This window comes from Hydrogenophaga sp. NFH-34, from assembly GCF_021401345.1.
Classification (GTDB): Bacteria; Pseudomonadota; Gammaproteobacteria; order Burkholderiales; family Burkholderiaceae_C; genus Hydrogenophaga; species Hydrogenophaga electricum.
Genome location: NZ_JACBGE010000031.1, coordinates 1 through 47537, shown reverse-complemented (window position 1 = coordinate 47537; position 47537 = coordinate 1). Strand labels below are relative to the sequence as shown.

Annotated in this window: 50 protein-coding genes and 3 tRNA genes; 21 read left to right on the top strand and 32 right to left on the bottom strand. The window is 68.0% G+C overall.

All coding sequences use genetic code 11. The annotated features are described in order from the left end of the window. The 12 genes from L0977_RS22685 to trpE all read right to left on the bottom strand — a co-directional run. A partial coding sequence (locus tag L0977_RS22685; protein WP_234264713.1) for a GTP-binding protein occupies window positions 1-120 on the bottom strand: 120 nt, incomplete at its 3' end. A gap of 53 nt (window positions 121-173) precedes the next feature. Then, a tRNA-Thr gene (locus L0977_RS22680) sits at window positions 174-248 on the bottom strand. An 82-nt stretch (window positions 249-330) separates the two neighbouring features. Continuing rightward, a tRNA-Gly gene (locus L0977_RS22675) sits at window positions 331-404 on the bottom strand. Window positions 405-475: 71 nt separating this feature from the next. Beyond that, window positions 476-561, bottom strand: a tRNA-Tyr gene (locus tag L0977_RS22670). Between the two features lie 66 nt (window positions 562-627). After that, window positions 628-1359: a uracil-DNA glycosylase gene (locus L0977_RS22665; RefSeq protein ID WP_234267187.1), complete on the bottom strand. Its 732-nt coding sequence runs from the start codon at window positions 1357-1359 to the stop codon at window positions 628-630. 13 nt (window positions 1360-1372) lie between these two features. Next, window positions 1373-2173, bottom strand: a complete 801-nt coding sequence (gene trpC, locus L0977_RS22660) for an indole-3-glycerol phosphate synthase TrpC (RefSeq protein WP_234267185.1) — start codon at window positions 2171-2173, stop codon at window positions 1373-1375. Next, window positions 2166-2309: a hypothetical protein gene (locus L0977_RS22655; RefSeq protein ID WP_234267184.1), complete on the bottom strand. Its 144-nt coding sequence runs from the start codon at window positions 2307-2309 to the stop codon at window positions 2166-2168. The genes trpC and L0977_RS22655 overlap by 8 nt, the downstream gene beginning before the upstream one ends. A gap of 9 nt (window positions 2310-2318) precedes the next feature. Then, on the bottom strand, window positions 2319-3377 hold the full coding sequence (gene trpD / locus L0977_RS22650; protein ID WP_234267182.1) for an anthranilate phosphoribosyltransferase: 1059 nt from the start codon (window positions 3375-3377) through the stop codon (window positions 2319-2321). Between the two features lie 16 nt (window positions 3378-3393). Then, window positions 3394-4044: a LysE family translocator gene (locus tag L0977_RS22645; RefSeq protein ID WP_234267180.1), complete on the bottom strand. Its 651-nt coding sequence runs from the start codon at window positions 4042-4044 to the stop codon at window positions 3394-3396. Between the two features lie 20 nt (window positions 4045-4064). After that, window positions 4065-5138 (bottom strand): low-specificity L-threonine aldolase, encoded by a 1074-nt coding sequence (ltaE, locus tag L0977_RS22640; protein ID WP_234267179.1) that lies wholly within the window; start codon window positions 5136-5138, stop codon window positions 4065-4067. Next, a complete protein-coding gene (locus L0977_RS22635) occupies window positions 5135-5731 on the bottom strand; it encodes an anthranilate synthase component II (protein ID WP_234267178.1) in 597 nt (198 codons plus the stop codon). Before L0977_RS22635 ends, ltaE begins: the two co-directional genes overlap by 4 nt. Before the next feature lie 5 nt (window positions 5732-5736). Then, the gene (gene trpE, locus L0977_RS22630) at window positions 5737-7236 is read right to left on the bottom strand and encodes an anthranilate synthase component I (protein ID WP_234267177.1); all 1500 of its coding nucleotides are present in this window, start codon (window positions 7234-7236) and stop codon (window positions 5737-5739) included. Window positions 7237-7614: 378 nt separating this feature from the next. Between trpE and L0977_RS22625 the strand changes: the two genes are divergently transcribed. Together L0977_RS22625 and L0977_RS22620 are read left to right on the top strand one after the other, a co-directional pair. Continuing rightward, the gene (locus L0977_RS22625) at window positions 7615-8214 is read left to right on the top strand and encodes a chalcone isomerase family protein (protein ID WP_234267176.1); all 600 of its coding nucleotides are present in this window, start codon (window positions 7615-7617) and stop codon (window positions 8212-8214) included. 100 nt (window positions 8215-8314) lie between these two features. Beyond that, window positions 8315-9451: an ABC transporter substrate-binding protein gene (locus L0977_RS22620; protein WP_234267175.1), complete on the top strand. Its 1137-nt coding sequence runs from the start codon at window positions 8315-8317 to the stop codon at window positions 9449-9451. 17 nt (window positions 9452-9468) lie between these two features. Here the strand turns inward: L0977_RS22620 and gph are convergent, their stop codons facing one another. Together gph and rpe are read right to left on the bottom strand one after the other, a co-directional pair. After that, the gene (gene gph, locus L0977_RS22615; protein WP_234267190.1) at window positions 9469-10149 is read right to left on the bottom strand and encodes a phosphoglycolate phosphatase; all 681 of its coding nucleotides are present in this window, start codon (window positions 10147-10149) and stop codon (window positions 9469-9471) included. Window positions 10150-10241: 92 nt separating this feature from the next. Then, the gene (rpe, locus tag L0977_RS22610; protein ID WP_234267174.1) at window positions 10242-10919 is read right to left on the bottom strand and encodes a ribulose-phosphate 3-epimerase; all 678 of its coding nucleotides are present in this window, start codon (window positions 10917-10919) and stop codon (window positions 10242-10244) included. Between the two features lie 86 nt (window positions 10920-11005). Here rpe and apaG point away from each other — a divergent pair, with 86 nt between their 5' ends. The 7 genes from apaG to L0977_RS22575 all read left to right on the top strand — a co-directional run bounded on the left by apaG (window position 11006) and on the right by L0977_RS22575 (window position 17272). Beyond that, window positions 11006-11407, top strand: coding sequence for a Co2+/Mg2+ efflux protein ApaG (gene apaG, locus L0977_RS22605; protein ID WP_234267188.1), 402 nt, complete (start codon window positions 11006-11008; stop codon window positions 11405-11407). An 11-nt stretch (window positions 11408-11418) separates the two neighbouring features. Then, on the top strand, window positions 11419-13467 hold the full coding sequence (locus tag L0977_RS22600; protein ID WP_234267173.1) for a site-specific recombinase: 2049 nt from the start codon (window positions 11419-11421) through the stop codon (window positions 13465-13467). A 6-nt stretch (window positions 13468-13473) separates the two neighbouring features. Beyond that, window positions 13474-14502, top strand: a complete 1029-nt coding sequence (gene thiL / locus L0977_RS22595; protein WP_234267172.1) for a thiamine-phosphate kinase — start codon at window positions 13474-13476, stop codon at window positions 14500-14502. After that, window positions 14499-15044, top strand: a complete 546-nt coding sequence (locus tag L0977_RS22590) for a phosphatidylglycerophosphatase A family protein (RefSeq protein ID WP_234267171.1) — start codon at window positions 14499-14501, stop codon at window positions 15042-15044. Before thiL ends, L0977_RS22590 begins: the two co-directional genes overlap by 4 nt. A gap of 2 nt (window positions 15045-15046) precedes the next feature. Next, window positions 15047-15535, top strand: a complete 489-nt coding sequence (locus tag L0977_RS22585) for a CinA family protein (RefSeq protein WP_234267170.1) — start codon at window positions 15047-15049, stop codon at window positions 15533-15535. 10 nt (window positions 15536-15545) lie between these two features. After that, window positions 15546-16694 carry a DNA alkylation repair protein gene (locus L0977_RS22580; protein ID WP_234267169.1) on the top strand — a complete coding sequence of 383 codons (1149 nt, stop codon included), beginning with the start codon at window positions 15546-15548 and terminating at the stop codon, window positions 16692-16694. A gap of 122 nt (window positions 16695-16816) precedes the next feature. Then, window positions 16817-17272 carry a hypothetical protein gene (locus tag L0977_RS22575; protein WP_234267168.1) on the top strand — a complete coding sequence of 152 codons (456 nt, stop codon included), beginning with the start codon at window positions 16817-16819 and terminating at the stop codon, window positions 17270-17272. 35 nt (window positions 17273-17307) lie between these two features. Here L0977_RS22575 and L0977_RS22570 read toward each other — a convergent pair whose 3' ends face one another. Then, the gene (locus L0977_RS22570) at window positions 17308-18087 is read right to left on the bottom strand and encodes a YecA/YgfB family protein (RefSeq protein WP_234267167.1); all 780 of its coding nucleotides are present in this window, start codon (window positions 18085-18087) and stop codon (window positions 17308-17310) included. A gap of 66 nt (window positions 18088-18153) precedes the next feature. Between L0977_RS22570 and L0977_RS22565 the strand changes: the two genes are divergently transcribed. Further along, window positions 18154-19773 (top strand): FMN-binding glutamate synthase family protein, encoded by a 1620-nt coding sequence (locus L0977_RS22565; RefSeq protein WP_234267166.1) that lies wholly within the window; start codon window positions 18154-18156, stop codon window positions 19771-19773. A 39-nt stretch (window positions 19774-19812) separates the two neighbouring features. Here L0977_RS22565 and L0977_RS22560 read toward each other — a convergent pair whose 3' ends face one another. Then, window positions 19813-20430, bottom strand: coding sequence for a glutathione S-transferase family protein (locus L0977_RS22560; RefSeq protein WP_234267165.1), 618 nt, complete (start codon window positions 20428-20430; stop codon window positions 19813-19815). A 46-nt stretch (window positions 20431-20476) separates the two neighbouring features. After that, window positions 20477-21949, bottom strand: coding sequence for a gamma-glutamyltransferase family protein (locus tag L0977_RS22555; RefSeq protein WP_234267164.1), 1473 nt, complete (start codon window positions 21947-21949; stop codon window positions 20477-20479). Window positions 21950-22474: 525 nt separating this feature from the next. On the opposite strand from L0977_RS22555, the gene L0977_RS22550 reads away from it, so the two are divergent. The 3 genes from L0977_RS22550 to L0977_RS22540 all read left to right on the top strand — a co-directional run bounded on the left by L0977_RS22550 (window position 22475) and on the right by L0977_RS22540 (window position 25947). Next, on the top strand, window positions 22475-24007 hold the full coding sequence (locus L0977_RS22550; protein WP_234267163.1) for a hypothetical protein: 1533 nt from the start codon (window positions 22475-22477) through the stop codon (window positions 24005-24007). 62 nt (window positions 24008-24069) lie between these two features. Continuing rightward, on the top strand, window positions 24070-25086 hold the full coding sequence (locus tag L0977_RS22545; RefSeq protein ID WP_234267162.1) for a porin: 1017 nt from the start codon (window positions 24070-24072) through the stop codon (window positions 25084-25086). Between the two features lie 207 nt (window positions 25087-25293). After that, window positions 25294-25947 (top strand): GntR family transcriptional regulator, encoded by a 654-nt coding sequence (locus L0977_RS22540; protein ID WP_234267161.1) that lies wholly within the window; start codon window positions 25294-25296, stop codon window positions 25945-25947. A 72-nt stretch (window positions 25948-26019) separates the two neighbouring features. Here L0977_RS22540 and L0977_RS22535 read toward each other — a convergent pair whose 3' ends face one another. From L0977_RS22535 to L0977_RS22515, 5 genes are all read right to left on the bottom strand, one after another. Further along, the gene (locus L0977_RS22535; protein WP_234267160.1) at window positions 26020-26943 is read right to left on the bottom strand and encodes an ornithine cyclodeaminase family protein; all 924 of its coding nucleotides are present in this window, start codon (window positions 26941-26943) and stop codon (window positions 26020-26022) included. Window positions 26944-26954: 11 nt separating this feature from the next. Next, the gene (locus L0977_RS22530) at window positions 26955-27710 is read right to left on the bottom strand and encodes a sulfite exporter TauE/SafE family protein (RefSeq protein WP_234267159.1); all 756 of its coding nucleotides are present in this window, start codon (window positions 27708-27710) and stop codon (window positions 26955-26957) included. A gap of 5 nt (window positions 27711-27715) precedes the next feature. Then, complete coding sequence (locus L0977_RS22525; protein WP_234267158.1) at window positions 27716-28000, bottom strand: 2Fe-2S iron-sulfur cluster-binding protein; 285 nt, start codon at window positions 27998-28000, stop codon at window positions 27716-27718. Next, window positions 27997-28323, bottom strand: a complete 327-nt coding sequence (locus L0977_RS22520; RefSeq protein ID WP_234267156.1) for a ferredoxin — start codon at window positions 28321-28323, stop codon at window positions 27997-27999. The genes L0977_RS22525 and L0977_RS22520 overlap by 4 nt, the downstream gene beginning before the upstream one ends. Window positions 28324-28425: 102 nt before the next feature. Next, the gene (locus tag L0977_RS22515) at window positions 28426-28716 is read right to left on the bottom strand and encodes a 2Fe-2S iron-sulfur cluster-binding protein (protein WP_234267155.1); all 291 of its coding nucleotides are present in this window, start codon (window positions 28714-28716) and stop codon (window positions 28426-28428) included. A 221-nt stretch (window positions 28717-28937) separates the two neighbouring features. Here L0977_RS22515 and L0977_RS22510 point away from each other — a divergent pair, with 221 nt between their 5' ends. From L0977_RS22510 to L0977_RS22490, 5 genes are all read left to right on the top strand, one after another. Continuing rightward, the gene (locus L0977_RS22510) at window positions 28938-29657 is read left to right on the top strand and encodes a TenA family transcriptional regulator (RefSeq protein WP_234267154.1); all 720 of its coding nucleotides are present in this window, start codon (window positions 28938-28940) and stop codon (window positions 29655-29657) included. Between the two features lie 92 nt (window positions 29658-29749). After that, window positions 29750-31201 (top strand): aldehyde dehydrogenase family protein, encoded by a 1452-nt coding sequence (locus L0977_RS22505; RefSeq protein WP_234267153.1) that lies wholly within the window; start codon window positions 29750-29752, stop codon window positions 31199-31201. Between the two features lie 48 nt (window positions 31202-31249). Beyond that, the gene (locus L0977_RS22500) at window positions 31250-31729 is read left to right on the top strand and encodes a GlcG/HbpS family heme-binding protein (protein WP_234267152.1); all 480 of its coding nucleotides are present in this window, start codon (window positions 31250-31252) and stop codon (window positions 31727-31729) included. 25 nt (window positions 31730-31754) lie between these two features. Further along, window positions 31755-32750, top strand: coding sequence for a 2Fe-2S iron-sulfur cluster-binding protein (locus L0977_RS22495; protein ID WP_234267151.1), 996 nt, complete (start codon window positions 31755-31757; stop codon window positions 32748-32750). Between the two features lie 43 nt (window positions 32751-32793). After that, window positions 32794-33564: an SDR family oxidoreductase gene (locus L0977_RS22490; protein ID WP_234267149.1), complete on the top strand. Its 771-nt coding sequence runs from the start codon at window positions 32794-32796 to the stop codon at window positions 33562-33564. A gap of 293 nt (window positions 33565-33857) precedes the next feature. On the opposite strand, the gene L0977_RS22485 is transcribed toward L0977_RS22490, so the two are convergent. From L0977_RS22485 to norR, 3 genes are read right to left on the bottom strand one after another with little or no spacing between them, the layout of a single operon-like run. Further along, the gene (locus tag L0977_RS22485; RefSeq protein WP_234267148.1) at window positions 33858-34277 is read right to left on the bottom strand and encodes a putative toxin-antitoxin system toxin component, PIN family; all 420 of its coding nucleotides are present in this window, start codon (window positions 34275-34277) and stop codon (window positions 33858-33860) included. Between the two features lie 24 nt (window positions 34278-34301). After that, window positions 34302-35627 (bottom strand): THUMP domain-containing class I SAM-dependent RNA methyltransferase, encoded by a 1326-nt coding sequence (locus L0977_RS22480; RefSeq protein WP_234267147.1) that lies wholly within the window; start codon window positions 35625-35627, stop codon window positions 34302-34304. 55 nt (window positions 35628-35682) lie between these two features. Continuing rightward, entirely contained in the window at window positions 35683-37218 is a 1536-nt protein-coding gene (norR, locus tag L0977_RS22475) for a nitric oxide reductase transcriptional regulator NorR (protein ID WP_234267146.1), read from the bottom strand. Window positions 37219-37365: 147 nt separating this feature from the next. On the opposite strand from norR, the gene ytfE reads away from it, so the two are divergent. After that, the gene (gene ytfE / locus L0977_RS22470) at window positions 37366-38046 is read left to right on the top strand and encodes an iron-sulfur cluster repair protein YtfE (protein ID WP_234267144.1); all 681 of its coding nucleotides are present in this window, start codon (window positions 37366-37368) and stop codon (window positions 38044-38046) included. Window positions 38047-38061: 15 nt separating this feature from the next. Further along, entirely contained in the window at window positions 38062-40416 is a 2355-nt protein-coding gene (locus tag L0977_RS22465) for a nitric-oxide reductase large subunit (protein ID WP_234267142.1), read from the top strand. A 62-nt stretch (window positions 40417-40478) separates the two neighbouring features. Here L0977_RS22465 and L0977_RS22460 read toward each other — a convergent pair whose 3' ends face one another. The 6 genes from L0977_RS22460 to argS all read right to left on the bottom strand — a co-directional run bounded on the left by L0977_RS22460 (window position 40479) and on the right by argS (window position 46789). Then, on the bottom strand, window positions 40479-42086 hold the full coding sequence (locus L0977_RS22460; protein ID WP_234267140.1) for an RNA polymerase factor sigma-54: 1608 nt from the start codon (window positions 42084-42086) through the stop codon (window positions 40479-40481). 84 nt (window positions 42087-42170) lie between these two features. After that, window positions 42171-42920 carry an LPS export ABC transporter ATP-binding protein gene (lptB, locus tag L0977_RS22455; protein ID WP_234267139.1) on the bottom strand — a complete coding sequence of 250 codons (750 nt, stop codon included), beginning with the start codon at window positions 42918-42920 and terminating at the stop codon, window positions 42171-42173. 23 nt (window positions 42921-42943) lie between these two features. Next, complete coding sequence (gene lptA / locus L0977_RS22450) at window positions 42944-43582, bottom strand: lipopolysaccharide transport periplasmic protein LptA (protein ID WP_234267137.1); 639 nt, start codon at window positions 43580-43582, stop codon at window positions 42944-42946. 120 nt (window positions 43583-43702) lie between these two features. After that, complete coding sequence (locus L0977_RS22445) at window positions 43703-44347, bottom strand: thiol:disulfide interchange protein DsbA/DsbL (protein ID WP_234267136.1); 645 nt, start codon at window positions 44345-44347, stop codon at window positions 43703-43705. A gap of 67 nt (window positions 44348-44414) precedes the next feature. Beyond that, window positions 44415-45101 carry an SPOR domain-containing protein gene (locus L0977_RS22440; protein WP_234267135.1) on the bottom strand — a complete coding sequence of 229 codons (687 nt, stop codon included), beginning with the start codon at window positions 45099-45101 and terminating at the stop codon, window positions 44415-44417. Window positions 45102-45115: 14 nt separating this feature from the next. Continuing rightward, on the bottom strand, window positions 45116-46789 hold the full coding sequence (gene argS / locus L0977_RS22435; protein WP_234267134.1) for an arginine--tRNA ligase: 1674 nt from the start codon (window positions 46787-46789) through the stop codon (window positions 45116-45118). A 117-nt stretch (window positions 46790-46906) separates the two neighbouring features. Here argS and L0977_RS22430 point away from each other — a divergent pair, with 117 nt between their 5' ends. Next, a complete protein-coding gene (locus L0977_RS22430) occupies window positions 46907-47323 on the top strand; it encodes a PsiF family protein (protein ID WP_326491102.1) in 417 nt (138 codons plus the stop codon). An 11-nt stretch (window positions 47324-47334) separates the two neighbouring features. Here L0977_RS22430 and L0977_RS22425 read toward each other — a convergent pair. Continuing rightward, on the bottom strand, window positions 47335-47537 hold a 203-nt coding region (locus tag L0977_RS22425; RefSeq protein ID WP_234267133.1), incomplete at its 5' end, for a hypothetical protein.

Sequence of the window (47537 nt, the reverse complement as noted above, 5' to 3'; positions counted from 1 at the left end):
GAACTTGCGCGACAGCACCGTGGTGATCGCCGCCGTCAGCGTCGTCTTGCCATGGTCCACGTGACCAATCGTGCCCACGTTCACGTGCGGCTTGGTCCGCTCGAACTTTTCCTTTGCCATTTTTCAGCTCCGCTTGAAAAAATTTGCCGAAACCACAAAAAACACCAGGGTATTGGTGCCCATGGCGGGAATCGGACCCGCGACCTCTCCCTTACCAAGGGAGTGCTCTACCACTGAGCCACATGGGCCTGAGCAACCAGCCTGAGCCAGCCACCCGGAAACTTCTACACACCACCGCCTCATGCGAGACAAACCAACCATCAGCACCCATGGAGCGGGAGACGGGAATCGAACCCGCGTCATCAGCTTGGAAGGCTGGGGTTCTACCATTGAACTACTCCCGCCAGAGCTCACCGGCAAAGCCGGCCAGCCAAAGCAAATTCACCCAATCGCTCACATTTGCTGTACTGATCGCTGGTGGAGGAGGCTGGATTCGAACCAGCGTAGGCGTAAGCCAACAGATTTACAGTCTGCCCCCTTTAGCCACTCGGGCACCCCTCCGTAGCGAAGCCATGCATTATGCCATGGTTTTGTGTCGTTTCCAAAACCCGACGCATTTTTGGGCTTTCACCAGTTGATCGGTACCTGCCCATGGGCACTCAGCCAAGCATTGACCGCCCCGAAGTGCCCGCAGCCGAGAAAGGGCTCGGGGCCCCGCCGTGCCGACAATGGCGAAGGATGATTCGCGGTGAGCACCTGGTGGCGCTGCGCATCGATCCGCGCGGCTTTCTTCTGCGCGTGAGCGCCCCACAGCAGAAACAGCTTGGCACGCCCCTGGGCATTGCAGGCATCGATCAGGCTGTCGGTCAACACCTCCCAGCCGCGCCCGGCATGGCTGGCTGCCTGCCCCGCCTCCACAGTCAGCGTCGTGTTCAACAGCAGCACCCCTTGCTCGGCCCAGCGCACAAGCGAGCCGTCGTCCGGCGAGGACAGGCCAAGGTCGCGCTGCAGCTCCTGCCGAATGTTGCGCAGGCTGGGCGGCACGCGCACACCCGGCGCCACCGAGAAGGCCAGCCCTTCGGCCTGACCCGGGCCGTGGTAAGGGTCCTGCCCAAGGATGACCACCCGCACATCCGCCATCGCCGTCAGGGCGAGCGCGCGCAAAGGCTGCGGCGGATAGATCACCGCGCCAGCGGCCAGGCGCTGGCGCAGGTAAGCCAACAGACCTTGCCCTGCCTGCCCGTCCCAGAAACGGTCCAACCAAGGCTGCCAATCGGGTTGCACCCCCCAGTCGCTCGGCTCCGCCCGCCGCAATCGGGCGCCGTCCGGGGTGTCAGCTTCCCAGAGATCGGTCTGCATGCGCGGCACGCTTTCAGCAGAACAGTTCAGCGAGGGCCAAACCAGGGTCCGGCTGGCGCATGAAGGCTTCGCCCACGAGGAAGGCGTTCACATTCGCCGCACGCATCGTTTGCACGTCGGCACGCGCCAGGATGCCCGACTCGGTGACCAGCAGGCGGTCCGCGGGCACCTCGGGCAACATGTCCAGCGTGGTCTGCAGACTGACCTCGAAGGTGCGCAGGTTGCGGTTGTTGATGCCAAGCAGGGGCGTTTTCAGCTTGAGCGCGCGGCGCAACTCCTCACGATCGTGCACCTCCACCAGCACCGCCATGTTCAGGCCACGCGCCAGCGCTTCAAGATCGGCCATCTGGGCGTCATCGAGACAGGCGGCGATGAGCAGGATGCAGTCAGCCCCCATGGCCCGGGCCTCGTAGACCTGGTACGCATCCACCACGAAGTCCTTGCGCAGCACGGGCAGACCGCAACTGGCCCGCGCCTGCTTGAGGTAGTCCGCGCTGCCCTGAAAAAACTGGCGGTCGGTCAGCACCGACAGGCAGGCCGCGCTGACCCGGCCGTCGCCTTCGGCATAGCTCTGAGCGATGTCGGCCGGGATGAAGTCTTCGCGCAACACGCCTTTGCTCGGACTGGCCTTCTTGATCTCGGCGATCACCGCAGCCTGCCCGGCGGCGATCTTGGCGCGCAAGGCGCCTTCGAAATCGCGCGTCAGCAGGCGGCTCTCGGCGTCTTCACGCACCACCGCCAGCGGCTTCTTTTTGAGGGCTGCAGCGATTTCCTCGCGCTTGACGTCGACAATTTTTTTCAGGATGTCACTCATGGGGGGCTCGATCTTCCGGAGGTGGTGCGTGGAGCACCTTTTTGATGACACGGTGCATGACCACGCCAGCCACGATGAACAGCGCGGACACGCCCAAGGCAATCCAGGCGCCCTCGTTGTTCAGCCAGGCGGGCATGGCAGGCACTCAGGCGGTCACGGCCGACTGGGTGAAGGCCTGCAGTTCACGCAGCTTGGCCAGCGCCGCACCCGATTCCAGCGTGCGGCGCGCCAGCGCAATGCCCTGCGCCATGTCAGGCGCGACATTGGCGGCGTACAGCGCCACGCCGGCATTGAGCGCCACGATGTCCTTGGCGGCCTTGAGCGCCGGTTCGTCGCGGTTTTCCAGCACGCCCAGCAGCATGGCTTTCGAGTCCTCAGGTGTTTCGACGCGCAAAGCCCGGCTGCCGGCCATGGTCAGACCGAAGTCCTCAGGGTGCACCTCGTATTCGGCAATTTCCCCGTTCTTCAGTTCCCCCACCATGGTCGCGGCCCCCAGCGACACTTCGTCCATGCCGTCGCGGCCGTACACGACCACAGCGTGCTCGGCCCCCAGGCGCTGCAGCGCCCGCACCTGGATGCCGACCAGGTCGGGGTGGAACACGCCCATCAGGATGTTGGGGGCTGAGGCCGGGTTGGTCAGCGGGCCCAGGATGTTGAAGATGGTCTTGATGCCCAGTTCGCGGCGCACCGGCGCCACGTTCTTCATGGCCGGGTGGTGGTTGGGGGCGAACATGAAGCCTACGCCCACTTCGGCGATGCAGCGCGCAATCGCGTCCGGCGGCAGATTGAGGTTGATCCCCAGGCTCTCCAGCACGTCGGCGCTGCCGCTCTTGCTGGAGACGCTGCGCCCGCCGTGCTTGCTGACCTTGGCGCCTGCGGCGGCGGCCACGAACATGGAGCAGGTGGAAATGTTGAAGGTGTGCGAGCCGTCGCCCCCCGTGCCGACGATGTCGACCAGATGGGTCTTGTCGGCCACGTGCACCTTGGTCGAAAACTCGCGCATCACTTGCGCGGCGGCCGTGATCTCGCCGATGGTCTCCTTCTTCACGCGCAAGCCGGTGATCAGCGCGGCCATCATCACCGGCGACATCTCGCCGCTCATGATCAAGCGCATCAGGTGCAGCATCTCGTCATGGAAAATTTCGCGGTGCTCGATCGTGCGCTGCAGGGCTTCCTGCGGGGTGATCTTGTGGGCGTGGGGCATGGAAGGTCTCCGGAAATCAGCGGGAAGGATTGTCGGACAGGGCCAACTTCAGGCCAAAGCCGATGAACAGAAGGCCAGCCACGCGGTCCATCCTGTGCATGGCGCGCTGCACGGCGCCGACGCGGCGCGAGGCCCAGCCGGCCAGCCAGGCGTAGCCGAAGTTGATGGGCAGCGAATTGAGGCTGAACAGCAGCCCCAGCAACAGGAACGCGGTCACCTTGTCCTCGGTGCCGGGCGCCATGAATTGCGGCACAAAGGCCAGGAAGAACAGCGCCACCTTGGGGTTGAGCACGTTGGTCAGAAAACCCTGGCGATAGATGCGCCACAGGTTCACCGCCCTGGACGCCTGACCACTGACCGCGGGCATCACCGGCGCCCCGCCCCGGGTCAGCAGCAGTTTCACGCCCATCCATAGCAGATAGGCGGCGCCGGCCCACTTGAGCAGGGTGAATGCCGTGGCCGAGGTGGCCAGCAGCGCGCCGACGCCCAGTGCCGCCGCAAACACATGCACGAAACAGCCGCTGACAATGCCCAGCGCCGCAACCATGCCCGCGCGCGCACCACTCTTGAGGGCACTGCTCACGATATAGAGCACGTCGGGGCCGGGCGTGAGGTTGAGCAGCCAGCCCGCCGCGATGAACATCAGAAGATGGGGGGTGTCTGGCATGGTGCGCTTCCTCTCGACCGTCAGTACGGGCCGTTGCGCCCCGCGCCAGCCGGGACCGCCGGCGCTTCGGCAAAGAAGCGTCGCACCGTGGCGATGGCACGGTCGATACCCGCCGTATCCACGTCCAGATGGGTGACGAAGCGCAAGCCGATCAGGCCGGTGGCCAGCACACCATGGGACTGCAAAAACGCCAGCAGCGCCGGGCCCCGCCCTTCGGCCACGTCGACGAAGACGATGTTGGTTTCGGCCGATTTCACCGTCAGCCCCTCGATACCGGCCAGTCCCTCAGCCAGACGCCGTGCATGGGCGTGGTCATCGGCCAGGCGGTCCACGTGATGGTCCAGGGCATGCAGCGCGCAGGCGGCCAGCAGGCCGGCCTGCCGCAGGCCGCCACCCGCCATCTTGCGCACGCGGCGGGCGCGGGCGATGAAGGCGTTCGAGCCACACAAGGCCGACCCCACCGGCGCCCCCAGGCCCTTGCTGAAACAGACCGACAAGCTGTCAAAGTGATCGGCAATCTCGCGCAGACGGCCCAACGTGCCCTGCCCCGGCGCGGCCGAGGCCACCGCCGCGTTGAACACGCGCGCTCCGTCCAGATGGGTGCACAGGCCCTTCTCACGCGCCAGTGCCGTGGCCTCGCGCAGGTAGTCGTCGGGCATCACATTCCCGTTCCAGGTGTTCTCCAGACACAGCAAGCGGGTGCGGGCAAAGTGCGGGTCGTCCGGCTTGATCGCCGCCGCAATGTCGGCCAGTGCCATCCGGCCCTGCGCATCCTGGAGCAGCGGCTGCGGCTGCACACTGCCGAACACCGCAGCCCCACCACCTTCATAGCGGTAGGTGTGGGCCAGTTGGCCGACGATGTACTCGTCACCGCGCCCGCAGTGCGCCAGGATGCCGCAGAGATTGCTTTGCGTCCCCGAGGGCATGAACAGCGCGGCCTCCTTGCCTGTCATTGCCGCGATGCGCTCCTGCAGCGCATTGACCGTCGGGTCGTCGCCAAACACATCGTCGCCGAGCGGTGCGGCCATCATGGCGGCCCGCATGGCCGGCGTGGGCTGCGTGACGGTGTCGCTGCGCAGATCAACGATCTTCATGCGGCTTGCTCCAGGAAGTTTCTCAGCATCGCATGGCCATGTTCGGTCAGGATGCTTTCCGGATGAAACTGCACGCCTTCGATGGCGAGCGTCTTGTGCTTCACGCCCATGATCTCGCCATCAGGCGTCCAGGCCGTGACTTTGAGGCAGTCCGGGCAGCTCTCGCGTTCGATGGCCAGCGAGTGGTAGCGGTTGACGGTGAATTGCTCGGGCAGGTTCGCGAACACACCTTCCTGCGTGGTGGTGATGACGCTGGTCTTACCGTGCATCAGCTCCTGCGCGCGGATGATCTGGCCGCCGAAGGCCGCGCCAATGCTTTGGTGGCCCAGACACACACCCAGGATGGGCAGCTTCCCCGCGAAATGCTGGATGGCCGGCACCGAGATGCCGGCCTCGGCCGGCGAGCAGGGACCGGGCGAAATGACCAGGCGGTCGATCTGGCCGGCGTCCAGCCGGCGCTGGATCTCGTCCACGGTGATCTCGTCGTTGCGCACCACGGTCACGTCGGCGCCGAGTTCGCCGAAGTACTGCACGATGTTGAAGGTGAACGAGTCGTAGTTGTCCACCATGAGGAGTTTGATTTTTTGGCTCATCGTGTTCACTCCAGGCCTTCTTCCACCAGCTCCGCCGCACGCAGCAAAGCGCGCGCCTTGTGCTCGGTCTCCCTCCATTCCATCTCGGGCACCGAGTCGGCCACCACGCCGGCGGCGGCCTGCACGTGCAGCGTCTGGTCCTTGATGATGGCGGTGCGGATGGCGATGGCCACGTCCATGTCGCCCGCGTAGCTGAGGTAACCGCAGGCGCCGCCGTAGATACCGCGTTTGACCGGTTCGAGCTGGTCGATCAGTTCCATCGCGTGCACCTTGGGCGCGCCGGTCAGCGTGCCGGCCGGGAAGGTGGCCTTGAGCACGTCCATGTTGGTCATGCCGTCGTTCAGGATGCCTTCGACATTGCTCACAATGTGCATCACATGGCTGTAGCGCTCGACCACGAAGGCCTCGGTCACCTTGACCGAACCGATCTTGGCGATGCGGCCGATGTCGTTGCGCGCCAGGTCGATCAGCATCACGTGCTCGGCGCGCTCCTTCGGATCGGCCAGCAGCTCGACCTCGGTCGCCTTGTCCTTCTCCGGCGTGGCACCGCGCGGGCGGGTGCCGGCCAGCGGCCGGATGATGACCTTCTGGCCCTCTTCCGTGTGCTCCTGGCGCACCAGGATCTCGGGCGAAGCCCCCACCACGTGGAAGTCCCCGAAGTGGTAGTAATACATGTAGGGCGACGGGTTCAGCGAGCGCAGTGCGCGGTACAGGCTCAGCGGCGATTCGGTGTAGCGCTTGCTGATGCGCTGACCCACCTGCACCTGCATGAAGTCGCCCGCAGCGATCAGCTCTTTGGCCCGTTCGACCGAGGCGAGGTAATCATCCTTGGCAAAGCTGCGCTGCGCAGGATGGTTCTGGCTGGGTTTGACCGTGGGCGCCGCGACCGAATACTTGAGCGCCTCTTTCAGTTCGCGCAGACGCTTTTTCGCGTTCGCGTAGGCCTCGGATTGCGCCGGGTCGGCATAGACGATGAGGTAGAGCTTGCCCGACAGGTTGTCGATGACCGCCAGCTCCTCGCAATGAAGCAACAGGATGTCGGGTGTGCCCAGGGTGTCGGGCGGGCAGGTGGTTTCGAGCTTCTTCTCGATATAGCGCACCGCGTCGTAGCCGAAGTAACCGGCGAGGCCACCACAAAAGCGCGGCAGCCCCGGCCGCAACGCCACCTTGAAGCGCTGCTGATAGGCCGCGATGAAGTCCAGCGGGTTGCCCTGGTTCGTCTCGACCACCACGCCGTCGTGCACCACCTCGGTCCTGGCGTCGGTACCAAAGCCGCTGGCGCGCAGCAGGGTGCGGGCGGGCAGGCCGATGAAGCTGTAGCGCCCGAAGCGCTCACCCCCCACCACAGATTCGAGCAGGAAGCTGTGGGCGCCATCGCCCCGGCCATGGGCCAGCTTGAGGTACAGCGAAAGCGGGGTTTCGAGATCCGCAAAGGCCTCGACCATCAGCGGAATGCGGTTGTAGCCCTGCTGGGCCAGGCTCTTGAATTCGAGTTCGGTGATCACGGTTCTTTCTCCGATGCACCCGGTCCGGCAGAGGGGACGGGCGATCCTTCTTGGGAATCGGCGGCGCGAAAGGCGCCAGGCCGCTGGCAGCAGGAGGGCACGGGCGCGAGGCCGGCGCCTCCGATCAGGAGGGGAGTTGCACGATTACGCTGGCTTGCGCCAGGGCCAGGCTCCCCGGCCATTGCGGCCAGGCACGAAACCCGGAAGAACTGTGCATGTGACGAACATGATGCGCACAGTGTAGCAAAGCATTCCGGGGCCTGGCGGGCAGAGGGTCGAAGGTGTCATACCCCGGGTTTGTCCGCAGCGGTACCGCCTTGTACCTTCGGAAAGGCTTGGACACAATGCCGTCATCCGTTGGCCACCGATGCCCCGTTCATGCCCATTTCTCTGCGCTTCCGGACCACCGCCCTCCCCGCCCTGGCCTTGCTGCTGGCGCTGTCGGCCGGCAGCGGCCCGGCGACCGCCGTCGAAGTGGCCGGCATCCAACTGCCCGACCAGATCACCGTGGCCGATCAGCCATTGGTGCTCAACGGCGCAGGGGTGCGCTACCGGGCCGTCTTTCAGGTGTACGCCGCCGGTCTCTACCTCAGCGCCCGCGCCACCACCCCGAATGACGTGCTGGCCGCCCCCGGCCCCAAGCGACTGAGCATCACGATGCTGCGCGACATCGACTCGGCCGAGCTGGGCAAGCTGTTCTCGCGGGGCATGGAAGACAACCTGGACCGCAGCAGCTTCTCGCGCCTGGTGCCCGGGGTGCTGCGCATGAGCCAGATCTTTTCGGACCACAAGCGCTTGCGCAGCGGTGAAACCTTTTCTGTCGACTGGATCCCCGGATCGGGCACGGTGATCACCGTGAAGGGGCAGATCGAGGGCACTCCGTTTCCCGAACCGGCGTTCTTTCAGGCACTGATGCGCATCTGGCTGGGCGACAAACCTGCCGACTGGAAGCTCAAAGACGCTTTGCTGGGCCAATAACCCGACCACAAAGTGATCCCCGCCGCACCCGGCCGGGTTATCCCCAGTTGCTGCATTGCAGCAGCACTGATCGAATCGGGCGGTTTTACCTCCGCCTGCCATGTTCCGACGCCACCTGCTGCTGACTGCGCTGACCACCCTGGCCCTCGCGCCCGCCGCCCTGCACGCCCAGGACAACACCGCTGGCGACATCGTGGTCGCCCACATCGGGCCGTTCACGGTGCTGCCCGCCCCCGACGCCCGGGAGCTCAATGCGGGCATGACCGCTGCGCTTGCCGAAATCAATGGCCGCGGCGGCATCCAGGGCCGCAAGGTGTCGCTGATCACGCTGGACGACGCCTACAGCTTTGAAGGGTTCCGTTCCCAGCTCGACAAAGCCATGGACAGCAAGCCGGTGGCCCTGCTGGCACCGCTGGGGTCGGTCACACTCAAGCGCATGCTCGACAGCCAGTTGCTGGACAGCACCGACATCGTCATCCTCAACGCCGTGCCCGGCGCTGGCGTGCTGCGCTCGCCCGGCCATCCCAAGCTGTTCCACATCCGCGCCAGCGACGATCAGCAGATCCGCAAGATTCTGGCCCATGCCCGCACGCTGAACATCCGCTCCATGGGCGTGCTGCATCAGGACATTCCCATCGGCACGTCGGGGCTGGCCGCAGCGCGGACGGCCGCCGCGGCCGAAAACGGCATCGAGGTGGTGGCCGCTGCGGCCAGCACCGATGCCCCGGCCATTACCGCGGCGGCCAAGGCCCTCGCCCAGGCCAACCCGCAATCGGCCCTGGTGATCGGTGCCCCCAAATTCGTTGGCGAGAGCATTGCGGCGCTGCGCGCTGCCGGCATCACCCAGCAAATCTTCACCCTGTCGTACCTGCCGGCGCCCGCGCTGGCCAAGTTTGCCGGCGCCGGCGCCCGGGGTGTGGGCATCGCGCAGACCTTCCCGAACCCGTCCGGCGTCAAGCTGCCGCTGCAACGGGCCTTCCGCGCAGCCATGGAAAAAACCCATCCCGACCTGAAGACCTACACCACCTTCCACATGGAGGGCTACGTGACGGCCCGCGTGTTGGCCGAAGCGGCGCGGCGTGCCCGCAGCATCAACCCGACCGGCATTGCCCAGAGCCTGCGCGCCATGGGCGAATGGGACCTGGGCGGCTACCGCGTCGACTTCAGCCGCGGCAACGCGGGCAGTGACTGGGTCGACATCGGCGTGGTATCGGGCGACGGCCGGCTGCTGTACTGACCCGCGCCACCATCGGCTCAGACCAGCCGGGCCGTCAGTTCGTCCAGCCGGTCGACATGGCCATCGGCATCCACGGCGCGCACCGGTTCGCCGTGGTTGTAGCCGTAGGTCACCAGCACCACCGGGCACCCGGCCGCGCGCGCGGCCTGGGCGTCGTTTTGCGAATCGCCGACCATGAGGGTGTGCGCCGGCGGCATGCCCAGCGCCTCGCAGGTCTTTTGCAGCGGCAGGGGGTCGGGCTTCTTGCGCTCAAAACTGTCCCCGCCAAACACCGGCCCGAAAAAGCCGTCGAGCGCCTTGGCGCGCAACAGCGCCCGGGCAAAGGCCAGCGGCTTGTTGGTCAGGCAGGCCATGGGCAGACCCGCCGCCTGGAGCGCCAGCAGGCCCTCGCGCACGCCCGGATAGACCGCCGAGAACGCGCCGTTGATCGCCTGGTAATGCTGCTGGTAAGCCTGCCAGGCGGGTTCGTACAGCGTGTCCACGCTGCGCGCCGAACACACATTGGCCAGCCCGGTCACCGCGGGCAGGGCCAGTTGGTGCGCGAGCACGCTGCGGATCAGGTGCTCGGAACCCTTGCCGACGGTGCGCTCCAGCAGCGCGCGCGAGACCGGTGGCAGGTCGAAGCCAGCCAGGGTGCGGTTGAGCGCGGCTTCAAAGTCGCCCAGGGTGTCGACCAGCGTGCCGTCGAGGTCGACCATCACCGCCCCCACGCGCCAGCCCCGTGCGGCCTGCCGGCCCGCTCCGTCTGTGGCGGGACCGGCGCCGAGCCCGATGTCCACGAGACGCGGCATCAGGCCAGCGCCGCGCGCATCTGGTCGATGACCGCCTGGTAGTCCGGCTTGCCGAAGATGGCGCTGCCGGCCACGAAGGTGTCGGCTCCGGCGTCGGCCACGCGGCGGATGTTGTCGGCCTTGATGCCGCCGTCCACCTCCAGGCGGATGTCCTTGCCGCTGGCCTCGATGCGCTTCTTCGCCTGCTCGATCTTGCGCAGCGCGGAGTCGATGAAGCTCTGACCGCCGAAGCCGGGGTTGACGCTCATGATCAGGATCAGGTCGATGTCGTCGATCAGCCAGTCCAGCACGTCCAGCGACGCACCGGGATTGAAGGTCAGGCCGGCCTTGGCGCCCTTGGCCTTGATGGCCTGCACGCTGCGGTGCACGTGCGTGCTGGCGTCGGGGTGGAAACTCACCAGGTCGGCGCCGGCGTCGATGAACGCACCGGCCAGCGCGTCCACCGGCTGGATCATCAGGTGCACGTCGATGGGCACCGGCGTGCCATCCGCCGTCTTGGCATGCGGTTTGAGCGCCTGGCAGATCATGGGCCCGAACGTCAGGTTGGGCACGTAGTGGTTGTCCATCACGTCGAAGTGGATCCAGTCAGCGCCCGCGGCGATGACGTTTTTCACTTCCTCGCCCAGGCGGGCGAAGTCGGCGGACAGGATGGACGGGGCGATGCGGTACGGGGTCATGGGGCGTGGGTCGGTCGGGCCAGAGGGCAGGCGCGCATTGTCGCAGGCTGGCGCAGGTCTTGCAGGCGCGCGTTAACATGCCGCCCATGTCGAAATACGCCTTCACCTGCGAGGTGGAACCCCAGTACCTGAGCGAACAGTCCCAGCCCGACGAGGACGTGTACGCCTTCGCCTACACGGTGACCATCACCAACACCGGCGAGGTCGCGGCCCAGCTCATCGCGCGCCACTGGCTGATCGAGGACGCACGGGGCCGGACCGACGAGGTCAAAGGACTGGGCGTCGTCGGCAAGCAGCCCCTGCTGCGACCGGGCGAGTCGTTCCAGTACACCAGCGGCACCCACCTGAGCACGCCCACCGGCAGCATGCGCGGCAGCTATTTCTGTGTGGCCGAAGACGGAGAACGCTTTGAAACCGAGATCCCCGAATTCGCCCTGCTCGCCGAAGGCGACGATCCGGGCCTGACGACCCCGCGCGTGCTGCACTGAACCGGTGCGCCATGGAACTGCACCGGCTGCTCGACACCCTCGACCCGGATGCGCCGCTCGCGCAGCGCCATCTCTGGCTGATCGACCTGCTCGCCTGGGTTCGCGGTGATGCCCGCGATCCGCAGGAAAGCGTCGACCGTGTGCGTCTGCTGCTCGACGCCGCACAGGCCCGTCCCGAATGGTGTGCACGCTGGCACCCGTGGTGGAACACCTTCCTGCAGACGGTGGACCTCACCCCGCTGCTGGCGGACTTCGGTTTCGCGCCCCGCACGGCCTTCCTCAGCGAATTCAACCACCGCATGCGGCGCAAGCTGCTGCCGGGCACGCCCGAGACCACCGACCTGGCCGAGCTGTTCGGGCTGCTGCTGCCATCACCCTTCGACGCGCGCTGGATCCAGGCACTGGACACGGCAACCCTGCAACGCCTGCGCAGCCTGCTGCTGGAAGCCCCGGCCGACGATGGCGCGCCCGCCTCGGTGGCCACCGCCGAGTTCTGGTCGTCCACGCTGCTGGACGCGCTGACCTTCTGCATCGGCCAGATCAGCGCCACCGGCTTCGCCTCGGAAATCCGCGCCCGCCTGTCGGCCGATGCCCAGGCGGGGCGACCGTTCCACGACCTGCCCGTGCACTTCGAAGCGTTGCGCCAGGCCGTCGTCACCCACGGCCCCGACAGCGGTGCCACCCAGCTCGCCGCCGAGCGCCTGACGCACCAGCTCGACCTGTGCCGCCAGGCGGCCCAGTCGGTGTACACCCACCTCGAAGAACACGGCATCTCGGTCGGCATCGTGTTCCTGCTGCGCCAGTTGCGCGCCCGCATCCTGCGCAGCCGGCAACTGCTGGACTGCCTGCTGTCGGAAAAACCCGAACGCGCCACGGCCGCGCTGCTCGCCGATCTGGTCCAGGTCGGCCAGGACGGGCGCAGCATCCGCGCCCTGATCGCCAGCAGTTCCCACCTGACCGCGGCCAAGGTGGCCGAGCGCAGTGCCGAAAGCGGCGAGCACTACATCACCCGCAACGGGGCCGAATACCGGCAGATGCTGGGCAAGGCCGCCGGCGGCGGCGCCCTTCTGGGGGTGACCACCTGGGTGAAGTTCGCCCTCACCGGGCTGGCGCTGTCGGCCTTCTGGGGCGGCTTTGCTGCGGGTTTGAACTACGCCCTTTCGTTCGTGCTGGTGCAACTGCTGCACTGGACGGTGGCCACCAAGCAGCCGGCCGTGACCGCGCCGGCCATGGTGGCCAAGCTGCGCGACATCCGCGCGCCCGGCGCGGTGCGGCGGTTCGTTGACGAAGTGGCCAACCTGCTGCGCTCGCAGATCGCCGCCATTGTTGGCAACGTGGGCGCCGTCATCCCGGTGGTGCTGCTGATCAGCCTGGGGCTGTCGCTGCTGAGCGGGCACCCGATGCTCAGCGAGGAAAAGGCCCGCCACGTGCTGCACGACCAGCACCTGCTCGGTCCGACAGCGCTGTTCGCGGCGCTCACCGGTGTGCTGCTGTTCGCCTCCAGCATCGTGGCCGGCTGGGTGGAAAACTGGTTCGTGTTCCACCGGCTCGATTCGGCCATCGCCCACAACCCGCGCTTCACCCGCACGCTCGGCAGCGAGCGTGCCGCGCGCTGGGCCACGTTCCTGCGCAGCAACATCTCCGGGTTGGCGGCCAACATTTCCCTGGGGTTCATGCTCGGGCTGGTGCCGGCCTTTGCCGCCTTCTTCGGCCTCGGGCTGGAAGTGCGGCACGTCACCCTGTCGGCCGGCCAGGTCACGGCCGCGGCGGCCACGCTCGGCTGGCCGGTGCTGTCGGAGCCGGCGTTCTGGTGGGCCGTGGGCGGGGTGTTGGTCATCGGCCCCCTGAACCTGGCGGTGAGCTTCTACCTGGCCTTCCGACTGGCCCTCAAGGCCCAGGCTATCAGCGACGTGAACCGGCAGCGCATCAACGTGGCCCTGCGCCAGCGCATGCGCCAGGCCCCGCTGAGCTTTCTCTTCCCGCCCCGGCGGCCAGCCGCCGAACCGCCGGACCCCGACGACGCCTCTGGCGACGCCGTGCCCCCCGCCTCCCAGCCCTGAATCCCCATGGCCCCAGACACGCCACCGCCCGGCAACGGTGAGTTCGATCTCATCCGCCGCCATTTCCTCCGGTCTGACAAGGCCCTGTCGGCCCAGGTCGCACTCGGTATCGGCGACGATTGCGCGCTGCTGCAACCGGCGCCCGGCCACCAGTTGGCCATCTCCACCGACATGCTGGTCCAGGGTCGGCATTTCTTCCCTGACGTGGACCCGGTCGCACTCGGCCACAAGGCCCTGGCGGTCAACCTCAGCGACCTCGCGGCCATGGGCGCGCGCCCGCTGGGCTTCACGCTGGCCCTGGCGTTGCCGCAGGTCGACCACGGCTGGCTGGCCGCCTTCTCGCGAGGGCTGTTCGCGCTGGCCGATGCCCACGAATGCCCGCTGATCGGCGGCGACACCACGCGTGGCCCGCTGAACCTGTGCATCACCGTGCTGGGCGAGTTGCGCACCGGCCAGGCGCTGCGTCGCCGCTCGGCGCGCGCCGGCGACGACCTGTACCTGAGTGGGCAGGTCGGTGAAGCCCGGCTGGCGCTGGAACACCGGCGCGGCCGCCCCTGGACCGCCACCCTGCCCGCCGCGGCCTTGCCCGCGCTGCAGCGGCGGCTGGACTGGCCCGAGCCGCGCCTGGCGCTGGGCCGCGCGCTGGCCGGCATCGCCCACGCGGCGCTGGACATCAGCGATGGCCTGGCCGGCGACCTTGGGCACATGCTGCAGGCCAGCCGGGTCGGCGCCACGCTCGAACTGGCCCGACTGCCGGTGCCGCCGGCCCTGGCGGACCTGCCGCCCGAATGGCAGCGCGAATGCCTGTTGCACGGCGGCGACGACTACGAGCTGCTGTTCACCGCACCCGCTGATGCGCGCGCCGCGGTCGCCGCTGCCGCAACCCAGGCAGGCACCCCGGTGCAGCGCATCGGCCACATCGACGCCGCGCCAGGCCTGCGGGGGGTGGAGACCGACGGCACGGTGACCGACATCCCGCTGCGCGGCCACGACCATTTCGACGGGACGGATCGCCCCGGGATAATCGCCGCATGAATCTGACGGCCCCTGCCGACGCGCCCCGCACCGAAACATCCCCGCCTCCCCTGCTGCGCCCGGGCTGGCGATTTGCCCTCTCGCACCCGGCCCATTTCATCGCGCTGGGTGGCGGCTCCGGCCTGTCGCGGCTGGCCCCCGGTACCGTGGGCACGCTCTGGGCCTGGGCGCTGCACGCCGTGCTCGCACCCTGGTTCGGCGACGCCGCCTGGGCCACCCTCATCGGCCTGGGTACCCTGGTGGGCTGGTGGGCCTGCACCGTCACCGCCCGGCACATGGGCGTGGCCGATTCGGGCCACATCGTCTGGGACGAAATCGTCGCGTTCTGGCTCGTGCTGTGGGTGGCGGCGCCGCAGGGACTGATGGCCGAGCTGGCCGCTTTTGGCCTGTTCCGGTTCTTCGACGCGGTGAAGTTCGGCCCCATGGCCTGGGCCGACCAGCGCTTCAAGGGCTTCGGCCCCCGGGGCGGCTTCGGCATCCTGCTGGACGATTTTGCGGCGGCGTTCTGCACGCTGCTGGTGCTCGCCTTCTGGAGGTTCTGACCATGCACAGCCCGACCGTTCCCGAACTCGTCGACGCCCTGGCCGCCCGGCTGCGGCAAAGCGGCGCCCGGATGGCCACGGCCGAGAGCTGCACCGGCGGCCTGATCGCGGGCGCCTGCACGGCCCTGAGCGGGTCCAGCGACTGGTTCGAGCGCGGTTTCGTCACCTACTCCAACGCGGCCAAGACCGACCTGCTGGGCGTGCCGGCCACCCTGATCAACACCCACGGCGCCGTCAGCGAACCCGTCGCCCGCGCCATGGCAGCGGGTGCCCTGGCCCACGCCCCGGTGGACTGCGCCGTCGCCGTGACCGGCATCGCCGGCCCCACGGGCGGCAGCGCCGACAAGCCCGTGGGCACCGTCTGGCTGGGCTGGGCCACGCCCCAAGGTGTGTTCACCGAACACCACCGCTTCGACGGCGACCGCGACGCCGTGCGCCAGGCCACCGTGCAGCGCGCCCTGCAAGGGCTGCTGGACCGCCTGACTGACTGACTTTCCCGAGATGGCCGAACCTTTCAAGAACCTCATCAACGCCGGCACGGTGCAGCAGGCCGGCGCCCACCTGCAGCGCGCCTGGCCGGCATTCGATCGCCACCATTTCGAACGCCTGGCCCTGGACGGCCTGGACGCGCTGGAATTCAAGGCCCGCGCCATGCAACTGGCCGACGCCCTGGGCGCCACGCTGCCCGCACCTTTCGCGGCCGCCGCCGACGTGCTCGAAGCCAGCCTGGCGCCGCCGATCGCGATCGATGCCGAGGGCGAGCCCACGGGTCTGAGCAACGCCCAGAGCGCACTCGGCATCTCCGGCTGGACGGTCTGGGCCATGGGCGAGTACGTGGCCCGCCACGGCCAGCACGATCTGGCCCGCGCCCTGGCATGCCTGCACGCCCTCACGCAGCGTTTCTCGGCCGAGTTCGCGATCCGGCCGTTCCTGCGCGACCAGCCCGCTGCGGTGCTGGCCACGCTGGCGCAGTGGCAGCACGACCCCAGTGCGCACGTGCGGCGCCTGGTCAGCGAAGGCAGCCGGCCGCGCCTGCCCTGGGGCCTGCGCTTGCAGGCCCTGGTGGCCGACCCCTCGCCCACCCTGCCCTTGCTGCTGGCGTTGCAGGACGATCCCAGCAGCTATGTGCGCCGCAGCGTGGCCAACCACCTCAACGACATCGCCAAGGACCACCCCGACCTGATCGCCGACTGGGTGGTGCGGTACCGGCGCGGTGCCAGCGCCCAGCGCGAGGCGCTGCTGCGCCACGCCAGCCGCGGCCTGGTCAAACAGGGTCACGCGCCCACACTCGCCGCCTGGGGCCTGGCCCAGGGCCTGGCTGGCAGCGCCACGCTCAGCCTGGACGCATCGCAGGCCCGCATCGGCGAAGACATCGGCCTGCAGGTCGCGCTGCACAGCCGCGCGCCGAGCGCGCAGGCGTTGGTGATCGACTACGCGGTCCACCACCGCAAAGCCAACGGCCGCAGCGCCCCCAAGGTGTTCAAGGGCTGGAAACTCACGCTGGCGCCAGGCGAACAGCGCGCGCTGGCCAAACGCCACAGCCTGCGGCCCGTGACCACCCGCACCCTGTACCCGGGCGAACACCGGATCGAGCTGCAGATCAACGGCCAGGTCGTGGCCGAAGCCGCGTTCGAGCTCCTGCCCGCCTGAGCGGACCCCGGAATGGGGCGAGGCATGACCGCAACACCAGCGTGATGCAAGTCACCCCTCGAGCCCGATCTCGACAGCCAGGGCATCGGCAGGCCGCTCACGCGTCCTATGCTGCCGGCGCCATGCCCTTGAACCGATTCCTGCCTTGGCGGCGCACCCGCAAAGCACCGACCACCGCGCCGCCCGCCAGCCTACCGCCCACGCCGGACAAACCCCTGACCCGCTCGGAACGCCTGGACCTGCAATCGGCGGTCATCCACCACCTGGAATGGTGCGTGCAGTTCAACAACCTGCTCACGCTCCCCCCTGGCGAGCAGCGAACCCTGCCCGACTGGATGAGCGCAGACCTGAGCGACCTGGGCCTGTGGTTCGTGCGCATGGCACCGCAGCCACTGGGTCGACACCCCCGGTTCGCGGAACTGATCCAGGCCCAGCGCCAACTGCACACCCTGGCGCAACAGGCCCTGCAGCTCAACCGCGCAGGCCAAACCGATCAAGCCTGTACGCTGCTCAACACCGCGTTCGAACGGGAACGCCTGCGCGTGCTGGACCTGTTGCGCACCCTGCAACAGGGCTGAGCGCCGACGGCCCCCGCAGGGATCGCTGCAGCGCCTCAGGCGCCATGGCACTTTTTGTATTTTTTGCCGCTGCCACAAGGGCAGGGATCGTTGCGTCCGGGCTCGGCGCTCTTGCGCAGTGGCTCGGTGCGCGGGCCCAGGCTGCGCCAGACCTGGCGCAGGTCGTACACCGCCCAGATGGCTTCGCCGTATGCGTTGGCGCGGGCCTCGCTCACGCTGGGCGGGCCGTCCTCGGCGTGCATGTTGAACGCCGGTTCGCCGGTGTCGTCGCCCGCCAGTTCGGCGATGCAGTCCAGCGCGTCTTCGATCCAGCCGGCGGCTTCCTTGTCGCGCGGCGGGGCCCAGTCGTCCGCCCAGTCCTCCACCACCGACAGGAAACCCAGCGCCCAGATCTGCCCGAAGGACGGCAGGGGCTCGGCCGACGCGGCCTCGCGTTCGGCCTCGGGCAGCATGGCGATGGCGCCGCGCACGTCCAGCACCTCGGGGTGGTAGGTGCGTTCGTCTTCCAGGGTCTCGACCTGGGTGTCCAGCGCGCTCGCCACCTCGTTCCAGCGCCGCGTCCACAGGGCCATGAAGCGGCCGGCCTGCGCACCGTCGGCAAAGTGGTTGGGCTGGTCGCTGCCCACACCAATCAGCACCGGCAGGTACTCGCTGGGCGGCACCACGCGGCGCGTGCAGACCAGCGCCGCGATGGCGCCTTCGAGAAATTCCCACTGCGGGACGTCCTCGTCGCGGCTGCGCAGTTCGTCGAGGATGTCTTCCAGCGCGTCAAAGTCGGCGCTTTCCATGGGGGCGTTCAGGGTTTCGGTGCTCATGGTCCGGCGGGCGGTTCATTAAGATGCGGGGCAGTGTAGCCGCGTGCCTGCCATCCTTTCCTGCCCATGCTTGAACGACTGAACGCCCTCTACCCCGTCCGCTACACCGTGCTCGCCCTGTGCGTGCTCTGCGCCATCCTGAGCCTGTTCACCCTGGTCGGATTCGGCCTCGGTGGCGGGTGGCTGCTGCTGTTCGGTGGCCTCTCGGCGCTGGGCGCCTGGGATGTGTGGCAGACGCGCAGCTCGGTGCTGCGCAACTACCCGGTGATCGGGCACCTGCGCTTCATGCTCGAGTACATCCGGCCCGAAATGCGCCAGTACTTCATCGAAAGCGACACCGAGGCCACGCCGTTTTCGCGCAGCCAGCGCAGCCTGGTCTACGCCCGCGCCAAGAGCGAGATGGACAAGCGCCCTTTTGGCACCCAGCTCGACGTCAAGACCGAGGGCTACGAGTGGATCAACCACTCGCTGGCGCCCACCCAGGTCGGCTCGCACGACTTTCGCGTGACCATCGGTGGCCCCGCCTGCACCCAGCCCTACGAGGCGAGCGTGTTCAACATTTCCGCCATGAGCTTTGGCGCGCTCTCGGCCAACGCCATCCAGGCCCTGAACGCCGGTGCCAAGCGCGGCGGTTTTGCGCACGACACGGGCGAAGGCTCGATCTCGTCCTGGCACCGCCTGCATGGGGGCGACCTGATCTGGGAGATCGGCTCGGGTTATTTCGGCTGCCGTGACGAAGCCGGCCGCTTCAGCGAGGAGCGCTTCAAGGCCAACGCACTCGATCCCCAGGTGCGCATGATCGAGCTCAAGCTCAGCCAGGGCGCCAAGCCGGGCCACGGTGGCGTGCTGCCGGGGCCCAAGGTGTCGCCCGAAATTGCCGCCGCACGCGGCGTGCCGGTCGGTGTCGACTGCGTGTCACCCTCGGCGCACAGCGCTTTCGCGACCCCCATCGAGATGATGCAGTTCATCGCCCGGCTGCGTGAGCTCTCGGGCGGCAAGCCCACCGGCTTCAAGCTTTGCATCGGTCACCCCTGGGAGTGGTTCGCCATCGTCAAGGCCATGCTGGAAACCGGCGTCACGCCCGACTTCATTGTCGTCGACGGGGCCGAAGGCGGCACCGGTGCGGCACCGCTCGAATTCACCGACCACGTGGGTGCCCCGCTGCAGGAGGGGCTGCGCCTGGTGCACAACACCCTGGTCGGCGTCAACCTGCGCGACCGCATCCGCCTGGGTGCGGCCGGCAAGATCGTCAGCGCCTTCGACATCGCGCGCGCCATGGCCCTGGGCGCCGACTGGTGCAACAGCGCCCGCGGCTTCATGTTCGCGCTGGGTTGCATCCAGGCGCAGAACTGCCACACCGGCCACTGCCCGACCGGGGTCACGACGCAGGACCCGGTGCGCCAGCAGGCTCTGGTGGTGCCGGACAAGGCCGATCGCGTGTTCCATTTCCACCAGAACACCCTCAAGGCGCTGCTCGAACTGGTGCAGGCCGCCGGCCTGACCCACCCGGGCGAGATCAGCGCCCACCACATCGTGCGGCGCCTCAGCGAGAACGAGGTCCGGCTGCTCGCCACCCTCTTGCCTTCGGTGCCCCCCGGCGCACTGCTCCAAGGCGCGTCCAACCTGTCCAACGTCTTCGGCTTCTACTGGCCTTCGGCCCGCGCCGACAGTTTCGCCATCGCCTGAGCCGCCGGCCACCATCGCGCCGCTCCCGCAGACGGCGCCTCAGCCGGCTTGGCGCAACGCGAAGGCGCGTTGCGCTGCCGGGCGCGCCAGGCAGCGGCGGTGCCAGGCCAATGCCGCTGGGAAGTCTTCGCGCGCCATGACTTCGAAGCGCTGCAGCACGGCCGCCACGTTCAGGTCGGCCACGGTGAAGCGGTCCTCGACCAGGTAGTCCCGGCCTTGCAGAGCCTGGTCGAGCACACGCAGCCGCCCCTGCAGGCGGTCCAGCGCTTCTTCAGCCAGCGCCGGCAAGCGCTTTTCGGGCGGCAGAAAGCTCGTGTGCTGGAACCACTGGCGCGCCAGCGTCTCGGCCTCGGTCGCCGCCCACAGCGTCCACTGATAGATCTGCGCCACGCCGGCCGGGGTCTGCGCCCACAGCCCCCCTTGTGCGCGGCTCTGCGCCAGGTGCAGCGTGATGGCCAGCGACTCGAAGACCACCAGGCCTTCGTCGTCGATCACCGGCACGGTGCCGTTCGGGTTCAGCGCCAGGTAGGCCCGTTCCCGCGTTTCCGGCCCGTTGAAGTGGTAACGGATGTGTTCGTAGGGCAGGCCCAGCTCTTCCGCCGCCCACAGGGCGCGCAGGGCTCGGGACGCGGCAATGCCATAAATCTTGAGGGTCATAAAGGAACAGCGGCAGTCAGGGAATGGAAATCAGGTGAGGGGGCCTTCAGCAGGCGAGGGCCAGGCCGTCCTTGCGGCGGTCGGAGCCGCCCAGCAACGTGCCGTCGGCCTGGCGCAGCACCACCTGGGCACCGCCGAAGTCGCTGCGGCCGCCCAGTTCGCCCAGCCCGTCGGGTTCGCGGTAGCCGGCGGCCCGCAGGGCCTGCACCACCGCAGCGGGCATCCCGGTTTCGGTGGCCAGCGCCCGGTCGGCCTCCAGGCGCCAGCGGGGTGCGTCGATCGCCGCCTGGAGCGGTTCACCCCACGCAGCAATGCGCGTCAGCAGTTGCACATGGCCCTGCGGCTGCATGGCGCCACCGACGACACCGAAGCCGGCGTGGAAGCGCCCATCGCGCAGCGCCGCCCCCGGCACCACCGTGTGGTAGGGCCGCTTGGACGGTGCCAGCCCGTTGATGTGGCCCGGCGCCGAGAAGCCGAACCCGCGGTTCTGCAGCGCAAAACCACAGCCGGCCACGCCCACGCCGCTGCCGAAGCGCTTGAAGACGCTGCTCATCAGGGTGATCGCCAGGCCGCTGGCGTCCACCACCACGGTGCACACGGTGTTGCCGGCCGGATCGGCCACCACCCGCTTGGCGTGGGCGAGCGCCTCGCCCATGCGGTCCACCATGGCCACCGTCGTCGCCGGGTCGCCCGGATCGAGTGGCAGCGGCTCCAGCGCTTCCAGCGCGTGCAGCACCGCCAGCCCGTGCGTGTTGGGCGGGCACTCGAGCACTTCCAGCCCCCGGAAGTGCGCACGCAAAGGCACATCGAAATGCCCGTGGTGGGCCGCAAAGTCGGCCGCCGCGAGCACCCCGCCACGGGACTGACTGGCCCGCGCCGCGGCCTGTGCGGGCACGCCGCGGTAGAAGGCTTGCGGCCCGTCGGCCGCCACCGCCGCCAGGACGTCGGCCAGTTCCGGATTGCTGAATCGCTCCCCGGCCACCGGCACCGCACCCGCCCGGTACAGACGGGCAGACACCGGGTCCGCCGCGATCACGGGTTCGAACAGGGCCCACTCCCGCGCCGCCACCGGCGCCACCGCGAAGCCGTCGCGGGCGCATTCGATCGCGGCCTGGAACAGGCGCAGCCAGGGCGCCCGCCCATGGCGCTGATGCAGATCCCACCACCCTTGCACCGCCCCCGGCACGGTGTGCGTGAGTGCGTGCCGCTCGGGCAGCTTGCCACACGGCAGCCCGGCCAGGCCATCAGGGCTCAGCGCCGCTGGCGAGCGGCCCGTGCCGTTGTAGGTTTCGGGCGCCCCATCCGGGGGCACCAGCATCGCGAGCAGGTCGCCACCGATACCGGTCGCCATCGGCTCGACCACACCCAGCACCGCATCGGCCGCAATGGCCGCATCGACCGCGCTGCCCCCTTCGCTGAGCAAGGCCGCCGCAGCGGCGGCCGCCAGAGGATGGCCCGTGGCCACCATGGCCGAGACACTGGACACCCCGGCCTTCGCAAGGAGGTTTGAAGCATGCATGGTCTTCTCCACTGTTCAATGAATACAGTATACGAAATGAGCCATCAACCCGCCAGACCCCCACCGAACCCAGGATGCCACATCCCATCGACACCCGAATTTCACCAAGAGAACCCCATCGAACACCTGGCACGATCCCTGCATATGACTTCAACAGGAAACGGTATACCGTATCCATAAAGAACAGGAAACAACAGAAACGAGGCCTGATATGCACCAAGACGTCCAACAAGATCCCTAAAAGAACCCCAAAACAGCACAAATCAGCCATGGGAAAACCCTGTATCTGGCTTGTTTGTATTCTGTATACGATCAGTTCTGTCGACGGTCACGCCCCAAATCAGGGCGCATGCACCGAAGACGAAACCAGGGAAGACACCGAGGGCATGGGTCCGACAGAGACACAGCCCCGATTAGCAAGGGTTCTTCGAGGAGCTCGGGGTAGACGGTCCTGACCCGGCCGCCCACCCGGTGTATCAACCCCGCCCCGCCCCCCTGGCAGGGCCACCCCACTGAACGACAACCATGGATTCCAACGTAACCCTCACAGCGGCGCACTGGATGTACCTGATTGGCGTGGTCAGCATCATCGTGACGATGATGTTCCGCGCCAACGTGCTCGTGCCGTCGATCGTCGCCACCTTTCTCGTCGGCGTCGCCTGGACCGGCAATCCGCTGGCCGGCCTGGGCAGCATCTACGGCGCCAGCCTGGTCGCGGCGAAGGAGCTGTTCAGCATCTTCCTGGTGATCGCGCTGATGACGGCGCTGCTCAACTCACTGAAGGCGCTGAAGTCCGACATCCTGATGGTGCGGCCCTTCCGCCTGCTGATGAAGAACGGCCCCGTGTCGTACCTGCTGCTGGCAGGCATCACCTACTTCATCTCGCTGTTCTTCTGGCCCACGCCTGCCGTGCCACTGGTCTGCGCCGTGCTGCTGCCCGCCGCCATTGCCGCCGGCCTGCCACCCATCGTCGGTGCCGCTGCCATCGCCGTCGCCGGCCAGGGCATGGCCCTGTCTTCGGACTACGTGATCGGTGTCGCCCCCGGCATCAGCGCCAAGGCCGCCGGTGTCGCCGCGGCCATCGTGGCCGACCGTGCCCTCGCGCTCTCGGTCATCACCGGCCTGGTCGCTCTGACCCTGATCTTCGTCTTCCACCGCCGCAAGTTCCAGGCACCCAGCGCGACCCACCTGGAGCGCTGGCAGGAACTCGCCGTCAAGGGCGAACTGGCCGAGCACGCGCACGAAGGCACCACGCACAAGGCCGAAATTGCCCAGGGCACCAGCCGCGAACACCAGCCCGTGACCAGCCAGGACCTCAAGCGCGAGCTCAAGAGCGTGCCGGCCGAAGAGTTCAAGTGGTCCCAGCTGTTTGCCGTCGTGACGCCGCTGGTCTTCCTGACCGTGATCGTGCTGATGGTACTGCCCAAGCTGGGCGTGCCGCTGGGTGACTTCAAGGGCGGCGCCGGTGCCTCGCTGGTGGGGGGCGCAGCCGCCCTGCTGATGATCCTGGCCACGCTCGCCATGAAGGGCGGCCGGCAGATGCTCGAAGCCAGTGCCGACCACGTCACCGACGGCTTCGTGTTCGCCTTCCGCGCCATGGGCTCGGTGCTGCCGATCGCCGGCTTCTTCTTCCTGGGCGCCAGCGAAACTGCCGCCGCCATCTTCGGTGGCGACGCCGGCGCCACCCCCAGCCTGCTGTTCGACCTGGTGCGCAGCGTGCAGGACTGGATTCCGCACAACCCGCTGTTCGTCGCCTTCGGGCTGCTGATCGTGGGCATGGTCACCGGCATCGACGGTTCCGGTTTCTCCGGCCTGCCGCTGACCGGCGCACTGGCCGGCGCCCTGGGCCCGGTCTCCAACATCGACAGCACCACCTTGGCCGCCATCGGCCAGATGGGCGCGATCTGGACCGGCGGCGGCACGCTGATCGCCTGGTCGTCGCTGATTGCTGTGGCCGGCTTCGCCCGCGTCTCGGTCACCGACCTCGTGCGCGTACTCACCCTGCCCGTGCTGATCGGCCTGTCCGTGGCCACCGTGGCCGGGGTGCTGATCTTCTGACCCGATTCCGCTGTTTTCCCCTTTTTCCCATCCCCACCCTCCCTTTCAAGGACGCTTCCATCATGAAAAAACACCTGGCGCTTGCCTCCGCCCTGCTGGCCTCCGGCGCGGCCTTTGCCCAGTCGAGCGTGACGCTCTATGGCCTGGCCGACGTCTACGTCGCCAGCCGCAAGGACGCCGACACCGGCGACCGCACCACCGCCATGTCCAGCGGCGGCGTCTACCAGACCCGTTTCGGCCTCAAGGGCAGTGAAGACCTGGGCGGCGGCCTCAAGGCCAACTTCCAGTACGAACACGGCTTCGCGCTGGAAAACGGCGGCGCCGGCAGCACCGGTTTCAGCCGCCAGTCCTGGGTCGGCCTCTCGGGCGCCTTCGGTGAAGTGCGCGCCGGCCGCGCCTGGAGCGCGTTCGACGACATCAGCGGTTCGACCCTGGCGGCCAAGAACTCCCTGCTGGCGCCGAACCAGGGCACCTGGCTGACCACTTCGTACAAGGACAACCCGGACAACGGCCTGTACTACGCCACGCCCGAATTCGGCGGCGTCAGCGGCGCCGTCAGCTACGGCCGCGAAAACGCCAGCGCGGGCGCCAGCCGCGGCTCCGTGGCCAGCCTGAACGTCAAGTACGGCAGCGGTCCGGTGTTTGCCGCCCTGGGCTACCAGACCGAAAAGGCCAACGGCGACGCCACGGCCCTGAAGTACACCCGCCTGAGCGGCTCCTACGACCTGGGCATGGCCAAGCTGCTGGCCAGCTACGGCCGCGTCGCCTTCGCCGATGCCAGCACCACCGAATGGCAGCTCGGCGCCGACGTGCCGCTGGGTGGCGGCTGGCTGCTCTCCGGCGGCCTGGCCCGCTCCAAGGGCGAGATCACCGGCTTCAGCGGCGACGCCAACTACACCGGCAAGCTCGTCAACGTCGGCCCCGAAGTGGAACGCACCGGCTACAGCATCGCGGCCTTCTACAGCCTGAGCAAGCGCACCTCGGTCTACGGCGGCTACCGCGCCAACAAGATCAAGACCCCGGGTGCCGCCGACAAGGACGGTGACGTCTTCGCCCTGGGTCTGCTGCACATGTTCTGAGCCGCTTCCGGCACGCAGCTTTCTTTTTCATGACCGTTTGACCGCGCCTTCCCGGCGCGGTCTTTTTTATGGGCCCATGATTTTCGTCATCCTTCACGGCACCGCCAGCCCTGAGCGCAGAGCGGGTGCTCGCATAGAATTCAGTATCCAAGACGGCGCCGGCATGGGCTGCCCCGTCCCGACTCTCGAACGTTCATCGAAGGCTCCATGAACCTACCCAAAAAGGAGGCAACCCTGGGGGCAGCGCACTCGCCGCTGACCACCCTGGTGGTCCAGGCCCTGCGCGAGCGCATCCTCAGCGGCGCCATTCCCCCGGGTGAACGGCTGGTGGAGAGCCGTCTCTCGGACGAGCTGGGCGTCTCCCGCATGCCGGTCCGTGAAGCCTTGCGGCAACTGGCCGCCGAAGGCCTGGTGACCATCGAGCCGCGCCGCGGCGCTTCGGTCACCGCCTTCAGCCCCGAGCAGGTGCGCGAACTTGTCGAAGTGCGTGCCACGCTCGAAGGCCTGAACGCCAAACTCGCGGCCCAGCGCCACGACGAGCGGCAGATCGCCGACATGGAAAAGATCCTGGCCGAGGGCACGCGCCTGGCCACCTCGGCCGATCACGCCACGCTGCTGCTGATGAACCAGCGCTTCCACGACGCGCTGGGCAGCATCGCCGCCAATTCCGTGCTGCAGGACATCATGCGCTCGCTGCGCGACCGCACGGCGCTACTGTTCACCCCGCTCAACCGCGAGCGCGGGCAGCAGAACTGGGACGAACACGCTGCCATCCTGCGCGCCGTGATCAAGGGCGACGCCGAACTCGCGTCGCTGCTCGCCATGCGCCACGTGTACAACGCGGCGCAGATGGAACCTTGAAGCCCCCCTGCGGCGCTGACGCGCCTTCCCCCTCTCTGGCGCGCCTTCGGCGCTGGGAGGGGGGAATGCGCGTCAGCGCCGCAGGGGTGAGCTCAGTCTTTTCCAGACCAGACCGGCCAGCGCAATGTCTTCCAGCCCCACGCCCACCGATTTGTAGAGCGTGATTTCGTCGGCATGGCGGCGCCCCGGGTGCACGCCGGTCAGCAGCTCGCCCAGCTCCACCAGTTGGTCGTCACGCACCAGGCCCGGGGCGGCGAGCACCAGGTCGCCCGCTTCACGCAGAGTCTGCGGGCGCCACTCGACCGCGATGCAGCTCGCCCGTTCGAGCGCGCGGTCGTCCAGTTCGCGTGTGTGGGGCAGGCTGGAGCCGATGGCGGCAACGAAGCTGCCGGGCGCGAGCTGGTCGCCCCCGAACAGCGGTGTCGTCGAACGCGAGGCGGTGACCACGATGTCGGCGCCGGCCACCGCCTCCTCCGGGGTCGCCAGGCGCACCGCCGTGCCGCAGGCGGCTTCGAGCTGCGGCACCAGATCCGCCGGCGCGTAGGGGTCGAACACGCGGATCTCTTCCAGCGCAAACGCCCCCGCCATCTGCACCGCGTGCATGCGGCCCTGCACGCCCGCGCCGAACAGCGCCAGCCGTTTGGCATCGGCACGCGCCAGCCGGCGCGCCGCGATCACCGAACAGGCCGCGGTGCGCAGACGGGTGATGGCCCCCGCGTCAAAGGACGCGAGCGCGCGACCGTCCTCGGTCGAGAACAGCAGAATCACGAAAGTGAACTGGCCCTGGATGGTGGTGTAGACCTTCGCGCCGGCCACCTGCTGCCCAGGAATCACCGCCCCCAGCGTCGACAGCTTGATGCCCTGGGCTTCGGTGCGCACACGCTCCTGCATCGCCGCTTCGCTGCGGCCAAAGCATTCAAAGGCGTCCTGAAGCACGACCTGCGCGTCTTCCGGGGTGATGGTGGCGTCGACGATGGCGTCGGTAATGTGTTGCATGGCAGAAATCCTCAGGCTGCGAACAAGGTACGGAACAGCACGACCAGCGCCCCGGCGGCCGCCATGGCGAGCAGCAGCCTGCGCACCAGCGGAGCCGGCACGTGCCGCTTGATGGGGTTGGAGGCGAAGAAGCCCGCGAACATCCAGGGCATCAGCAGGGCGCTCAGCAGGTATTCGTGCGCCCCCATGCGCCCGACCGCCGTGAGCACGGTGATGGACACCACCGAGCCGATGAAGAAGATGGCGCCGATGGTGCCGCGCAGTTGCGCCGCGCCCATGTTCTGCATGGCGATGGCGAAAGGGGGGGCGCCGGCCGAGGTGATGGTGCCCATCATTCCCGAAGCGAGGCCGGCCATGGCCATGCTGCGCCGCGTTGGCAGCACGCGCCAGCCGGTGAGGCTCAGGCTGACGCCGGTGAGGATGAGCAGCGCAAACATCAGCGACAGCGTCTTCACCGACAGCAACACCAGGCAGGCCGCCGCCAGCACCGTGCCGCCCAGCCGCCCGGCCACGCCCATGCCGGCCAGCCGCCATTCGATCGCTTCGCGATCGCGCAGGCCGCCCATGAGCGCCAGCGGGCAACTGAGCACCAGCAGCGGGCCCGGCACCAGCTCCGGAAACCACATCGCGGCCAGCGGCGCGCTGAACATGGCAAAGCCCAACCCGCTCACGCCCTGTAGGCAGGCGCCGATGAGCACCAGCACCCCGGCGGCCAGGTAGTGCCCGCCGCTCACCCCCTGGGCCACTTCGGCAGACAGCCAGTCCATGGCCATCACCACGACACGGCGATGTCGCCCTTCACGAAGGTCTGGCAAGCCATGCGGTAGCCCGCGGCCAGGTCCGCTTCGCTCAGGTGCTTGCGCTCCTTGGCCTTGACGTCGTCGGTGTTCGCCAGGCCCTCCTCGATGCGGCACTTGCAGGTGCCGCACAGGCCGCCCCCGCACTTGAACGGAATACCGCCCTTTTCCCGCAGCGACACGCGCAGCAGGTTGCTGTTCTCCGGCGCCTGGACCTGTTTGCCCGCATTCGTCAGGAACGTGATCTGCACCGTGCTCATGCCACCACCCGTTCAGCGAAGCGTGCCGGATCGATGGGCGCGAGTTCGGCCTTCATGCTGCCGAAGGCGCACAGATGGCGCAGCTCGCGGCGCGCGCTGTCCAAGTCTTCAAAACGTTCCAGGAACTTGGTCGGCACGCTGTTGATGGTGACCGGCTCGGTCTCGTCGATCACCCGGATGCGGGTCGGCTGCAGCAACTCGGCCACCAGAAAACGCGCCTTCACGCGGCCATAGAAGACGTAGTCGTACGCCTCCACCGGCACCAGCCCTTCGCTGGGTTCGCTGCGGAACTGTCCGGGCTTGGAAGTCAAGATCACATACATGGCAATGTCCTGGAAGGTGGGGAAGGGGAATCCGCTGGCGCTCAGAGGCTGGGAGGGAATGGGGCCTGCCCGCAAGGGCACGATCGATTTCCTCTCGGCCTCTCAGTCCTGGGCCAGCTCGATGTCGTGCTCCAGCCAGAGCTGGCAGGTCAGGCGGTAGCCCTCGGCAAGGCGGTCGCCCAACTGCTTCTTCTCTTTCCAATTGGGCGGCGGCAGGTGCTCGGCACCCGCCAGCACGCGCGTCGCGCACTTGGAGCACTTGCCCATGCCGCATTCGTACTTGAGGTGCGGAAACGGGAACTCCCGGATGCCGGCGCGCACGACGAGGTTGGCGCCACTCTTGACTTCGTCGCGGTAGACCTGGCCGTTCTTGTGAAACGTGACGATGGGCATGGAATCACTCCGGGATTGAAAGAATTCTTGGCGTCTGCAAGTTTTCAGTATACAGTATACTTTAACGACGTCCAAGCGCTGACCGTCATTTCCCCGGGATTCACTGTCACCGCTCGACTTCGCCAAGTATGTTTGTATACTGTATACGTTGCTAGGATCCCATCGCCTCCCGGCACCGGCAGCGCCACCCACCCCACCACCCTCTGTCAAGGAGTCCTTCCATGCCTCAACTGATGAACCGCGACGAATTCCGGACCGCCCTCGAAAACGCCATCAAGGGCAAGAGCGCGAACCAGTCGCCTTTCAGCCTCGCCTGGGCCGGCGGCACGCTCAGCCGTGACCACCTCGCCCGCTGGGCCGAGAACCACTACCACTACGTCGGCCCCTTCGCCGACTACCTGGGGTACCTGTACGCCCGCACGCCCGATCACATGACCGAGGCCAAGGACTTCCTGCTGGCCAACATGTACGAAGAGGAAATCGGTGGCGACCGCCACACCGACTTGCTGATCCGCTTCGCCGAAGCCTGCGGCACCACCCGCGAGCGCGTGGTCGACCCCGACAACATGTCGCCCACGACCCGGGGCCTGCAAGCCTGGTGCTACGCCGTGGCGATGCGTGAAGACCCCGTGGTGGCCGTCGCCGGCCTGGTGGTGGGCCTGGAATCGCAGGTGCCTTCCATCTACCGCAAGCAGACGCCCACGCTGCGTGAGAAGTACGGCTTCACCGATGAAGAGGTCGAATTCTTCGACCTGCACATCGTGTCCGACGAAATCCACGGCGAGCGCGGCTACCAGATCGTGCTGGAGCACGCCAACACGGTCGAGCTGCAACAGCGCTGCCTGAAGATCTGCGAGATCGGCGCCCAGATGCGCCTGCTCTACACCACCGCGCTCTACAACGACTACGTCGCCAAGGAAGAACCGGCCCTGGCCGCCTGATGCAACCGGGTGGCGCGCGGTGCGGCACAGCACTTCCGCGCAGGCCGCGCGCCACCCGGCTGCCCCTCCCCCGATTTCCCAAGCAGCACGCCATGCAGACAGAAGAATTCCTGAACTTCATCGACGGTGAATGGATCCGGTGCCGCAACGGCCGCACCTTCGACAACATCAACCCCGCCGACACGCGCGAGGTGGTGGGCCGTTTCCAGTCGTCGTCGGCCCTCGACGCCGAAGACGCCGTCAATGCAGCGTCCACCGCCTTCGAACTCTGGCGCAAGACGCCGATCGGCCAGCGCGCGCGCCTGCTGAACAAGGCCGCCGACTACCTGGAAGACAACGCCCAGCGTTTCGGTGAAGAGCTCAGCCGTGAAGAGGGCAAGTCCGTCGCGCTCGGCAAGGACGAATTCCTGCGTGCTGCCCAGACCTTCCGCTTCTATGCCACCGAAGGCCAGACCTTCGGTGGTGAAAGCTACCCCCAGGACGACGCCGACATGGCCGTGTTCAGCCAGCGCGAGCCGCTGGGCGTGGTCTCGGTCATCTCGCCCTGGAACTTCCCGGCCTCGATCCCGGCGCGCAAGATCGCGCCGGCACTGGTCACCGGCAACACCGTGGTGTTCAAGCCCTCGTCCGACGCGCCCTTGAGCGGCCTGCGCCTGGTCGAAGCGCTGATCCACGCCGGCCTGCCCAAGGGCGTGATCAACTACGTCACCGGCAAGGCCGGCGACGTGGGCCCGATCATCACCACCTCGCAGGCGATCCGCGCGATCTCCTTCACCGGCTCCACCCAGGCGGGCATGCACATCCACCGCACGGTGCACCTGACCACCCGGCTGCAGATGGAGCTGGGCGGCAAGAACCCGCTGCTGGTGATGGAAGACGCCGACCTCGACAAGGCCGTTGACCTGGCCATCAAGGGCGGTTTCTCGCTCACCGGGCAGGCCTGCACCGGTACCAGCCGCGTGATCGTGGTCAAGGCCGTGCGCGAAGCCTTCACCACCAAGCTGGTGGCCAAGGTCAAGACACTCAAGATCGGCCGGGGCGACCAGCCCGGCATGGACCTGGGCCCGCTGGCCACGGCCAAGCAGCTCGACACCGTGCTGTCCTACATCGAGGTCGGCAAACAGGAAGCGCGCCTGCTGTGCGGCGGCGAGCACCTGCACACCGGCGAGTACGAGCACGGTTACTACGTGATGCCCGCGATCTTCGACAACGTGACGCAGAAGATGCGCATCGCCCGCGAAGAGATCTTCGGCCCCGTGATCGCGATCATCGAAGCCGAGGACTTCGAGCACGCGCTGGCCATGGCCAACGACAGCGAGTACGGCCTGTCCGCAGCCATCGCCACGCAGAACGTGCGCTACATCCACCGCTTCACCAACGAGATCCAGTCCGGCACCGTGAAGATCAACCGCACCACCACCGGCAACCTGGTCAACGCGCCCTTCGGCGGCATGAAGAACTCCAGCACCTCGACCTTCCGCGAGTCCGGCCGCGTCGGCCTGGAGTTCTTCACCCAGACCAAGGTGATCTACCGCGGCCTCTGAGCCATCGCCGCGTCGCCCACGCCCTGCTTGACAGAAAGAAAGACAACCATGAAATCCAGCCTCAAACTGCAACTGCCCGAAGCGCGCCGCATGGCCGCCGCCGCCCTCGACAAAGCCCAGGAACTGGGTGTGCCCGAAACCGTGTGCATCACCGATGAAGGCGGCTTCCCGCTGGTGCTCGAACGCATGGACAGCGCCCGCGTGACCGGCCCGCAGATTGCCTGGAACAAGGCCTTCACGGCCGCCGGCCACAAGCGCTCCACCCACCTGTTCAACACGCCGCCCAACGGCCCCGCCCTGCCCGGCAACGAAGCCTTCGGCATCCAGTGGAGCTTTGAAGGCAAGTTCGCCGTGTTCGTCGGCGGCTTCCCCATCGTGGTCAACGGCGAAGTGGTCGGTGGCGTCGGCCTGAGCGGCGGCAACGGCGAGCAGGACACCGCCTGCGGCGTGGCCGCGCTGCAAGCCCTGAAGGACCTGCTGGCCGCCGACGGCCTGGACGTCCTGGTGCAGGCCGACATCAAGAAGTAAGCCACACGGCACAGGAGAGCAGCTCATGGGCTTCGAGGTACTGTGGATCGAGCGCGAAACGCGCTTCGAGGTCGCCCCGGACGAAACCGTGCTCGACGCGGCGCTGCGCCAGGGCATCGCACTGCCGCACGAATGCACGTTCGGCGGCTGCGGCACCTGCCGCATGCAGGTGCGCGATGGCACGGTGGACTACGAAGAGCTGCCCATGGCGCTGACCGAAGACGAGGTCGCACGGGGCGTGGGGCTGGCCTGCCAGGCCCGCCCGCGCAGCGACCTGGTGATCAGCGTCATGCCGCCCGGCCACTGCAGCGACCCGGTCCAGGTGGAGGCGACGGTGCTCGGGGTGGCCTCCCTGGGCCACGATGTGACGCACCTGCAACTGCAACTGCCGGACGGCCAGGAACTGATCTACCAGCCGGGCCAGTACATGAACGTGCACCTGCCCGACGGGCGCTGCCGCAGCTTCTCCATGGCCTCGCGGCCCGACGCGCAGCGTGTGGACTTTCACGTGCGTCGCATTCCCGGCGGTCACTTCACCGACGGCCAGATCGCCGCGCTCCGGCCCGGTGACCGGCTGCCGGTGGAGATCCCGCTGGGAAGCTTTCGCCTGCACAAAGAAGACGAGCGGCCGCTGGTGATGGTGGCCACGGGCACCGGCCTGGCGCCCATCAAGAGCATGCTCGAATCGCTGATGGACGACGACGACTGCCCGCCCGTGCACCTCTACTGGGGCGCGCGCACGCCAGACGACCTTTACCTGCACGACGCGATCGCCGCCTGGGCCGAGCGCCTGTACGAGTTCCGCTACGTGCCCGTGCTCTCGCGCGCCGGCAGCGGCTGGAACGGCCGCACCGGCTACGTGCAGGACGCTGTGCTGGCCGATCTGGACGACCTGTCCGAACCCGCGTTCTACCTCTGCGGCTCGCCCGCCATGATCGCCGACGCCAAGGCCGCCTTCATCGGTCGCGGCGCCAGCGTCGACCACATCTACAGCGACAGCTTCGTCTTCCAGCCACGCTGACGCAGCGCCCCCAATGGTCAGTCACACACGAGAGCCACACACGATGAATCTGGGCATTGACGGGCGCAGCGCGCTGGTTTTTGGTGGCAGCAAGGGTCTGGGCTACGCGTGTGCGCAGCACCTGGCCGCTGCGGGCGTGAACGTGTGCATCGCCGCACGCACCGAATCCACCCTCATCGAAGCGGCACGCCGGCTTCGCGAGGCCACCGGCCGCCCCGTGCAGTACGTGGTCGCCGACATCACCCGGCCTGAAGGGCGCGACGCCGCCCTGCAGGCCAGCCCGGCACCCGACATCCTGGTCAACAACGCCGACGGCTGGCCGCCCGGCAATTTCCGCGACTGGGCGCCGGCCGAATGGCACGCCGCGCTCGACGCCATGATGGTCGGCCCGATCGAGATGATTCGCCGCACCGTGGATGGCATGATGGACCGGCGCTTCGGCCGCATCGTCAACATCGTCTCGCGCAGCGTGCGCGCACCCGACCTGCGCCTGGGCCTGTCCAGCGGCGCGCGCGCCGGCCTGGTGGGCTTTGCCAACGCGCTCGCCCGCGAAACCGTGCGCCACAACGTGACCATCAACAACCTCCTGCCCGGCCCCTTCGCCACCGACGCCCAGCGCGTGCACCTGGAACACAGCGCGCGCCAGACGGACACGCCTTTTGCCGACCTCTGGAAAGCCCGCGAAGCGGCCAACCCGGCCGGCCGCTTCGGCGACCCGGACGAACTGGGCGCCTGGTGTGCCTTCCTGGCGTCCCGCTACGCCGGCTACATGACGGGGCAGAACCTGCTGATCGATGGCGGTGGGGTTCATTAACACCCCCCTGCGCCGCTGACGCGGCTTCCCCCCTCTCTGGCGCGGCTGCGCCGCTGGGAGGGGGGACGGCAGCTCGGGCCGGCGGAGCCGGACCCTCGATGCCCTGCTGGTAAAGACACTTCGCCCCGGAAGGGCCCTGGGGCTGGGCTGCCCTTTGTCGACGCAGTGTGTAGGTGGGTGACGCGGGGTCTCGCTCCTGTCCTCTCCCTCCTTGGGACGACTCCGTCAGGACGCGTCTTTTTCCGCAGCCACAGCGAGCGGGATCGCGCGTCAGCGACGCGGAACGGCCGGCGTCAGGCCCTCGCGACGTCCACACCCAGCGTCGCCAGGCGCCTGGCCATGCACAGCACGGCGGCGTCCTTGCTCAGCAGGGTCGCGCCCTGCGGGGTGGCGAGGGCGGCGGCCAGGTCGATGAATTTCTGGTCGTCCGGGTCTTTGCAGGTGTAGGCGGCCTTGGGCGCTGCCGGCACGATCTTCGCCCGCTCGTCGAAGGCCGCCAGCACGGCCGACGCGGTCACGGGCCGCCGTTCCAGGCGGCGCACGATGTGCGGATAGGTCAGGACCCGCGCCAGCTCTTCGCGCATGGCGGCGGTGGCGTGCCAGTGCGCCTTGCCCTGCGCCAGCGCTTCGTACAGCGGCGCCACGGCGGGATCGGCGTAGACAAAGAGGTCGAGCACGATGTTGGTGTCGAGCACCAGTGCGCCGGTCCTCATGCGCCGGCCCTCATGCGTCGGCCCTCATGCGGCAGGCGGCGGCGAACGGCGCGGCGTCAGGTCAAACCGGAACAGCCGGCATTCGATCGGGCCGTTCCACAGCGGCACGCGGCGCGATTCTTTGAAGCGCATCTTGCCCGGCAGCTTGAGGTCGGGCGTGAGCAGCCAGGCACTCCAGCCCGTGTAATGGCTCTTCCAGTGTGCGGCGAGGCGCTCAAAGAAATCGCTGCCGTCGCTGCCATCGGCCATCTGGGCGCTCTCGCGCCCCAGTCCCGGCTCGGGGGCGGCCTTGGCGCCGACCGTGAAGGTGCGCGGTGCGCGCCCGCCGCGTTCGGCCGCCCGCGACTGGGCGTTCTGGCCCGCCACGCCGGCGGCTGCGATGCGCTCGCCATAGGGCGGGTTGAGCAGCAGCACGCCGGGCTGAGTCGTCGGGGGCAACCGCTGCAGGGCGTCGCCACCGCGCAGCTCGATGGCGAAAGCCACCCCAGCGCGCTCGGCGTTGCGCTGGGCAAAGTCGACCATGCGGAAGGCCACGTCGGAGCCGAAGACGATGGGCTTGTGCCCGGCAGGCCATTCGCGGCGTTGCTTCGCGGCGGCGTCCTTGAGCCCGTGCCAGACGTGCGGCTGGAAGGGCAACAGCTTTTCGAACGCGAAGCGGCGCTGCAGGCCGGGCGCGATGCGCAGCGCCATCTGCGCCGCCTCGATCACCACCGTGCCGCTGCCGCAGCAGGGGTCGTACAGCGGGGCGATGTCATCCAGCGACGCGGCCTCGGCCCCGTTCCAGCCGGTGGCCGCGATCATCGCCGCCGCCAGCGTTTCCTTCAGCGGCGCGTCGCCCTTGTCTTCACGCCAGCCGCGTTTGAACAGCGGCTCGCCCGAGGTGTCGATGTACAGGCTCAGCGTCTCGGCCGTGAGGTGGGCGTACAGGCGCACGTCGGGCCAGGTGGTGTTGACGCTGGGGCGCTCGCCGCGCTTGGCGCGGAAGCGGTCGCACACCGCGTCCTTGATCTTGAGCGCCGCAAAATTGAGGCTCTGCAGCGGGCTGTGCTGCGCCGTCACCTCGACCTTCATGGTCTGCTGCGGCGTGAACCAGATTTCCCAGGCCACATCGCCAGCGGCGGTATACAGATCCTGCTCGCTGCGGTAGGGGCCGTGCCAGAGCTGCACCAGCACACGCTGGGCCAGTCGGCTGTGCAGATTGAGCGCCAGCGCGTCGCGCCAGGCCCCCATGAGCCCCACGCCGGCGCGCGACTTGCGCACGTCGGTGCTGCCGGTGATGCGCTGCACCTCGGCAGCCAGAAAGTCCTCCACGCCAGCGGCGCAAGGCAGGAAAAGCGAGAGATGGTTCATTCCCGGATTGTCGTCCAGACCCTGGCGCACCGGCGTCCCCGGGCTCGGCGCATCCTCATTTGAGCCCGAGGCGACGGGCGAGCTTGTGCAGATTGCTGGCGTCCAAGCCGAGGGCGCGCGCGGCCTGGGCCCAGTTCTGCGCGTGGGCATCGAGCGCGGTGCGGACCGCCTGGCGCTGGCAGGCTTCGACCTGCTCGCGCAGGCTACCGCTCCGGAGCGCTGCGACGGCCCCCTCCGCCGCCACCGGGGACACCGGGTCCAGCACGGCCGAGGCGGCCTCCAGGTCCAGCAGCTCCGGCCCGAGCGTGACGAGATCGGTGCGCACCGCGCCGCGGCTGACGGCCTTGAGCGCGGCGCGGCTGATCACGTGTTCGAGCTCGCGCACATTGCCTGGCCAGGGATAGCGTCGCAGCGCTTCTTCGGACGCCGTGCTCAGGCGCAGGCTGCGCAGGCCCAGCCGCGCGCGGTTGCGCTCCAGGAATCGTCCGGCCAGCAGCAGCACGTCGTGGCCGCGTTCGCGCAGGGGCGGGATCGGGATCGGGTAGACCGAGAGGCGGTGGTAGAGATCGGCGCGGAAGCCGCCGTCGCGCACAAGCTCGCGCAGGCTGCGGTTGGTGGCCGCCACCACGCGCACGTCGACGCGCCGTGGCCGGTCGGCACCCAGGCGCTGAATCTCGCCGTTCTGCAGGGTGCGCAGCAGCTTGGCCTGCACCGCCAGCGGCAGCTCACCGACCTCGTCCAGGAACAGCGTGCCGCCTTCGGCGGCCTCGAAGCGGCCGGGACGATCACTCACCGCACCGGAAAACGCGCCCTTGACGTGCCCGAACAGCTCGCTCTCGGCCAGCGATTCGGGCAGCGCCGCGCAGTTGACGTGCACCAGCGGGCGACCGTGGCGGCGCGACAAGCGGTGCAGGCGGTGCGCGAACAGCTCCTTGCCCACCCCGGTTTCGCCCAGCAGCAGCACCGGCAGTTCGGAGTCGGCCACCACCGCCAGCTCGTGCAGCAACCGCGCGATGGCCTCGCTCTGGCCGAGGATGTCACCCTCCTCGCCGACCGGGCGCTCGGCCGTGTCGACGCCGCCCAGGCGCAGTGCGCGCGCCTGGGCCTCCAGCCGCGACATGCGCACCGCCGCCTCGACCAGCGGACGCAGCGCCTGCAGATCCGCCTGGGCGCGGGCATCGAAGGTGCCCACCCGCAGGGCGTCCAGCGTCAGCACGCCCCAGGGCTCACCCTCAACCGCCACCGGCACGCCCATGCAGTCGTGCACGGGCAGCGGCTCGCCCGCGTGTTCGTCGATCAGGCCGTCGTAGGGATCGGGCAGCGTGCTGTCGTGATGGAAGCAGGTCACGCCCGAGCGGGCCAGGATGGCCGACAGGCGTGGATGCGCCTGCAACTCGAAACGCCTGCCCAGCGCGTCGCGCACCAGCCCGTCGACCGCGACCGGGCGCAGATGTTCGGCCTCGCGCTGCAGCAAGGCCACGGCACCACAGCCGAAGTGCTCACGCAGGCTGCTCACCAGACGCTGCAGGCGCACCGCCGGCGGCAACTCGGCAGCCAGGTCGGTCAGCAGCAGCGACAAGACGGTATCCATGGTTATTTATACCTTTAAAGGGTCGAATCAACCCCAATCAGATGCGGTTATTATGACCATTCATGGTCCCAGCATCTTGAATTTGCACGTTTTTTTCCAGGCACACCATTCGCACTGTCCTGAGCATCCCAAGACCTGGAGAACCTCATGGATGCCTTCATCGACCAACCCCTGGGCCAACTGGCCCGCCGCATCGCCGGCGCTACGCGCGTGTTCGACGCCCATGGCCTGGACTTCTGCTGCGGCGGCCGCCACACACTGCGCGAGGCCGCCACCTCGCGCGGGCTCGACCCGCAGCCGATTGCCCAGGCGCTGCAAGCCGTCGCCGCCTTGGGCACGCCCACCGGCGAGCGCGACTGGAACAGCGCCACCCCGACCGAACTGGTCGACCACCTCCTGACCCGCTTCCACGCCGTGCACCGCGAACAGTTGCCCGAGCTGGTGCGGCTGGCGCGCAAAGTGGAGCAGGTTCACGGCGACCGCCCGGACTGCCCCACCGGCCTGGCCGACCACCTCAGCGCCATGCAGCAGGAGCTGGAAAGCCACATGCAGAAGGAAGAGCAGGTGCTGTTCCCGATGTTCGCGCGCGGCCAGGGCACGCTGGCGCGCATGCCCATCGGCGTGATGCGGCGGGAACACGACCACCACGGCGAGTCTTTGCAGCATCTGATGGCGCTGACGCAGGACATCACGCCCCCACGCGGCGCCTGCACCACCTGGCGCGCGCTCTACCTGGGCCTGGCCACCTTCCGCGCCGACCTGATGGTCCACATCCACCTCGAAAACAACGTGCTGTTCGAGCGCTTCGCGCCCGCACTCGCGCACTGAAACCGGAGCACCGACATGGGTCCGTACAAGAAGCACTGGTTCGCGCTGATCGGCGTGCTCATCGCGATGTTCTCGCTGCTCGGCTACTTCGGCGCCGACGTCTACCGCTCAGCCCCGCCGATCCCGGCCCAGGTGGCCAGCGCCGACGGCCAGGTGCTGTTCGGCCGCGACGACATCCTCGACGGCCAGACGGCGTGGCAATCGGTGGGCGGCATGCAGTTGGGCTCCATCTGGGGTCACGGCGCCTACCAGGCGCCGGACTGGACGGCCGACTGGCTGCACCGCGAGCTGACGGCCTGGCTGGACCTGGCCGCGCAGGCAGCGCACGGTCAGTCTTTCGCGCAACTCGATACCACCGCCCAAGGCGCCCTGCAAGCACAACTGCGCGCCGAGTACCGCGGCAACGGTGTCGACGCCGCGCAGCGCCTGGTGGTCAGTCCCCGGCGCGCGCAGGCGATGGCCGCCACCGCAGCCTACTACGAGCGCCTGTTCGCCGCCGATCCGGCGCTGCGCGGCACGCGCCAAAGCTACGCCATGAAAGAAGACACCCTGCCCAGCGCCGAGCGGCGCCAGGACCTGACGCACTTCTTCTTCTGGACCGCCTGGGCCGCCGCCACCGAGCGCCCCGGCTCGAAGGTCACCTACACCAACAACTGGCCGCACGAGCCGCTGATCGGCAACGCCCCCAGCGCCGAGAACGTGGTCTGGTCGGTCGCCAGCGTGGTGATCCTGCTGGCCGGCATCGGTTTCCTGGTGTGGGGCTGGTCCTTCCTGCGCGCGTACGAAGCGCCGCTGCCCACAGCGCCGACACACGACCCCCTGACGCTGAGCGCGCTCACCCCGTCGCAGCGGGCTCTGGGCAAGTACCTTTTCCTGGTGGTGGCCCTGTTCGTGTTTCAGGTCTTCATTGGCGGGTTCACCGCGCACTACACGGTCGAAGGCCAGCACTTCTACGGCATCGACGTGTCGCAGTGGTTTCCCTACGCGCTCACCCGCACCTGGCACATCCAGAGCGCCCTGTTCTGGATCGCCACCGGCTTCCTCGCCGTGGGCCTGTTCCTGGCGCCCGTCATCAACGGCGGCAAGGACCCGAAGTTCCAGAAGCTCGGCGTGGATGTGCTGTTCTGGGCGCTGGTGTTCGTGTGCGTCGGCTCCTTCATCGGTAACTACCTGGCCATCGCGCAGAAGTTGCCACCAGCCTGGAGTTTCTGGCTCGGCCACCAGGGCTACGAATACGTCGACCTCGGGCGCCTGTGGCAGATTCTCAAGTGGGTCGGTATCCTGCTGTGGCTGGTGCTGATGCTGCGCGGCGTGCTGCCGGCGCTGCTGTCAGGAGAGCGCCGGGCCGCCCCAAGCTCTTCTGCTCCCCTTGGGGGACGGGCCGGGCGAAGCCTGGACCTGGGGGCCAACAGTTCTGATGGCGAAGACAAGAACCTGCTCGCCCTGCTGACCGCTTCGGTCGGGGCCATCGGTCTGTTCTATGGCGCCGGCCTGTTCTACGGCGAGCGCACCAGCCTCACGGTGATGGAGTACTGGCGCTGGTGGGTGGTGCACCTGTGGGTCGAAGGCTTCTTCGAAGTTTTCGCCACCGTGGCGCTGGCCTTCGTCTTCAGCAGCATGGGTCTGGTCTCGCGCCCCATGGCCACCACCGCCAGCCTGGCCTCGGCCTCGCTGTTCCTGCTGGGCGGCATTCCGGGCACCTTCCACCACCTGTACTTCGCGGGCACCACCACGCCGGTGATGGCTGTGGGGGCGGCCTTCAGCGCGCTGGAAGTGGTGCCGCTGATCGTGCTGGGCCACGAAGCCTGGGACAACTGGCGCCTGAAGACCCGTGCGCCCTGGATGGACAACCTGCGCTGGCCCCTGATGTGCTTCGTGGCCGTGGCCTTCTGGAACATGCTGGGCGCGGGCGTCTTCGGCTTCATGATCAACCCGCCCATCTCGCTGTACTACGTGCAGGGTCTGAACACCACACCGGTGCATGCACACGCCGCCCTGTTCGGGGTGTACGGCTTCCTGGCGCTGGGCTTCACACTGCTGGTGCTGCGTTACCTTCGCCCGCAGTTCGTTTTCAGCCCCGTCCTGATGCCAACCGCGTTCTGGGGCCTCAACGTCGGCCTGGTGCTGATGATCGCCACCAGCCTGCTGCCCATCGGCATCCTGCAGTTCCACGCCAGTGTCAGCGAGGGCCTGTGGTACGCCCGCAGCGAAGCCTTCCTGCAGCAGCCGCTGCTGCAGACGCTGCGCTGGGTGCGCACCTTCGGTGACGTGGTGTTCATCGTGGGCTCCGTGGCCATGGCCTGGCAGGTGGTGTGGGGCCTGGCCGGCCGCAGCGCACCCGCCACCACGCTGCACACGCGCACTGCCTGAGCACGCACCGAGCGCCCTGCATGCCAAAACGCCGCCCTTTGGGCGGCGTTTTTTCGGGTCTGTCAAAGCGCCTTGCGCAGATTGGCCGGGGCGATGCGCAGTGCCTCGCGGTACTTGGCCACGGTGCGGCGCGCGCACTCGATGCCCTGCTCCTTGAGCATGTCCGAGAGCTGGTTGTCCGACAGCGGTTTTTTGGTGTCTTCGGCCGAGATGAACTGTTTGATGAGCGCGCGCACCGCGGTGCTCGACGCGTTGCCGCCGGTTTCCGTGCCCAGCGAAGAACCGAAGAAGTACTTCAGCTCGTAGGTGCCGAACGGCGTGGCCATGTACTTGGCCGTCGTCACGCGGCTGATGGTCGACTCGTGCAGGCCCAGTTCGTCGGCGATCTCGCGCAGCACCAGCGGGCGCATGGCCAGTTCGCCGTGCATGAAGAAATTGCGCTGGCGCTCGACGATGGCGCTGGACACGCGCAGGATGGTGTCGAAGCGTTGCTGGATGTTCTTGATGAACCAGCGCGCCTCCTGCAGGCGCTGCTGCATCGCCGCGTGGCCGCCTTCGCTGTCGCGCCCTCCGCGCTGGCCCCGCAGCGCGTTGGCGTACACATCGTGCACGCGCAGGCGCGGCATGACGTCGGGATTGAGCACCACCTTGAAGCCGCGCCCGGCGCGCAGCACGATCACGTCGGGCACGACGATGTTGCGCTCCACGTCGACAAAGCGGCGACCCGGCTTGGGTTCAAGCCCGGCAATCAGGCCCAGGGCGGCACGCACCGTCTCGTCGTCCGCCCCCGTGAGCGCACACAGGCGCTTGATGTCACGCTTGGCCACCAGCTCCAGCGGTTGCTGGCAGATCGCCAGCGCGATGCGGGCTGCCGGGGTGTTGCGCAGTTCCTGGATCTGCAGCCGCAGGCATTCGGCCAGATCGCGCGCCCCCACACCAGCGGGCTCCATCGCCTGCAGCCAGCCCAGCGCGATGCGCAGTTGCTCTTCGGCCTCCTCGGCCTCTTCAAGCGACGGCAAACCGGTGTCGGGATGGGCCAGGCGCCACCACGCGCGGGCCAGATCACCCAGATCGCCATCCAGGTAGCCGTCATCGTTCAGCGATTCGATGAGGAAGAACAGCGCGGCCGCGTCGTCGTCCCCGATGCGCAGCATGCGCGCCTGTTCGTGCAGGTGGTCCTGCAGGCTGATCAGGCTGCGCGCCAGCTCGGCCGCGCTGGCGGTTTCGTCGTCGTCCGACGCGCCGTTGCGCGGCGGCGCGTCACCGCCCCATTCGCTGTCATCGGGCGCGATTTCGACCGTGCCGTCGCCTTCCCAGCTTTCTTCCACGGGGGCCGAGCCGTCGAGCCGGCCTTCCAGGTCGTCGGCCGGGGCGCTTTCATCCGAGGCGGACAGGCGCTCGCCCGCCGAAGCGGCGGCGCCATCATCCGCACCGCTCCCCGACTCGCTGAGCTGTTCGCCCGCGCTGACCGGTGCGTCGGTGGCCGACAGGCCAAACTCCTCACGCTCGGCGCTTTCTTCCGTGCGCTCCAGGAAAGGATTCTCGTCGAGCATCTGCTCGACTTCCTGCGCCATTTCGAGCGTGGACAGCTGCAGCAACCGGATCGACTGCTGCAGCTGCGGCGTCAGGGCCAGATGCTGCGATACCCGCAGGGAGAGCGACTGTTTCATGCCGCCACCCGCACCGCACCCAGCCATGCCGGGCGCATGCCCGTCGGAAGCTGTCCGCCAGGTCCGGTCATCCGCATGCTGGCCTCACATCCGGAAGTGTTCGCCGAGATACACCCGACGCACGTCGGCGTTCTCGACGATCTCGGCCGTGGTCCCGCTGGCCAGCACCTGGCCATCGCTGATGATGTAGGCGTGGTCGCAGATGCCCAAGGTTTCGCGCACGTTGTGGTCGGTGATCAGGACACCGATGCCCTTGTCCTTGAGGAAGGCGATGATCTGCTGGATTTCGAGCACGGCGATCGGGTCGATACCGGCAAAGGGTTCGTCCAGCAGGATGAAGCGCGGCCGGGTGGCCAGCGCACGCGCGATTTCCACGCGGCGACGCTCCCCACCCGAAAGCGCCGGTGCGGGCGAATCGCGCAAGTGGTCGACCCGCAATTCCTTGAGCAGTTCGTCGAGACGGTCGTTGATATCGACCGCCGACAGCGGCTCGCCGTTCACATCGTGCTGCAGCTCCAGCACCGCGCGCACGTTCTGCGCCACCGTGAGCTTGCGAAAAATCGAGGCTTCCTGCGGCAAATAGCCCAGGCCCAGGCGGGCCCGCCGGTGGATGGGCAGGCGCTCGATGCGCATGCCGTCGAGTTCGATTTCGCCACCGTCGGCCCGCAGCAGGCCCACGATCATGTAGAACGATGTGGTCTTGCCCGCGCCATTGGGGCCCAGCAGACCGACCACCTCGCCCTTGTCGACCGAGAGCGAGACGTTCTTGACCACCTTGCGGCTGCCATAGGCCTTGCGCAAGCCGCGTGCTTCCAGCCGGCTGCGGACCGCCATCGGCGCCGGGGCCTCCGCCGCCGTCACTGCTTCTGCTCGGGAAGGGAGTTGGTGGACCGCAGTTGGGCGGGCGCTGTGGCGGGTGCCGGCTTGGCCTGCTCGTCCGGGATCGGGGTCAGCATGGCCCGCACACGGCCGGAAGGATTGGACGCGGTGGCCGTGCCGGCAGCGCCGCCCTTGACGGTGTAGACCTCGGTGGCGCTGCTGTAGGTGATCTGGGTGCCCGAGCTCTCGTCGTTGAGCTGGGTGCCTCGGTAACGGCGCATCACCGCCTTGCCGGTGAACACCACGGTTTCGGAGGCGCTTTCGTATTCGATGCGCTCACCCTCGCCCTCGATCCATTCGTCCACGCCTTCGCGTTTCTGCCGGAAGAAGGCCAGGGCATTCGGCCCCCCGACGAGCAGACCGAACTGGTTGCCCTGCGGGTCCTGGCGCACCTCCATGCGCGCACCGCGCATGATGATCGTGCCCTTGGTGGCCACCACCTTGCCGGTGAACACGCTCAGTTGCTTGGCATCTTCATAGCGCAGGCTGTCGGCCTCGATGTTCAACGGCTTGTCCTTGTCGGCCAACTCCGCATGCACGGCGCCCACGGGCAACGCGCAGGCCAAGGCCAGCAACAGGGAGCGGATCGGGAAGCGGGGGTTTTGAAGCACGGGCATGGCAGGTGAGGGCACGAAACTTGCATTCATTGTAGCCTTCACCGGCCGGCGTTCGGCGCGCATGGCCGAACAAATTGCGGGGCCTTTGACCGGCCCCGCCACCAGGTGACCCAAACCCGGTCAGCCCTTGCGCAGATCGGCGATCAGTGCGTCGGCCACCTGCAGGGTTTTGGGGCCTTGTCCCGGGACGTAGAAACGTCCTCCAATCCCCAGCGACGGGGTGGCCTCCACCAGATAGGCTTCCTGCATCTGGGCCGCGCGCCGCGCCTTGCCCGCCACCGAAAACGCGTTGTAGTTCTCAGTGAACTTGGCGGTGTCCAGCCCTTGCTTGCCGACCCAGGCGGTGATGGTCTCGGCGGTGGTCAGGCGTTGCCGCTCGACGTGGATGGCCTTGAAAACCTTTTCGTGCAAGGCATCGAGCTGGCCCATCGCTTCGAGTGCGTAGAACAGCCGCTGCAGCGGCACAAAGGCTTCGCTGAACGCGACAGGCATACGACGCACGGTCACGTGGGCCGGTTTCTTCTGAATCCAGGCGCTGAAGATGGGCTCGAAGTTGAAGCAGTGCACGCAGGTGTAGGCGAAGAACTCGATCACCTCCACCTGCCCGTTCGGGGCATCCACCGGCGCGGGGCGGCCCAGGCGCTGGTATTCGTTGCCTTCCTTGAAGCCCCCGACCTGGGCCTGCGCCAGCGGGGACCACAAGGCACCGGATACGGCGCCCGCGCCGGAGGCCAGCAGGGAAGCGGAAAACTGACGACGTTGCATGTAAGGACTCCTGTGATGAGCGGGTTGGTGGCCGGCGCCGCGGCAAAGTTCCCGCGGACGCGGGGTGTCAGCGCGGCACGCGCACCAGCGCCGCCTCCACCCCGCCGGACTCGAGCTGCTCGCGGGTCGCGTCGGCCGGCACCTTCTGCTGGAACGGTCCCACACGGACCCGGAACACCGGTCGCCCGGCCTGTTCGCGCTCGGTGATGTTGGCGGCAAACCCCATCATGGCCAGCCGCGCACGCTGGGACTCGGCTTCCTCGGGACTGCGGAAAGCCCCCGCCTGCACAAAGTAGACAAAAGGCTCGGCACCGCCCACGGTGGCTGCGGACGCTGGTGCCGAGGTGTCGCGCGTGACGGTGACCGTCACCGTGCCAGGGGCTGCGGGCGCCGGCGAGCCCAGGCGCGACTGCACCAGGTCACCAATCGGGTCGGCCGAGCTGGCGGGTGCAGCAGGCGCAGCAGCGGGGGCAACGCCCGGTGCCGTCACGGCGGGATCGCCCGATTCGGGCGCCGGCGCCGCCGCAGGCAGCGGGGCCTTGCTGGCGAGGCCGGCGTTCGGGTTCCAGCCCTTGTTGCGCTCGGCCTCGGCCGCGTCCTGCGCCGCCGAGCGGGAAACGCCCCGGTCCACAAAGGGCACCGGCACGCGCGTGACGTACATCGCCACGGCCAGGGCGATGGCCAGACCGACCAGAACGCCCACCACAAAACCGATCAGGGTGCCGCCACGCTGCGGCCGGGGAGAATGTTTCATCCGGAACTCGTGCCTTACATTTTTTGCGGTGCGTCCACACCCAGCACCGCCAGGCCATTGTGCAGCACCTGGGCGGTCGCCGCGACCAGCGCCAGGCGGGCCTTTTTCACGGCTTCGTCATCGACCAGGATGCGCTCGGCGTCGTAGTAGCTGTGGTAGGCCGCCGCCAGTTCGCGCAGATAGAAGGTCACATCGTGCGGAGCGAAATCGGCCGCTGCGGCCGTGAGCATGGCCGGGTACCGGGCCAGCAGCAGCATCAGTGCCTGGGCCTGCGGCCCCTCCAGCGCCGACAGGTCGGTGTCCTGGAGAGCGGCCCTGTCACCGCCCCAGGCCGCGAGCACCGAGCAGATGCGCGCGTGCGCGTACTGCACGTAATAGACCGGGTTGTCGTTGTTCTTCTGCACCGCCAGATCGACGTCGAAGGTGTATTCGGTGTCGGGCTTGCGGCTGAGCAGGAAGAAGCGCACGGCATCCTTGCTGGTCCATTCGATCAGGTCGCGCAGCGTGACGTAGCTGCCGGCGCGCTTGCTGATCTTGACCTCTTCGCCGTTGCGCACCACGCGCACCATGGTGTGCAGCACGTAGTCGGGGTAGCCCTGCGGGATGCCCACCTCGGCGGCCTGCAGGCCGGCACGCACGCGCGCGATGGTGCCGTGATGGTCGGTGCCCTGGATGTTGATGACCTTGGTGAAGCCGCGCTCCCACTTGGCGATGTGGTAGGCCACATCGGGCACGAAGTAGGTGTAGGTGCCGTCGCCCTTGCGCATGACGCGGTCCTTGTCGTCGCCGTAGTCGGTCGACTTCAGCCACAGCGCGCCGTCCTGCTCGTAGGTCTTGCCGTTGGCGATGAGCCGGTTCACCGTGGCCTCGACGCGGCCGCTGGTGTAGAGACTGGATTCGAGGTAGTAGTGGTCGAACTTGACCTGGAAAGCCTGCAGATCCTTGTCCTGCTCGTTGCGCAGGTAGGCGACGGCAAACTGGCGGATGTTGTCGGCATCGTCGACGTCACCGCTGGCGGTGAATTCGCGGTCATCGGCGTGCACCGTCTTCTTCGCCAGGAAGTCGTTGGCGATGTCCTGGATGTAGTCGCCGTTGTAGGCGGCCTCGGGCCACTGTTCGTCACCGGGCTTGAAGCCCTGGGCACGCAACTGGGTGCTGGTCGCCAGCGTGCCGATCTGCACGCCCGCGTCGTTGTAATAGAACTCGCGGTGCACCGCCCAGCCCTGGGTGCTGTAGAGGTTGCAGATCGCGTCGCCCAGCGCGGCCTGTCTGCCGTGGCCCACGTGCAGCGGGCCGGTGGGGTTGGCCGACACGAACTCGACCATCAGGCGCTGGCCGTTGGCCGGCTGCACGCCGAAACCCGTGCCAGCCTCCAGCACCTCGCGCACGATCTGCTGCTTCGCTGCCGGCTGGAGGCGGATGTTGATGAACCCCGGGCCGGCGATATCGATCTCGGCCACCCACTGCTGGTACACCGGCTGAGCCAGCAACGCGGTCTTGAGCTGCTCGCCCACCTGGCGCGGGTTGGCCTTGAGCGGCTTGGCCAGTTGCATGGCCGCGGTCACGGCGAAGTCACCATGTGCCGCCACCTTGGGCGATTCGAAGGCGGCCTTCTCGCCGGCACCCGGCGACAGCTGTTCCAGGGCCTGGGCCAGCCCGGCCAGCAGTTCTTGTTTGATTTTCAGCATAGGGGCGGAATTTTAGGCGGGCGCGCCGACCCTGTGCGCCGACAGGGCTGCGGCTGCGCTATCGTTGCGCCACCCGCGCTGGCGGGCCCCGTCCACGCACCGTTTGCAAGGAACCCCATGAAACCGCTGCTGATTCTGTTGACCTTGTGCGCCACCATGGCGTCGGCCCAGGCACCAACCCCGCCGGACAAGGCGCCCACCGGGCAGCAGGCGCGGATGACCCGTTGCAACCAGAGCGCGGAGGAAACCGACCTCAAGGGCGATGAGCGCAAACAGTTCATGAGCCGCTGCCTCAAGGGCGAGACGGAGCCCACCGCCGGCACGCCCCAGCAGGAACGGATGAAGGCCTGCAATGCCGATGCCGGCGCGCAGGCGCTCAAGGGCGACGAACGCAAGGCATTCATGAAAAAGTGCCTGAGCAACGCACCGGCCACGCCGCAGGAGCGCATGAAAAGCTGCAACACCGAGGCCACCGCCAAGGCGCTCACAGGCGACGCACGCAAGCAGTTCATGGGCACCTGCCTGAAGGGCTGAGGCTTGTATCTTCATATCTGACTGGCGCGGTAGAGTGTGGCCGCCGTTGAGGCGGCCAGACCGGCCCGTGCAGTTTGGTAGCGGCTGGGGTGCTCGAGCCCGTGACTGAGTACAGAACGCACGGCCGCCGCGCTGGTCTTCGTGAAGCCCGAACGGTTACGCGCGCCTTCGATGAGTGCGCATGCACAAGCAAGGGATCTGGAGATCATGTCTG

What these genes read in the sequence shown, in the direction of transcription:
- L0977_RS22665 (WP_234267187.1), bottom strand. Translation starts at nt 1,359, where the DNA reads ATGCAGACCGATCTCTGGGAAGCTGACACCCCGGACGGCGCCCGATTG.
- L0977_RS22445 (WP_234267136.1), bottom strand. Translation starts at nt 44,347, where the DNA reads ATGCAACGTCGTCAGTTTTCCGCTTCCCTGCTGGCCTCCGGCGCGGGC.
- L0977_RS22625 (WP_234267176.1), top strand. Translation starts at nt 7,615, where the DNA reads ATGCCCATTTCTCTGCGCTTCCGGACCACCGCCCTCCCCGCCCTGGCC.
- L0977_RS22440 (WP_234267135.1), bottom strand. Translation starts at nt 45,101, where the DNA reads ATGAAACATTCTCCCCGGCCGCAGCGTGGCGGCACCCTGATCGGTTTT.
- L0977_RS22510 (WP_234267154.1), top strand. Translation starts at nt 28,938, where the DNA reads ATGCCTCAACTGATGAACCGCGACGAATTCCGGACCGCCCTCGAAAAC.
- L0977_RS22520 (WP_234267156.1), bottom strand. Translation starts at nt 28,323, where the DNA reads ATGTATGTGATCTTGACTTCCAAGCCCGGACAGTTCCGCAGCGAACCC.
- L0977_RS22575 (WP_234267168.1), top strand. Translation starts at nt 16,817, where the DNA reads ATGCCCTTGAACCGATTCCTGCCTTGGCGGCGCACCCGCAAAGCACCG.
- gph (WP_234267190.1), bottom strand. Translation starts at nt 10,149, where the DNA reads ATGGTCGACCTCGACGGCACGCTGGTCGACACCCTGGGCGACTTTGAA.
- thiL (WP_234267172.1), top strand. Translation starts at nt 13,474, where the DNA reads ATGGCCCCAGACACGCCACCGCCCGGCAACGGTGAGTTCGATCTCATC.
- L0977_RS22430 (WP_326491102.1), top strand. Translation starts at nt 46,907, where the DNA reads ATGAAACCGCTGCTGATTCTGTTGACCTTGTGCGCCACCATGGCGTCG.
- L0977_RS22540 (WP_234267161.1), top strand. Translation starts at nt 25,294, where the DNA reads ATGAACCTACCCAAAAAGGAGGCAACCCTGGGGGCAGCGCACTCGCCG.
- L0977_RS22620 (WP_234267175.1), top strand. Translation starts at nt 8,315, where the DNA reads ATGTTCCGACGCCACCTGCTGCTGACTGCGCTGACCACCCTGGCCCTC.
- L0977_RS22515 (WP_234267155.1), bottom strand. Translation starts at nt 28,716, where the DNA reads ATGCCCATCGTCACGTTTCACAAGAACGGCCAGGTCTACCGCGACGAA.
- norR (WP_234267146.1), bottom strand. Translation starts at nt 37,218, where the DNA reads ATGGATACCGTCTTGTCGCTGCTGCTGACCGACCTGGCTGCCGAGTTG.
- L0977_RS22635 (WP_234267178.1), bottom strand. Translation starts at nt 5,731, where the DNA reads ATGAGCCAAAAAATCAAACTCCTCATGGTGGACAACTACGACTCGTTC.
- ltaE (WP_234267179.1), bottom strand. Translation starts at nt 5,138, where the DNA reads ATGAAGATCGTTGATCTGCGCAGCGACACCGTCACGCAGCCCACGCCG.
- L0977_RS22645 (WP_234267180.1), bottom strand. Translation starts at nt 4,044, where the DNA reads ATGCCAGACACCCCCCATCTTCTGATGTTCATCGCGGCGGGCTGGCTG.
- lptA (WP_234267137.1), bottom strand. Translation starts at nt 43,582, where the DNA reads ATGCCCGTGCTTCAAAACCCCCGCTTCCCGATCCGCTCCCTGTTGCTG.
- L0977_RS22460 (WP_234267140.1), bottom strand. Translation starts at nt 42,086, where the DNA reads ATGAAACAGTCGCTCTCCCTGCGGGTATCGCAGCATCTGGCCCTGACG.
- rpe (WP_234267174.1), bottom strand. Translation starts at nt 10,919, where the DNA reads ATGACCCCGTACCGCATCGCCCCGTCCATCCTGTCCGCCGACTTCGCC.
- L0977_RS22465 (WP_234267142.1), top strand. Translation starts at nt 38,062, where the DNA reads ATGGGTCCGTACAAGAAGCACTGGTTCGCGCTGATCGGCGTGCTCATC.
- L0977_RS22550 (WP_234267163.1), top strand. Translation starts at nt 22,475, where the DNA reads ATGGATTCCAACGTAACCCTCACAGCGGCGCACTGGATGTACCTGATT.
- ytfE (WP_234267144.1), top strand. Translation starts at nt 37,366, where the DNA reads ATGGATGCCTTCATCGACCAACCCCTGGGCCAACTGGCCCGCCGCATC.
- L0977_RS22495 (WP_234267151.1), top strand. Translation starts at nt 31,755, where the DNA reads ATGGGCTTCGAGGTACTGTGGATCGAGCGCGAAACGCGCTTCGAGGTC.
- L0977_RS22525 (WP_234267158.1), bottom strand. Translation starts at nt 28,000, where the DNA reads ATGAGCACGGTGCAGATCACGTTCCTGACGAATGCGGGCAAACAGGTC.
- L0977_RS22600 (WP_234267173.1), top strand. Translation starts at nt 11,419, where the DNA reads ATGGAACTGCACCGGCTGCTCGACACCCTCGACCCGGATGCGCCGCTC.
- L0977_RS22555 (WP_234267164.1), bottom strand. Translation starts at nt 21,949, where the DNA reads ATGCATGCTTCAAACCTCCTTGCGAAGGCCGGGGTGTCCAGTGTCTCG.
- L0977_RS22485 (WP_234267148.1), bottom strand. Translation starts at nt 34,277, where the DNA reads ATGAGGACCGGCGCACTGGTGCTCGACACCAACATCGTGCTCGACCTC.
- L0977_RS22565 (WP_234267166.1), top strand. Translation starts at nt 18,154, where the DNA reads ATGCTTGAACGACTGAACGCCCTCTACCCCGTCCGCTACACCGTGCTC.
- lptB (WP_234267139.1), bottom strand. Translation starts at nt 42,920, where the DNA reads ATGGCGGTCCGCAGCCGGCTGGAAGCACGCGGCTTGCGCAAGGCCTAT.
- L0977_RS22580 (WP_234267169.1), top strand. Translation starts at nt 15,546, where the DNA reads ATGGCCGAACCTTTCAAGAACCTCATCAACGCCGGCACGGTGCAGCAG.
- trpD (WP_234267182.1), bottom strand. Translation starts at nt 3,377, where the DNA reads ATGCCCCACGCCCACAAGATCACCCCGCAGGAAGCCCTGCAGCGCACG.
- L0977_RS22655 (WP_234267184.1), bottom strand. Translation starts at nt 2,309, where the DNA reads ATGCCCGCCTGGCTGAACAACGAGGGCGCCTGGATTGCCTTGGGCGTG.
- L0977_RS22570 (WP_234267167.1), bottom strand. Translation starts at nt 18,087, where the DNA reads ATGAGCACCGAAACCCTGAACGCCCCCATGGAAAGCGCCGACTTTGAC.
- trpC (WP_234267185.1), bottom strand. Translation starts at nt 2,173, where the DNA reads ATGAGTGACATCCTGAAAAAAATTGTCGACGTCAAGCGCGAGGAAATC.
- apaG (WP_234267188.1), top strand. Translation starts at nt 11,006, where the DNA reads ATGTCGAAATACGCCTTCACCTGCGAGGTGGAACCCCAGTACCTGAGC.
- L0977_RS22585 (WP_234267170.1), top strand. Translation starts at nt 15,047, where the DNA reads ATGCACAGCCCGACCGTTCCCGAACTCGTCGACGCCCTGGCCGCCCGG.
- L0977_RS22490 (WP_234267149.1), top strand. Translation starts at nt 32,794, where the DNA reads ATGAATCTGGGCATTGACGGGCGCAGCGCGCTGGTTTTTGGTGGCAGC.
- L0977_RS22545 (WP_234267162.1), top strand. Translation starts at nt 24,070, where the DNA reads ATGAAAAAACACCTGGCGCTTGCCTCCGCCCTGCTGGCCTCCGGCGCG.
- L0977_RS22505 (WP_234267153.1), top strand. Translation starts at nt 29,750, where the DNA reads ATGCAGACAGAAGAATTCCTGAACTTCATCGACGGTGAATGGATCCGG.
- argS (WP_234267134.1), bottom strand. Translation starts at nt 46,789, where the DNA reads ATGCTGAAAATCAAACAAGAACTGCTGGCCGGGCTGGCCCAGGCCCTG.
- L0977_RS22500 (WP_234267152.1), top strand. Translation starts at nt 31,250, where the DNA reads ATGAAATCCAGCCTCAAACTGCAACTGCCCGAAGCGCGCCGCATGGCC.
- L0977_RS22480 (WP_234267147.1), bottom strand. Translation starts at nt 35,627, where the DNA reads ATGAACCATCTCTCGCTTTTCCTGCCTTGCGCCGCTGGCGTGGAGGAC.
- L0977_RS22530 (WP_234267159.1), bottom strand. Translation starts at nt 27,710, where the DNA reads ATGGACTGGCTGTCTGCCGAAGTGGCCCAGGGGGTGAGCGGCGGGCAC.
- L0977_RS22535 (WP_234267160.1), bottom strand. Translation starts at nt 26,943, where the DNA reads ATGCAACACATTACCGACGCCATCGTCGACGCCACCATCACCCCGGAA.
- L0977_RS22590 (WP_234267171.1), top strand. Translation starts at nt 14,499, where the DNA reads ATGAATCTGACGGCCCCTGCCGACGCGCCCCGCACCGAAACATCCCCG.
- L0977_RS22560 (WP_234267165.1), bottom strand. Translation starts at nt 20,430, where the DNA reads ATGACCCTCAAGATTTATGGCATTGCCGCGTCCCGAGCCCTGCGCGCC.